The organism is Porticoccus sp. (assembly GCF_041592135.1).
Lineage (GTDB): Bacteria > Pseudomonadota > Gammaproteobacteria > Pseudomonadales > Porticoccaceae > Porticoccus.
On the sequence record NZ_JBFHQR010000002.1, the window covers coordinates 1 to 56,248 of the forward strand.

Below are 56,248 nucleotides of genomic sequence, written 5' to 3' on the forward strand. Positions count from 1 at the left end.
AAATACAGGCTACCGGTGACAACAAGGGCGCCACCGATAGCGCAGAGAGTAAGCCAGATCAGCGCGCGAGCGATTTTGAAAATTGGTTTTGTCATGGTGGGGCCGTTTTGAAATCAGCGTGATATTATAGAGTCAATGGAACAGCGATACACTACTTGCAAACTTGGGGAAAATAGTTAAAGTTCTCTGTTAGTAGCTTTGCGTAACCTTGGGAAAAGAAAACAAAAATGGGAATTTTCAGTTTTCTAGACCAGCAACCCAAATGTTTATTGGGCCTGGATATAAGCTCTTCTGCTGTGAAGTTGCTGGAAATCAGCCGGAGCGGTAGTCGCTTCAAGGTAGAAAGTTATCTGGTAAGGCCGCTGCCGCCAAACACCGTTGTTGAGAAAAATATCAATAACGTCGAAGCGCTGGCAGAGACAATTCGCAAGGTGGTATCACAAGCCAAGGCCAAGGCTCGCGATGCCGCGGTAGCCGTGTCTGGATCGTCGGTGATTACCAAGGTGATCGAGATGCCGGCTGATCTCAATGAGCAGGCCCTGGAAACCCAGATAGCCCTGGAGGCCGATCAATATATCCCCTACCCCCTCGATGAAGTCGCCCTGGATTTCGAAGTCATCGGTCCCTCACAGAACAACCCTGAGCAGGTGGACGTGCTCCTTGCGGCTTGCCGTCGGGAGAATGTCGACTCCAGAGCCGAGGCGCTGGAGGCGGCTGGTTTAAATCCAAGGGTGGTCGATGTAGAGGTGTTCGCGGTAGAGCGGGCCTTCGAGTTGCTGGCGACGCAATTGGAGGAATTGGGCGAGCAGGTTGTCGCCATTGCCGATGTCGGCGCGACGATGTTGACCCTCAGTGTGCTGGTCAATGGCAAAACGGTGTATACCCGCGAACAACTGTTTGGCGGCAAACAGGTGACAGAGGAAATCCAGCGTCGCTACGGCCTGTCTCTGGAGGAAGCCGGTCAGGCAAAGAAGCAGGGCGGATTGCCGGAGGATTATGTCACCGAAGTGCTTGAACCTTTCAAGGATGCACTCGTCCAGCAGATTTCCCGTTCCCTGCAATTTTTCTTTTCCTCGAGCCAGTATAACTACATCGACCAGTTGATTCTGGCGGGAGGGGTTGCTGCCATGGAGGGGTTGCGGGACGAGATAGAGGAAAAGCTGGGTCTGCCAACCATGGTTGCCAATCCTTTTGCGGACATGGAAGTGTCTGGAAAAGTGAATGCGGTTGCCTTGAGTAACGATGCGCCAGCCATGTTGATAGCGGCAGGTTTGGCTTTGAGGGGGCTGGAATAAGATGGCCAAGATTAACCTCCTTCCATGGCGTGAGGCCCATCGTGCCGAAAAGAAAAAGGAATTCATCACCCTGATTTGCGTGGTGTTGGTGGCGGCGGTTGTGGTGTCCTTTGGCTGGGATCGCGTGGTGAATGCCCAGATTGCCAATCAGGAGAGCCGAAACCAGTTTCTTAAGAGCGAAATTGCCAAACTCGACAAGCAGGTAGCGGAGATCAAGGAGCTGAAAAAACGCCGTCAGGACTAGCTGGACCGGATGCAGGTGATTCAGGAGTTGCAGGGTAACAGGCCCGAAATCGTTAAGCTCTATGACGAATTTGTCCGAGCTGTTCCCGACGGTGTGTATTTCACCCAAATGACATTGAAGGGTAAGCAAATTTCTCTGGTGGGTTATGCCGAGTCGAATAATCGCGTCTCGGCGCTGATGCGTCGGCTGGATGCGTCCTACAAGTTTGCGGAGCCGAATCTGACCAAGGTGCAGGCGGATCCCATATTGGGTGAGGACGGTAGCCGTTTTGAGATGCGGGTCAAGGTCATCACGGCACCGGTGGAAACTGAATCCCCTGCCAAGGCTGAAGGAGAAGCATGATGGCCCTGAGCGATTCCATTCAGCAGTTAAAAGATTTCGATTTTTCAGAGCTGGATTTTGAAACCATTGGTGTATGGCCCTTTCCCGTCCGGGCGATTTTGCTGGTGCTGGTTTTCTGTGCTGTTTTGGGAGGAGCCTACTACTTTCATGTGAAGGACCTGGGGGTGGAGCTGGAAAGAGTTCGGGGGCAGGAGGTCAATCTCAAGCAGACGTTTGAACAAAAGGCCTTTCAGGCGGCTAACCTGGATGCCTATAGAACGCAGATGGTCGAGATGGAGAAGCTCTTTGGCGCCCTGCTTGCCCAATTACCCAGTGATACGGAGGTGCCGGGGCTACTGGAGGATATTACCGAGATTGGCAATGGTGCCAGCCTAAATATCGTCAGTATCACCCTGCAACCGGAACGCGCGGCGGAGTTTTACGTGGAGCTGCCGATCAAGATTGTCGCTCAGGGGGGGTACCATGATGTTGGTGCCTTTGTCAGCGGGGTGGCCGGTTTGCCACGCATTGTGACATTGCACGATTACAGCTTGTCGTCGAGAGGAAATGGCGGTCTTCTGACGCTTGAAGTTGAAGCAAAAACGTACCGCTACAAGACGCAGGAAGACTAAAAAATGGCCAAGTACTTCGGTTTGTTTTTTGGGGTCGTCAGCTGTGTCCTTGCTTCGGGATGCGCTGGTGATGGGGAACACCAGGATCTTCAGAACTTTATGAGGGAGGTCAAGGCGCGCCCGGCGGGTGAAATAGAGCCGATCCCGACATTTCGCGCCTATAAGAACTTTCGATATGGCGCGATTGCCATGCGCAGCCCCTTCGAAGCGCCGCTGTTGATTGGCGCTGGTGAAAAAGTTGCTGGCAAGAATACGGTGGCTGCTCCGGATGAGTCTCGCAAACGGGAATATTTGGAAGGCTTTAATTTTGCCGCGCTGTCCATGGTTGGTATTTTGTCAAAAGATGGACAGATCTGGTCGTTGCTCGATGACGGCAGTGGCGGCATTCACCGCGTCACGGTGGGTAACTACCTGGGTAAAAACCATGGCCGCATTGCGGGAATCAGTGAGTCCAGGGTTGACGTGATAGAGATAGTTCCCGATGGGAAGGGCAGTTGGGTCGAGCGTCCACGGACCCTGGCTCTAAGAGAGAAGGACTAATCGATGTTTGGGGAATCTGAGATGAAAGGGTGTCTGAAAAAGAGTGTGTTGATGCTGGTTGGGTGCCTTGTCTCCCTGGGGCTGTCAACACAGGTATTGGCTCAGGTGACGCTGGAAGATATCAGTTTTGCGACGCTGCCCGGCGACAGGTTCGAGGTCAAGATGTCTTTCTCTGCAGCCCCTCCTGCCCCGGAGGGCTATACCATTGATAATCCCGCGCGGATTGTGCTGGATTTGCCGGGGGTCACCAGTAGTCTGGAAAGAAAGCACGCACTCTCTTTTGAAAATGCACGCAGTGCCGTGCTCCTGGCGACGGCCGATCGCACCCGCCTGATCCTCAATATGCAGCAGATGGCGCCCTATGAGACCCATGTTTCCGGTAATGTGCTGACGATGGTGGTTGGCGCTGGTGAAGGGGTGATCAGGACTGAGGCCTCATCCGCCATGGTTGGCTCAAAAGCCAGTGCCAAGACGTTTGGAGATCAGTCGTTCAGTATCAAGTCAGTCGATTTTCGACGCGGTGAAAAAGGTGAAGGGCTGGTGGTGATCGGCCTGTCAGACCCTTCTGTCAGTGTTGATATTTCCCATGTCGGCGGTGCTATTAAGCTCAATTTCTTCCGCACAGGGCTTCCTGGCGCGCTGGATCGTCGTCTGGACGTGATGGATTTTGCGACACCTGTAAAAGAGGTTGACGCCAGTTCCGATGGCTCGACCACGACCGTGTTGGTGAATGCCATTGGTGAATATGATTACATGGCCTATCAGGCGGATGATCAATATATCGTCAGCGTCAAGCCGCTCACTGAGGATGAGGTTGAGCAGAAGAAATCGCGGTTTGCCTATGTGGGTGACAAGCTGTCGCTCAACTTCCAGGACATTGAAGTCAGGTCTGTGTTACAGCTGATAGCGGACTTTACGGAATTGAACCTGGTGGCCAGTGACACCGTCGCTGGTAGCATTACCCTGCGTCTTGAAAATGTGCCCTGGGATCAGGCGCTGGATATTGTGTTGAAAGCCAAAGGCTTGGACAAGCGCCAAGAGGGTAACGTGCTGATGGTGGCTCCTGCAGCCGAAATTGCCGAGCGCGAGCGCTTGCAGGTCGAGGCCAACAAACAATTGCAAGAGCTGGCGCCCCTGCGCACTGAATTTATCCGGGTTAAATACGCAGATGCGCGTCAGTTGTATGAGCTGTTTGACGTGCGCCGCGGTGGCGGTGGCAGTGGCGGTCGGAATGCCACAGATAGCATGCTGTCTGAGCGGGGGGCGGCCATTGTCGACGACCGGACCAATACCATTATCCTGACGGATACTGAAGATAAGATTAGTGAGTTCATGAAGCTGATTGACCAAATTGATATACCGGTCAGGCAGGTTCTGATCGAAGCGCGGATTGTTATTGCCAACACCGATTTCAGAAAGGAAATTGGGGCCCGACTTGGTCTACAGGGCGCCCGGACGCCGGACAGCTCCGATTTTGGCTTTGGTGGCTCCCTGGAAAACTTCGCTGATCCAAACAACCCTATCAGCATTTTTAATGGTGGAACTGGAACCATCCTCGTCAATGATGCTGGGTTAGGTGTAGATCTTGGTGTTAACAATCCCAATGGTAGTTTTGCCCTTGAATTGCTGACCCAGAACACCTTCCTAGATCTGGAATTGAGTGCCCTGGAGAATGAGGGCACTGGTGAAATCGTTTCTCAGCCCAAAGTACTGACCGGTGACAAGCAGAAGGCTTCGATCAAAACGGGTACCGAGATTCCCTATCAAAATGCCACATCCAGTGGTGCGACCTCTGTCCAGTTTAAAGAGGCGGTGCTGAAACTGGAGGTAACACCCCAGATTACCCCCGATGGCCGCATCATCATGGACATTAACGTAAACCAGGACTCTGTGGGGGATTTTGCAGTTAATGGTGAACCGGCGATCGATGTGACACAGGTAGAAACCAAAGCCATAGTGGGCGATGGTCAGACACTGGTATTGGGCGGACTCTTCCAGATGCAGACAGTAGATACACAGGAAAAAGTGCCTTTCTTCGGGGATATTCCCTATCTGGGAAGGCTGTTCCGCAAAGACCTTAACGATATGCAAAAGCGGGAAATCCTGATCTTTATTACCCCCAAAATCCTTAATGAAGCCCTCCTTGATTAATGACGAAACCTAACAATGTCTTTCTTGTCGGCCCTATGGGGGCCGGCAAGACAACCATCGGTCGTCTTTTGGCCAAAAATCTTTCTCTGAAATTTGTTGATCTCGATGCCGAAATAGAAAAGCGTTGTGGGGCGGACATCCCATGGATTTTTGATGTGGAAGGCGAGCCCGGTTTCCGGAAAAGAGAAAGCCTGCTGCTGGAGGAGCTCACGGGCTCTGAAGGAATCCTCCTTGCGACAGGTGGTGGCGCCGTCATCGATCCGGGCAATCGGCGATTTCTGAAAGAGCGCGGCTGTGTTGTCTACCTCTGTGCCTCGGCCACACAGTTGCTGGAAAGAACCTCCCACGACCGGTCGCGGCCTCTGCTGCAAGTGGATGACCCGCTGGCGGTACTGACGAGGCTGATGGCTGAACGAGATCCGCTCTACCGAGAAGTGGCGGACCTGATCGTCGAGACGGAAAGAAAGAAACCCCAGGTTGTGGCCGAGTCAGTGGCGAGGGAAGTTCGCCAGTATCAAGCCTAATGTGATAAATTCGCCCCCCTTTGTTTCCGGGAATTTTTTGCTGTGTCTACTTGTATCACACTGACTGTCGATTTGGGCGAGCGGAGCTATCCCATTCTTATCGGTGCCGGTCTGCTGAAAACGCCGGGATTGCTTGTGCCCTATATCAGCGGTTCGCAGGTGTTGGTGGTGACCAATGAAACCATTGCCCCACTGTATCTTGAACAGTTAACGGCAGCGTTGCCGGCGCATCAGGTAGATACGGTTATTCTGCCGGATGGTGAAAAATACAAAAACCTCGATACGCTGAATCTCATATTCGATCGTCTGTTGGAACAACGGCATAACCGCACCACTACTCTAATTGCCCTGGGTGGCGGTGTCGTGGGCGATATGACGGGATTTGCGGCGGCCTGTTATCAGCGCGGTGTCAATTTTATCCAGGTTCCTACCACATTGTTGGCGCAGGTGGACTCTTCGGTGGGCGGTAAGACCGCCGTCAATCACCCGAAGGGCAAGAATATGATCGGCGCGTTTTACCAGCCCCAGTGTGTCATTGCTGATACGACGACGCTGGATACGTTGCCGGACAGGGAGTATCGCTCTGGGCTGGCCGAAGTGGTGAAATATGGCCTGATTGCCGATGCCGATTTTTTTAACTGGCTCGAGCTCAATGCCGATGCCTTGATGGCGCGTCAACCCGAAGCCCTGGCTACGGCTGTCCGGCGATCCTGTGAGAACAAGGCGCGGATCGTCAGTCAGGACGAACGGGAGGGTGGGATCAGGGCTATCCTGAATTTGGGGCACAGCTTCGGGCACGCAATTGAAACTGCCCAGTCCTATTGCGACTGGTTGCATGGCGAAGCGGTGGCAGCGGGTATGGTGATGGCGGCAGAACTGTCCCGATTGCTGGGTTGGCTCAGCCTTGCAGACAGGCAGCGCATTGAGCGGTTGCTGGCCAAATGCCAGTTGCCCACTTGGGCGCCCGACAATATCGACGCCAAGACGTTTATAGCATTGATGGCAGTGGACAAGAAGGTCCTGGATGGCACGTTGCGCCTGGTGCTGCTGAAATCCCTGGGTCATGCTGTGGTGACCTCCGATTTTGATACAGATTGCCTTTCCAGGTTGCTGTCGAGTAAAGAATGAACCAAAATCGAGTCCTAAGTCTGTAGTTGGTCGGCAGCAGGACTTCTTTTTCCTCCCCGAGAAGTTTGTGGCGTCGGCCCCAGCCATGTAAAATGTCTCTCCTTTTGTGTCCGGGCGTTCTATCTCTCTGCCTTGGCTATGTAACCAGCTGTTTTTACTTGTATTCTGTCTAGAGTTTTATTATGTCGACAGGCCTCTATCGGTTAGATGAATTTAAAGATAACTGTGGCTTCGGTTTGATTGCCCATACCAAAGGGCAAGCCAGCCACCGTATTCTGGAAACTGCCATTGAGTCGTTAACCTGTATGACCCACCGCGGCGGTATTGCTGCGGATGGGAAAACGGGTGATGGCTGTGGTTTGTTGATGCAAAAACCCGATGGGTTTATGCGTCAGATAGCGAAAGAGCTTTTTTCTGCAGAGTTGCCCCCACTCTACGCAGTGGGTTCGATCATGTTGAGCCAGGACGGCGAGTTGCGGGAGCAGTCCAGAAAGCTTCTGGCTGAGGCGCTGCAGCACGAAGGGCTCGAGATAGTCGGTTGGCGTGAAGTCCCTACCGATAACGCCTGTCTGGGTGAAATTGCACTGCGTTCCCTGCCGGTATTTGAACAGGTGTATGTGACGGCTGGTCAGCTGGATGAGCAGCGGTTCAATGCACGGCTGTTCATTGCCAAGCGCAAAGCCGAGAAAGCGCTTTCTGCAGACCCCTCTTTCTATATCGCCAGCTTGTCACCCAATGTGCTCTGTTACAAAGGGTTGATGATGCCGGTGGATTTGCCCAAATTTTACCGGGATCTCGATGACCCTCGTCTGGAAACGGCTATTTGCGTTTTTCACCAGCGATTTTCCACCAACACCATGCCGCGCTGGCCCTTGGCGCAACCGTTCCGGATGCTCGCACACAATGGTGAAATCAACACCATTACCGGTAACCGCAACTGGTCGGTAGCGAGAACGCCGAAATTTGAGACCCCACTATTGCCCGACCTGCTCGAGGTTGCACCGTTGGTCAATCGCACCGGTTCCGACTCGTCGAGCCTGGATAACATGCTGGAAGTGTTGGTGGCGGGTGGTATGGACCTCCACAAGGCCGTGCGCATGCTGGTGCCGCCGGCCTGGCATAACACCCAGGATTACGGTCCGAATGAACGAGCCTACTTCGAGTATATCTCCATGCACATGGAGCCCTGGGATGGTCCGGCTGGCCTGGTAATCACCGATGGTCGCTACGCCGTTTGTACCCTGGACCGCAATGGTTTGCGCCCTTCCCGTTGGGTGCTGACGGATGATGACATCATTACCGTCGCTTCCGAAGTGGGTGTTTACAAGTATCAACCGGAGAATGTGGTTGCCAAGGGCCGTCTCGGACCGGGTGATATTCTCTCCATCGATACATTGACCGGCAGCATACTGAATGCTGAGGATGTCGATCGCCAGCTGGCCTCGGGCAACCCCTATCAGAAGTGGTTGCGCGATGGCAGCGTCAAGGTCATGTCCACCATGGAGCAGGATAGCATCGAGGTGGAAGGTGCCCTGAGCCGCGATGAGGTTCGCCGCTACATGAAATTGTTCCTGGCTAGCCAGGAAGAGCGCGACCAGGTGATGCGACCCCTGGCGGAAGGTGGTCAGGAAGCCGTGGGTTCCATGGGTGATGATACGCCCATGGCGGTGCTGTCCGCCAAGCATCGCACCCTCTACGATTATTTTCGGCAGCAGTTTGCCCAAGTGACCAACCCTCCCATCGACCCGTTGCGCGAATCGCTGGTCATGTCATTGGCCACACAGCTGGGCCGTGAAGAGTGCCTGTTCTCGGAAACCCCCGGTCACGGCAAGCGGGTCAACCTGAACAGCCCGGTGTTGTCGCCCCGCAAATACTACGCCCTCAAAAATGTTGAGCAGGCGGACTATCCGGTCAGGAAGTTCGGGGTCAATTATGACCCCCAACAGAACAGCCTCCAGGAGGCGATTCAGAATCTGTGCCTGGAAGTTGAACAAGCCGTCAAAGACGGTGTGGTCTTCTGCATTCTGTCCGATTCGGATATCGCCCCGAATAGGCTGCCTATCCAGATGTTGATGGCGGTGGGTGCCGTACATCACCACCTGATAGCCGTGGGCGAACGCTGCAACGCCAATATTATCGCGAGTACGGCATCAGCCCGTGATTCTCACCAGATTGCCACCCTGATAGGCTATGGCGCATCAGCCGTTTACCCGTACTTGAGCTACCACATTCTCTCTGATCTGGTTCAGTCAGGTGAGGTGCTGTGCGATCTCGGCACCGCCTTTAAGAACTACCGCAAAGGGATTAACAAAGGGCTGTTGAAGATACTCTCCAAGATGGGCATCTCTACCATTGGCTCATACCGTGGCGCCCAGCTTTATGAAATCATCGGGCTGGCTTCGGACGTGGTGGCAACCTGTTTTGCCGAGACGCCGAGTCGCATCGAGGGCGCCGGTTTTGCCGAGCTGCAGCGCGACCAGCAATTGCTCTCGGCGGAGGCGTGGAGTGAACGCAAGCCGATCAATCCCGGCGGTTTGCTGAAGTATGTCCACGGCCAGGAATATCATGCCTTTAACCCGGATGTGGTGCAGGCATTGCATCGTTCTGTACAGAATAACGATTATGCGGCCTGGCACGACTATGCCGGCTTGGTCAATAACAGACCGGTAGCGACTCTGCGCGATTTGCTCAAGCTGAGGAGTGACGTTGCGCCGGTGCCGCTGGCTGACGTTGAGCCGATAGAGCAGATCATCAAGCGTTTCGATTCCGCCGGGATGTCCCTGGGGGCACTGTCGCCGGAAGCTCACGAGGCGCTGGCAGAGGCCATGAACAGCCTCGGCGGTCGCTCCAATTCCGGTGAGGGCGGCGAAGACCCCGCCCGTTATGGCACTATCAAGGTTTCCAAGATCAAGCAGGTGGCATCCGGTCGCTTTGGGGTCACGCCGCACTATCTGTCCAGCGCGGAAGTCATCCAGATCAAAGTGGCCCAGGGCGCCAAGCCCGGTGAAGGTGGTCAGCTGCCCGGCGGCAAGGTCAACGACCTGATTGCCCGGCTGCGTTATTCCGTTCCCGGTGTGACACTGATTTCGCCGCCCCCCCACCACGACATCTATTCCATCGAGGACCTGGCCCAGCTGATCTTCGACCTCAAGCAGGTCAATCCCGAGGCGTTGGTGTCCGTAAAACTGGTGTCCCGTCCCGGTGTCGGCACCATCGCCGCCGGTGTGGCCAAGGCCTATGCGGATCTGATCACCATCTCCGGTTATGACGGCGGTACCGCGGCGAGCCCGCTGACCTCAATCCGCTACGCCGGCTCACCCTGGGAGTTGGGCCTGGCGGAAACCCACCAGACCCTGCGCGCCAATGACTTGCGCGACAAGGTTCGCGTGCAGACCGATGGCGGTTTAAAAACCGGTCTGGATGTGGTCAAGGCGGCCATTCTGGGTGCAGAAAGCTTCGGCTTCGGTACCGCGCCGATGGTGGCCCTCGGTTGTAAATACCTGCGCATCTGCCACCTCAACAACTGTGCAACGGGTGTGGCCACACAGGATAAATTGCTGCGGGATGAGTACTACCGCGGCACGGTTGACATGGCGCGCAATTTCTTCCGTTTCATGGCGGAAGAGACTCGCGAGTGGATGGCGCGCCTGGGTGTTAGAACCCTGGGTGAGCTGGTCGGCCGGGTGGATCTGCTGGAAGTGCTGTCGGGCACAACGGACAAGCATAAAAAACTCGACCTCTCGCCCATTGTCTATACCGATGAGCTGCTGAAGAGCAAGCCGCAAACCTGCCAGGTGGCGAGAAATGTGCCGTTTGACAAGGGCGGGCTGGCCGAGCAGATGGTGGCGGATACTTTGCCCGCCATCGAAGCAAAACGCGGTGGTGAGTTCAGTTATTCCATCAGCAACTGTGACCGCTCGATTGGTGCCCGGTTGTCTGGTGAAATTGCCAAGCGCTATGGCAACCAGGGTATGGCTGAGGCTCCGGTTAAACTGATCCTGCGCGGCGTTGCCGGCCAATCTCTGGGCGTGTGGAACGCCGGTGGCCTGGATATCCACTTGGTCGGGGATGCCAACGACTACGTCGGCAAAGGCATGGCGGGCGGCAAGATTGTGATTGCCCCGCCGGAAAACAGTCAATATGCCTCCAACGCTGCGCCCATTGTTGGCAATACCTGCCTATACGGTGCCACCGGCGGCAAGCTATTTGCCGCTGGCCGTGCCGGTGAGCGTTTCGCGGTGAGGAATTCCGGCGCGCTGGCAGTGGTCGAAGGCGCCGGTCACCACTGTTGTGAATACATGACCGGTGGTGTAGTGGTGGTATTGGGCTCTACCGGTTACAACTTCGGTGCAGGTATGACCGGCGGTTTTGCCTATGTGCTCGATGAGGAGAAAAACTTTGTCGATCGCTACAACATGGAGCTGGTGGATATTCAGCGCATTACCAGTGAAGCCACAGAAGCCTACCGACACAATCTGGAAAGCGTCATCCAGGAGTTTGTCCGGGAAACGGGCAGTGCCTGGGGGCAGAAGATCCTCGATGACTTTGAGCACTATGTAAGCAGGTTCTGGTTGGTCAAGCCAAAAGCGGCAAGCCTGCAGAGCTTGCTCGAGCACACCCGTGCAGAACCACAGTGAATGGCAGATGGCGCAACTGAGTAAAGGTTTGCATTTATGACCCAAAGGCTGAACAACAATTTTCAATTTGTCCAGGTTAGTCGCGAGGAACCCCGCAAGAAGGGGCATCTCAGCCGTACCCGTGCATTTGTTGAAATTTATGAACCTTATGAGCAAAAACAGGCGTCCAGCCAGGCGCACCGTTGTCTGGAGTGCGGCAATCCCTATTGTGAGTGGAAGTGCCCGGTCCACAACTACATTCCCAACTGGCTGAAGTTGCTCTCTGAAGGAAATATTCTCGAAGCGGCTGAGCTCAGTCACCAGACCAATACACTGCCTGAAGTATGTGGTCGGGTCTGTCCACAGGATCGCCTCTGTGAAGGTGCTTGTACGCTGAACGAGGACTTCGGTGCGGTCACCATTGGCAGTGCCGAAAAATATATTACCGATACCGCGTTCGCCATGGGCTGGCGACCGGATATGTCCCGGGTTAAATGGACTGAAAAACGGGTCGCTATTATCGGTGCAGGTCCGGCGGGTCTCGGTTGTGCGGATGTGCTGGTGCGCAATGGCGTCAAGCCAGTGGTCTTTGATCGCTATCCCGAGATTGGTGGTCTGCTGACGTTCGGTATCCCGGAATTCAAGCTGGAAAAGTCCGTGATGCAGAACCGCCGCAAGGTCTTCGAGGCGATGGGTGTCGAGTTCCGCCTCAATACCGATGTCGGCGTCGATGTGCAGATGCCCCAGTTACTGGAAGAGTTTGATGCGGTCTTTCTGGGTATGGGTACCTATACCTACATGAAAGGTGGATTCTCCGGCGAAGATCTTCAGGGTGTGCACGATGCCCTGCCGTTTTTGGTAGCCAATGTGAATCGCAACATGGGCTGGGAAAAGGATCCCGCCGATTTCATCAGTGTCGCGGGCCAGCGTGTCGTGGTGCTCGGCGGCGGTGATACCGCCATGGACTGTAACCGAACCTCCATTCGCCAGGGTGCTGACGCCGTGGTCTGTGCCTACCGGCGCGACGAAGAAAATATGCCTGGCTCCCGCCGCGAAGTGCAAAATGCCAAGGAAGAGGGCGTGCAGTTCCTGTTCAATCGCCAGCCCATCGAAATCGTCGGCAATGGTCGGGTGGAAGGTGTCAAGGTGGTGACCACCGAATTGGGTGAGCCCGATGAAAGGGGCCGCCGTCGCCCTGTGCCGATTGCCGGCAGTGAGGAAATCCTGCCCGCCGATGTGGTATTGATCGCCTTCGGTTTCCAGCCCAGTCCCGCTCCCTGGCTGAGCGATATCGGCGTTGAACTCAACAGCTGGCAGGGTGTGGTGGCGCCGGAAGAGCAGCCGTTCAAGTTCCAGACCAGCAACCCCAAAGTCTTTGCCGGTGGGGACATGGTGCGCGGTTCAGACCTGGTGGTGACCGCCATCTGGGAAGGTCGTCAGGCGGGTGAAGGTATCCTCGACTACCTGCAGGTATAGGATTGCCGATGACCGCACTAAAGAACGACCGCTTCCTGCGGGCACTGCAGCGTCAGCCTGTCGATGTAACGCCAGTTTGGATGATGCGCCAGGCCGGCCGCTACCTGCCTGAATACCGTCAGACACGCTCCAGGGCCGGGGACTTTATGGGCCTTTGCACCAATCCTGAATTGGCCTGTGAAGTCACCCTGCAGCCCCTTGAGCGCTATCCCCTGGATGCCGCCATTCTGTTTTCCGATATCCTCACTATCCCTGATGCCATGGGGCTCGGCCTCTATTTCGAAGAGGGAGAGGGCCCCAGGTTCAGGAAGCCACTGCGCAGCGAAGCTGATATCTCCGCACTCGAGGTGATCAATCCCGAACGCGATCTGCCCTATGTGATGGATGCGGTAACCACCATTCGCCGCGAGTTGAATGGGCGGGTGCCGCTGATCGGTTTTTCCGGAAGTCCCTGGACGCTGGCCACATACATGATTGAGGGCGGCTCCAGCCGGGACTTTGCCCGCAGTAAAACCATGCTGTATGAACAGCCGGAGCTGATGCACCAGCTGTTGGATGTGTTGGCGCAATCGGTCACCGCCTACCTGAATGCACAAATAGCAGCCGGCGCCCAGGCAGTACAAATTTTTGATACCTGGGGAGGCAGCCTCTCCCACAGCGCTTACCGGGAATTTTCCCTCCGTTACATGTCCAAAATCGTTGCAGGTTTGACACCGGAAGCGGAGGGGCGTCCTGTACCCGCGATTCTCTTCACCAAGGGTGGCGGGCAGTGGCTGGAGGCCATTGCCGAGACCGGGTGCGATGGTATTGGCTTGGACTGGACAATGGACATTGGTGCCGCACGGCAGCGTGTCGGCCAGAAAGTCGCTCTTCAGGGTAATATGGATCCGGCTGTGCTGCGCGCCTCCCCCCTGCGCATTCGCCAGGAAGTGGCGGCCATACTGGAACAGTATGGCCACGGAGAGGGGCATATTTTTAATTTGGGGCATGGCATCACGCCGGATATCAGCCCAGAAAACGCCGGGGCATTTGTTGACGCAGTTCACGAATATTCAGCGAAGTACCACAAAAAAACCTAATTAAACTAACCAGTTATCGTCATATCTGACCGGTTGACCTACGTCAGTTGCTATTGTGTCGAACAGGCATATCCTTAGCTTGTAAGTCTGTGGTTTTAAGTTGCACAGAATTTCTAAACTACCTGTACCCCTGACGTGGGGGCGTGAACGATATGAGCATCAAACAGATCAAAATACGTGCGGATGACATCACAATAGGGATGTTTGTCTCCTGTCTTGATCGCCCGTGGAGCCAAACGCCTTTCCCCATCCAGGGTTTGCTGGTGAAGAGTCCCAAGGAGATCACTGCGCTGCGACACTATTGTGATCACGTATTTATTGATGTGACCAAAGGGGCCAGCCCAATAGGGGCTCCTGTCTCTGAAGGTTACATATCTCAAGCGGGCCAGGGAAAGAAAATTATTTCCTCATTGGTAAAAGCACAGGCCGGTATTGCGGAGAAAAGTGACGTGACTCCGATAGAGGTCAGGCACAATGTTTACACTGAGGTTGTACCCCTCAGCAGCGAGGTGGAACACGCGGAAAAGGCGCTGTTACAGTTGCGCGGCCAGTTTACCCTGGCGGCCAAACAGATCGCCAAAGGTCGTGATTTTGATTACCAGCAGCTAAAAGATGCGGTGGCGGATATGGTCAACAGTGTTGTCCGTTGCCCCGACGCCTTCACCTGGCTGCTGCGTCTCCGTCTGAAAGACCAGCAAACCCATGATCACAGCATGCGCGCGGCACTCTGGGCTGTTCAGTTTGCCCGTTTCATCGGTATGCCGAAAGGGGATATGTCCGTACTTTGTCTCGGCACGCTGTTAAAGGATATCGGCAAGGTTAAACTGCCCAACGGACTGCTGCGCAAAAAGCGGCGAACCCCCGAGGAAGCCGCCGAATATCAGAAGTTCGTGGAATATGGAGTCGAGATGTTGCGGGCTTCAAAGAGTGTTGAGCCCAGGGTAATTTCGGTGGTGCGCTATCACTGCGAGCGCTTCGATGGCAGCGGTTTTCCGGAAGGCATTCTGGGCGGTAAAATTCCCCTGTTGGCGCGTATCGCCGGCATTGCGACGACCTATGATGCGATTTCCAACCCGCTGGAATCTGAAGAGCCGGTTGCTCCTTCTCGCGCTGTGAGTCTTCTCTACAATATGCGCGACAAAAAATTCCAGGATGATCTGGTGGTGCAGTTTATCCAGTCTATCGGTTTGTATCCCACCGGTACGCTGGTGGAGTTGACCACCGGGGATGTCGGTGTTGTGGTTGAGCAGCACGCCCAATCCCGTCTCACCCCCAAGGTGGCGGTGTTTAACCAGAAGAAGGCGAAGGCCTCCGGGGAATATATCCTGCTGGATTTGAAGGATGAAGAGCAATCGCGCCGTGAATTGGTCAAGAGCGGTATTGCCAAAGCCAGTTCGGTATCGAAGCTGGCCATTGCCAGGGATTTGGAGATCTCCGGTTACGACGTCGACATTCCGGCGGTTAGCAGTATCTTCATGAAAAATACCAGCAGAATTCTGGACACGACCCTATCCGGTTCCCAGGATGGGGAGTCCGGCCCGACAGTCAAGAGCGGCTTGCTCTCCGGCCTGCGGGACCGTTTCCGACTCTGATCCCGCAGGGCTCACATCGACAATCGTTCAGCGATCGCCTGTCCCATCTGGGTAGTGCTGCCGGGGGCCAATCCTTCAGTCCAGCGGATAGTATCCTGTTCAAACAGCAGGATGACGGTTGAGCCGAACCGAAAGCGCCCCATTTCATCCCCTTTGCCGAGGCTGATCTGGCCCCGTTCAAATTGGTTCTGTTGCAACGTTCCGGCCTGGTAATTGCACTCCCAGACGGACTCAATGCCCGCGACCATCATGGCGCCCACCAGCACCACAGCACAGCGTCCCAGCGGGGTGTCAAACAGGCTCACCAGTCGTTCATTTTTGGCGAACAGGCCATCCACCGTGCCGGTGGTCGCTGCATTGACCGAAAACAGCTTGCCGGGGATGTAGCGGCAGTAATCCAGTTCGCCGGCGACAGGCATATGTGTCCGGTGGTAGTCGCTTGGGGACAGGTAGATGGTGATGAACTGGCCATTGTGAAAGTGCTTGCTGTCAGCATCCCTCGCACCCAAAAGCGCCTCGACGGAAAATGATTTGCCCTTGGCCTGGAAGATGTTGCCGGTGCTGATTTTGCCCAGCTGGCTGACAGTGCCGTCTGCCGGGCAGGCGACCTGACTGTCACCGGAGGCGATCGGGCGTGCCCCCGGTTTGAGGGCCCTGGTAAAGAAATCGTTAAAGCTCGCATAATCATCCAGCTCACTGGATGCAGCTTCAGCCAAGTTTACCCGGTAATGGCGGATAAACTGGCGAATCAGCGCATTTTTGAGTCCCGGATGTCTGCTCTCTGCCAGTTTTGCCCCCAGTCGGGATACGCCGTGCTGGGGGGTAAGGCGTTGCAGGGCGACAAACCATTCAGCCCAGTATTGGTTCATCCCTATAGCTCCACCGGGGTGTCGGGTCGATTGCCCCACTCCCACCACGAGCCGTCATAGGCGCGAATATTGTCGAAGCCCAGCAATTGGCCCAGCATATAGGTGAAGCCGGAACGATGATGTGACTGGCAGTGGGTAACCGTCGCCTTGGCAGGATTGATACCGAGCTGTTTCAGCTGTTCCAGCGCATCTTCGCGAATCCGCATATTGCGTCGGCTGTCCATCAGGCTGGTCCACTCGCAATTGATGGCGCCGGGAATATGGCCACCCTTGTCGGACATGACTTTTTCGCCCCGGTACTCCGCCGGGCTGCGGGCATCCCAGATCTGCAGATCGCCGGCGTCGAGATGAGCCATGATCTCTTCCGTTGTGACCAGGGCCTTGAGATCAACCCTGACCTCCAGCTCCAGGGCCGCAGGTGCCGGAACCTCTTCTGTCATCGGGAAGCCTTCATTGTGCCATGCCACAAAGCCACCATTGAGGTAGGACCACTTGTGGTGACCGATCACGTCCAGCGTCCAGATAAAACGACCGGCCCAGCCGCCCCCTTCGTCGTCATAGACAATCACATGGGTGTCATCCGTCAATCCAAGCCGGCTGAACAGCGCGGACAGCTGGGGAGGGGAGGGTAATTTATTGGGCCAGGGTTGGCCGCCATTCATCAGTTCCTGGGGTGAGACGTGCACCGCGCCGGGGATATGTTTGCGGCTGTAGAGACCATCATTACAGAGGTCGACAATCAGAATATCGGGTTCGCCGAGCAGTTTTTGCAGATCTTCCGGCTCGAGCAGTTTTGGGATCGCGGACATGGTGCCTCCTGTACAAATTGCAGGCGGCGATTGTACCACCGATCATTCGGCCTTTTGCCATGGCTAGCGGGCAGTTTCCAGGCTTTGTACGATGTGCCTGAAGCTCTCCACCCGCCGCTGGGTCAAATCACCATTTGCCATTGCTTCCGCAATAGCGCAACCAGGCTCGCTACCCATATGCCGGCAATCCCTGAATTTGCACTGTCCCAACAGGGGGCGGAACTCCACGAAGCCGTCGGCGACATCGGCGGGGTCGAGGTGCCAGAGGCCGAACTCGCGTATGCCCGGCGAGTCGATGACTTCGCCGCCATTGGGTAGTCGGAACAGCCTGGCGGTGGTGGTGGTGTGGGTGCCCTTGGTGACCGCCTCGGAGAGTGCCCCCACGGCGGTGTCCGTTCCGGGGGCCAGGGTGTTCAAAAGTGACGATTTGCCGACCCCGGACTGGCCGACAAAAACACTGGTAATCCGGTCGAGGCGGTCAGACAGGCGGCCGATTCCATCACCGCTGCGGGCGGAGACCTGCAGGCAGTCGTAACCCAGCTGCTGGTAGTCCTCCAGCAGGTCGAACAGATAGTCGCGGTTGTGATCATCCACCAGGTCGCTTTTGTTCATCACCAGGATGGGCGTTATGCCCTGGTGCTCCGCCGCGACCAGATAGCGATCCACCAGGTTTCGATGTGGCTCTGGAAGTGGCGCCAGGACAACCACGATACAGTCGATGTTGGCGGCCACCGGGCGCAGCCGGCCGCGATTATCCGGTCGGCACAGTTCACTGCTGCGGGATTGCACGGCGACGACTACCCCCTTGGGTTCGCCATCCTGCCAGATGACCCGGTCCCCGGTGACAATGGACGGCAGATTGGCGCGCAGGTGGCAGCGTTTGGCCGGACTTTCATCGGCGGGATCGGGTTCCACCTCCACCTGGGTGCCAAAGCAGGCGATAACCCGCCCGCTCTGCGCCGGGCCTAGGTCGTCGGTGGCGAGGAATTCCTCCGCCTGCCGTTGATCGACCGCATTACTGGCCTTCGCCTGATTGCGTTGTATCTGGCGCTGTTGCTGTTTGGTCAGGTGGCGTTTGCTCAAAAACCCTTCCTAATATGGCTTCCTGCCCAACCCCGATTGGCTGGCTTAGTTGGACGCAAGGATATAGCATAAGGGCACCGTGGGACAGGAATCAGAAATGCCCAAACTGGAGGGGATTTACCAGTCGCTGTCGGCTTTTATGCCATTGCTGGCCACCCTTGCCGTGATGGCATCGGGATTGTGGTTCGCCAATTGGCTGTTGTTGCGGCGTGCCAGCCTGACCACTGAATCCCGATTGCCCGGTCAGGTCACCATGCTGGTGCTGACCGCGGTCGCGCTGATCGCCGTGATTCTGGCACTGCCGGTCAGCGAGTCCACCCGCGGCGATCTGCTCAGTCTACTGGGACTGGTATTAACCGGGGTGATCGCACTGTCGTCCACGACCTTTGTGGCCAACGCCATGGCTGGGCTGATGTTGCGCGCGGTGAAAAGTTTCCACCATGGTGATTTTATCCGCGCCGGAGAGTATTTCGGCCGTGTCACCGAGCGGGGGCTGTTTCATACCGAGATCCAGTCTGAAGACCGGGACCTGATCACCCTGCCCAACCTGTTCCTCGCGTCCAATCCGGTGACGGTGGTGCGCTCCTCGGGGACCATTGTCTCCTGCGACCTCTCCCTCGGATACGATGTGCCGCATTATGATGTGGAGCCCTTGCTGAAGGAGGCTGCCCAGGCTGCCGGTCTGCAGGAACCGTTCCTGCAAATTCTGATGCTGGGGGATTTTTCAGTGAGCTACCGGATCTCCGGTTATTATCCGCAGGTGAAGCAGTTGCTGACCATGCGTACCCGGTTGCGCAAGGAGGTGCTGGACAAGCTCCACGGTGCCGGCATTGAAATTGTCTCCCCCGCCTTTATGAACCAGCGCCAGTTCAGGGATGGCGAGAAGTTCATGGCGCCCCCCAAGTTGCCCGAAGAGGGGATTGCTGCACCGCAGGCGCCCGAAGCACTGATTTTTGACAAGGCCGACCGCGCCGAGAAAATCCAGAACCTCGAGAATGAGGTGCAATCTCTCGCGGTGGAAATCAAGGTATTGAAAGAACGACAGCAGGCCTGTGCAGACGAGGCGGAAGCCGGGGTGCTCAAGGGCGACATTCGCCAGCGTGAAGAGCGCCTCGCCAGCCTGGAAAATATTATCCGCAAAGCCAAAGAACCCACCCCATGAAAGATATTGCACTGATCAAAGACCCCCTTAACCTGATCTGGATCGATCTCGAGATGACCGGGCTCGACACCGACAACGATGTGATCATAGAGATCGCCACCCTGGTCACGGACAAGGACCTGAATGTACTGGGTGAAGGGCCGGTACTGGCAATTCACCAGCCCGATGAATTACTCGATGGCATGGATGAGTGGAACACCCGCCAGCACGGTAAGTCTGGACTGACTGAACGGGTGCGCCATAGCCAGATCACCCTGGCCGAGGCCGAGCGGGCGACCCTGAACTTTCTGGAGCAATTTGTGGAAGCCAGGCAGTCGCCCATGTGCGGTAATTCCATCTGCCAGGATCGCCGCTTTCTCGCCCGCCAGATGCCGGCCCTGGAAGCCTTCTTCCATTACCGCAACCTCGATGTGAGCAGTGTCAAGGAAATCCTCCGCCGCTGGCGGCCGGAGTTGGCCAAGGGACTGACCAAAAAAGGCGCCCATCTGGCCATGGATGACATCAGGGACTCCATCGACGAGCTGAAGTATTACCGCGAGGTATTTTTCCGTATGGGGGATGCGGATTGATGTGGCAGGTCTACCTCTCCGGCGAAATTCACACCGATTGGCGCGAGCAGATTGTCAGCGGTGCCCAGGCGCAGGCGTTACCCATCACTTTCAGCTCCGCGGTGACGGATCACCAGGCCAGCGATGCCGCCGGGGATGTGCTGGGTGAAGAGAACCATCCGTTCTGGCGCGACCACCGGTCGGCCAAGGTGAATGCCATCCGCACCAAGACCCTGATCGAGGGCTGTGACTTGGCCATTATCCGTTTCGGCGACAAGTACAAGCAGTGGAACGCCGCCTTTGATGCGGGCTACTGCGCCGCCCTCGGCACCCCCTACATCAGCCTGCACGATGCCGACATCATCCATCCTCTCAAGGAGGTGGATGGCAGCGCCATGGCCTGGGCGCAAACGCCTGATCAAGTGGTGGCGATACTGGCCTATCTGACCACGCAGCAGTGATGCCGTTATGACGGCATTCTGGTGGCGGGATTGGTAATTTTCCGCTTGCGCCTTTTGGGTCTGCTGTGTTGCTGTAATGCCCAGGAGATGTGCTCTCTTAGCATTTCAGAGGGATGATTTTCCCGGCTTTTCAGTGCGCTAATAACCGAGTCGGAGGAGGGGGCGTTGCCCAGTCCCACCGCCAGGTTGCGCAGCCAGCCGGTGTAGCCGATGCGGCGAATGGGCGAGCCCTCGGTGTATTTCAGGAATTCCGCTTCGCTCCACAGGAACAGCTCCACCAGCTCCCGGTTATCCAGTTGGTGGCGGGGTGAAAAATCTTTCTCCGTTGCGGAGGGGGCCACCTTGTTCCACGGGCAGATCGCCTGGCAATCGTCGCAGCCGAACACCCGGTTGCCCATGGGTTCGCGAAACTCCTCGGGGATGCTGCCCTTGTTCTCAATGGTGAGGTAGGAAATGCAGCGTCGCGCATCGAGTACATAGGGTTCCGGGAAGGCATCGGTGGGGCAGACCTTGAGGCAGGCGCTGCATTCGCCGCACTGATCGTCCTCGCCGGGCTCATCCACCGGCAGCGGCAGGCTGGTGTAGATTTCGCCGAGAAAGAACCAGGACCCCACTTCACTGTTGATCACCAGGGTGTGTTTGCCCAGCCAGCCGAGTCCGGCTTTGACCGCCAGCGGCTTTTCCATCACCGGCGCGCTGTCCACAAAGGGGCGCTGGATGACGGCGCCGGGAACGGCCTGCTCAATGTCCTTGGCCAGGGTGGTGAGTCGTTTGCGGATCAGCTTGTGGTAGTCCCGGCCCAGTGCATAGCGGGAGATATAGGCCTTGTCTTCGGCCTTGAGCACGGCAATCAGGTTGCTGTCCTCCGGCAGGTAGTCCATGCGCACACTGATGACTCTGACCGTTCCCGGCAACAACTGTTCGGGGTGATAGCGCTTGCTGCCGTGTTCAGCCATCCAGCGCATCTCCCCCTGATAGCCGTTCTCCAGCCATTGATTGAGGCGCTCGCCACTGCCGGATAACTCAATATCGGTGATGGCGACCTGTTGAAAGCCGAGCGCGTTGCCCCAGGCTTTGATTTGCCGGGCGAGCTGCGGGTAGTCGATGTCGGGGGTTTGGCAAGTCATGGTCGAACTGCTGTCTATAGTTAACGTATAATTTTGCCAGAAATTCGCCGGATAATCGGTAACTTATGTTTCAGCATTTGCCAATTCCCCTCTATACCGCTCAACAGGTCCGTGAGCTGGACCGCCTCGCCATCCAGGATTGGGGTGTTCCCGGCATCAAACTGATGAAACGGGCCGGTTACGCGGTGTTTCAGCAGTTGGTCAGCCGCTGGCCCGGCGCACCGATCACCGTGTTTTGTGGCGCCGGCAACAATGGTGGCGATGGCTACATTGTGGCGGCGCTGGCTGCTGAAAGCAGGCTGCCGGTCACCGTGGTGCAGGTCGCCCCGGTCGGCAAGTTGCGCGGTGATGCGCGGCTGGCCTATGACTATGCCCGCCAGGCCGGCGTTGATATGGTGCCGTTCAATGACTGCCTGACGCTGGATAGCGGTGTGGTGGTGGACGCGCTGCTGGGCACCGGTTTGAGCGGCCCGCTGCGGGAACCCTTTGCCCAGGCTGTTCGCCTGATCAATTGCGCCGGCTTGCCGGTGGTGGCCGTGGATATCCCTTCCGGGCTTTGCAGCGATACCGGTATGCCCGCTGATCCCACCGTCAGCGCGGAGCTGACGGTTACCTTTATCGGTTTGAAGCAGGGGTTGTTTACCGGTGAGGGCCGGGTGCACGCGGGTGAACTGGTGTTCAGCGATCTGCGGGTGCCAGCGGCTATCTATCGACAGATCCTGCCCAGCGGAGTGCGGTTGGATCTGGAGGAGCTGCTGATGGCGCTTCCGCCCCGTCGCCGGGATGCCCATAAGGGCCATTTTGGCCATGTGCTGGTGGTGGGCGGTGATCTGGGATTCGGTGGTGCGGCGGCCATGGCCGGAGAGGCCGCATTGCGAACGGGAGCCGGACTGGTTACTGTGGCCACTCGACCCGAACATGTCGGCGCGCTGTTGTCCCGCAGACCGGAATTGATGGTGCGGGGAATCACCTCCGGTCAGCAGCTCCAGCCGCTACTGAAAGCTGTTTCGGTGCTGGTGGTTGGGCCCGGACTGGGTCAATCCCCATGGTCCGAACAGTTGATGCAACAGGCGCTGGCCGCCGGCCTGCCCACGGTACTGGATGCGGATGGCTTGAACCTGCTCAACAATAGTCGTTCAGCGGCCCTGCCATCCGGTAACTGGTTGATGACGCCCCACCCCGGTGAGGCCGCCCGACTATTGGGGGTGACCGTTGCCGATATCCAGCGGGATCGTTTTGCGGCGGTTCGTGCGTTACAGCAAAAATTCCAGTGCCCGGTATTGCTGAAAGGCGCCGGCACATTGGTGTGTACGGCGGATGATCGGCCCGTCAGGGTCTGTTGCGGCGGCAATCCCGGCATGGCGTCCGGGGGTATGGGCGACGTGCTGAGCGGCATTGTGGGCGGCTTGTTAGCGCAGGGTGTGCCCGCTGCGGAGGCGCTACCACTTGGCGTGGGGCTGCACGCCGAGGCCGCAGACCGGGCGGCGGTGGATGGCGAGCGGGGCCTGTTGGCCACCGACCTGTTTGGGCCCCTGCGGCGACTGGTGAATCCTTGAGCGACGTTTTTGACATGCTGTTGATCGGGGAGCAGGCCATGGTGGACTTTGGGGCACAGCTGGGGAAATTGCTGCCCGAAGGGGCCCTGGTCTTTCTGGAAGGTGATCTGGGTGCCGGAAAAACCACCCTCAGTCGCGGTATTCTGGCAGCGTTTGGGCACAAGGGTGTGGTGAAAAGTCCGACCTACACCCTGGTTGAGCCCTATCAGTTGGGAGACAAGCTGATTTATCATTTCGACCTGTACCGCCTCGGCGATCCCGAGGAGCTGGAGTTTATTGGTATTCGCGATTACCTGGACCAGGCCGGCTGCTGTCTGGTGGAATGGCCTGAGCGCGGAGCCGGGATGTTGCCGGAGCCCGATTTGCTGGTAGAAATCAACGTGGTAAATGATGCCCGCCGTGTGGCGATTTCTGCCGGCACCACAAGAGGCCAAAAAATCATAGGGGATCTGCACACGCTGTCATGAGGATGGTCTGTTTGCTGAACACAGCTTTGCTGCGCGGATTGCCGATGCTGTTGCTGGCCCTGTGCCAGCCATTGGCGGCGGCCACCGTGGACGGGGTGCGCCTGTGGCGTGCGCCTGATCACACCCGGCTGGTGTTTGACCTCAGTGAGCCGGTCAACCACAAGCTATTTCTGCTGGATAACCCTTCCCGTCTGGTGGTGGATATTGCTCACAGCACCCTCAACGCCAGTACCGGGAGTCTCGATTTTTCCCGATCCCCGGTCGCTTCCCTGCGCAGTGGCGTCAAGGATAAAACCGATTTGCGCATTGTTCTCGACCTGAACGCCGCAGTGAAGCCGCGCAGTTTTGTCCTGGAGAAAAATGAACAATATGGCCATCGGCTGGTGGTGGATCTCTACGACAGTGGCCAGCAAACCGTCAAAACCGTGCAAGACGTGGCTGGCGAGACTGGCAACCGCGACATTATTATCGCCATTGATGCCGGCCACGGTGGTGAGGACCCGGGTGCGCTGGGTCCCAAAGGTATTCGCGAAAAGCAGGTGGTGCTGGCCATCAGCCGGGAACTGAAAATCCTGCTGGATCAAACCCCGGGCTTTCGGGCCACGTTGGTGCGGGATGGCGATTACTATATTCCCCTGCGCGGTCGTACCCACATTGCCCGCCAGCACCGCGCCGATATGTTTATTTCCATCCACGCGGATGCCTTTACCAAACCCTCGGCCCACGGTGCCTCCGTGTTTGCGCTGTCCCGCCGGGGCGCCACCAGTGAAACTGCCCGCTACCTGGCCAGCCGGGAAAATCAGGCCGACCTGATCGGCGGTGCCGGCAGTGTCAGTCTGGATGACAAGGATCATATGCTGGCCAGCGTGCTGCTGGATCTCTCCATGACCGCTACCCTCAGCAGCAGTCTGGATGTGGGTGCCGAGGTGCTGAGATCTATCGGCGGCATCACTACACTCCATAAAAAGCATGTGGAGCAGGCGGGTTTTATGGTGCTCAAGTCACCGGATATTCCCTCGATTCTGGTGGAGACAGGTTTTATTTCCAATCCCCATGAGGCGCAACAGCTCGGCAGTCGGGCCTATCAGCAGAAAATGGCCCGCGCCATTTTCAACGGGGTCAACCGTTATTACGCGAAAGCGCCGCCGGCTGGCACAAGCCTCGCCGCTGGAAAACCGGCAAGTGGCAATGTCCATGTCATCGCCAGGGGGGATACGCTCTCCGATATTGCGGTGCGTTACAATGTCTCGCTAGATGAACTGTTGCGCCACAATGGCCTGACCAGCACCCAGATCCGGGTGGGGCAGCGCCTGAAAATTCCCACCTCCTGAAGAAGCCTTACGCATGCCTAAAATTCACCTGCTCAGTCCCCGGCTGGCCAACCAGATCGCCGCCGGTGAAGTGGTTGAGCGCCCCGCCTCGGTGATCAAGGAGTTGCTGGAAAACAGCATCGACAGCGGTGCCCGTCGCATCGATATCGATGTGGAAAATGGCGGCGTGAAATTGATGCGGGTGCGGGACAATGGCTGCGGTATAGGTCGGGATGACCTGCCGCTGGCCCTGAGTCGCCACGCCACCAGCAAAATCGAGCAGCTCGACGATCTGGAAGCGGTGGTCACCCTCGGGTTTCGCGGTGAGGCCCTGGCCAGTATTTCCTCGGTGGCGCGCCTCGCCATCGCCACCAACGAAGACGATGCCGGTCCCGGCTGGAGGGCCGAGGCGGAAGGGCGCGACATGGCCGTTAACCTGGCGCCGGTGGCTCACCCGCGGGGCACCACCGTGGAAGTGCGTGATCTGTTCTTCAATACCCCGGCGCGACGCAAGTTCCTGCGCGCCGAAACCACCGAATACAAACGCATTGACGAGGTGCTGCGCAAGCTGGCGCTGAGTCACTTCGACATTGATTTCACCCTGCGCAACAACGGCAAGGTGGCCCACCAGTTCTGGGCCGCGGACAGCCAGCTGGGGCAGGAGCGCCGTGTGGCCGCCATTTGCGGTCCGGCCTTTATGGAAAATGCCCTCTACCTGGATGTGTCAGGTGCCGGTCTGCGCCTGTGGGGTTGGGTGGGGCTGCCGACCTTTTCCCGCAGCCAGACGGACCTGCAGCACTTCTATGTCAACGGCCGCAGCATCCGCGACAAACTGGTTACCCATGCGGTGCGCCAGGCCTATCAGGATGTGATGTACCACGGCCGCCATCCGGCCTTTGTGCTGTACCTGGAGCTGAACCCGGCGGATGTGGATGTCAACGTTCACCCCACTAAGCACGAAGTGCGTTTCCGCGACAGCCGCACCGTCCACGACTTTCTGTTCCGCAGCCTGCACCGGGCGGTGGCGGATATTCGCCCCGGCGATCTAGTGGCAGCAACAGCGGCCGATGCAACCGTGGCGCCGATCAGCGCTGTGCCCACCCCGGTGGAACAGGCTGCCATCCGTTTTCCGGCACATGAGCCGGTCCCTCGGGGTGGCGTCAGGGAATCGTTGTCGGTGTACGGCGAAGTGCACCGCGGACCATCTGCCTGGGAGGCCCCTGCTTCGCAGCCGCTGCCCGAAAGCGATGAAAAACTGCCGCCCCTGGGGTTTGCCATCGCCCAGTTAAAAGGTATTTACATCCTGGCGGAAAATGCCGCCGGGCTGGTACTGGTGGATATGCATGCCGCCCACGAGCGCATCACCTACGAGCGCATGAAACAGGCTTTTGCCGCGGAGGGGCTCAGCTCCCAGCCATTATTGGTGCCGGCGACGCTGGCCGTCAGCCAGGGGGAGGCGGATATGGCAGAAGAACAAGCGGCCATGTTCGAGACCCTCGGCTTTCAGCTGCAGCGGGCCGGGCCGGAAAGCCTGCTGGTACGACAGGTGCCGGCCATGCTGCGGGATGCCGATGTGGAGCCGCTGGTGCGGGATGTGCTGTCCGACCTGCTCAGTCACGGCAGCAGCGATCGCATCCGCCAGCACCTCAACGAGATTATGGCCACCATGGCCTGCCATGGCTCGGTACGCGCCAATCGCAAGCTGGGTATCGCTGAAATGAATGCCCTGTTGCGGGACATGGAGGCCACCGAGCGCAGCGGCCAGTGCAACCACGGCCGGCCCACCTGGACCCAGATTTCCCTGGCTGAATTGGACAAACTGTTTTTGCGGGGGCGCTAGAAAGGCATGTTGCGAGCGATTGGCAATATTCTGTGGTTTATTCTCGGTGGACTGGTGATGGGGCTGGCCTGGTGGCTGATCGGACTGGTGGCCTTTATCACCATTATCGGCATCCCCTGGGGGCGCGCCTGCTTCGTTATTGGCCAGTTCACGTTCCTGCCCTTCGGGCGTGAGGCGGTGGATCGCAAACTGATCACCGGCAGGGATGACCTCGGTACCGGTGCCCTGGGCTTATTGGGCAATATTATCTGGTTTATCCTGGCGGGTTTCTGGCTGGCCATCGGTCATATCACCGTGGCGCTGGCGCTTTGCCTGACCATCATCGGTATTCCCTTTGCCCTGCAGCATCTCAAGTTGGCGCTGCTGACGCTGGCCCCGGTGGGCAAGGTGATCGTGCAAAGATAGTCCCGCGCTTCAACCCCATAGGGTTGGAGCTCCCCGTTAATCTGTCAGTCTTTTTTATGACACCGGTCGTCGCCTGTGAGCTAACGCAGCAGATTCCTGGTCTAACCTTATACTTACTGTATTTTCGGGTGACTGCCTTATAAGTGGATGCCAGTGTTGGTCACCCAGGACCGGGTGCCTTATGAATTATCGGTTTGTCGTCTCGGGATGTTTGGCGATTTGCCTGTTTGGGCCGTTGGCTGTCAGCGGTGACGCGGGCAAGGGGGATATGTGGCCAGTTAGCCGCGCGGCCGTGCCTATGGCAGATACCCAGCATTCCCGGGCGACTCTTGCTGTCGCTACAACCCGGTTCTCTTCTCTGGAACAAGCCTTTGTCTACTACAACAAGCTGGCGCTTTCCGGGCGTTGGTCCGCCATTTCCGCTGGGCCATTGCTGAAGCTCGGCGACAGCCATGAGCAAGTCGGGCAGTTGCGCCAGCATCTGAGTTGGAGCGGGGATTATCACCCGGAAGTGCCGGCCGCCAAGGGCGACGGGTATTTTGATGAACCGCTGCACCAGGCGCTGCTACGTTTTCAGGAGCGCCACGGGGCCGCCAAGGTGGATGGTATCCTCGGTCCCGAAACACGCAACTTATTGAATGTGCCTCCCTGGATCAGGGCGGACCAGATTTTGTTGAATATCAATCGTCAGGAACAGTTCGGGGCGACCGCAGGACCAAGATATGTACAGGTAAATATCCCGGCATATCGACTGAAACTGGTGGACGACGGCACGGTGCTGCTGGACATGAAAACCATCGTTGGCCGGCAGAGCAGACAGACGCCGGTATTCAGCCGTGTGCTGCGATCCCTGGTAGTCAATCCCTCCTGGAGCGTCCCGAGAAGTATTGCCATGAAGGATATTTTGCCGAAGTGGAAGAGGGACAACAGTTATCTGGACAAGCAGAACCTGCAAGTGCTATCCGGTTGGCAGGTGCCCTCTGTGGTCGTGCCGAACAGTGCCATTGATCTGGCAAAGATGTACCGGGGAGCCGAGTACTATCGGCTGTGGCAGCCACCTGGTCCCGGCAATACCCTTGGCCGAGTCAAATTTGAGGTGTCTGGCAGCGGCAGCATCTATCTCCACGATACTCATAGCCGACAATTATTTGCCGTCGGCAGGAGGGGCTTCAGTTCCGGCTGTATCCGTCTTGAAAAACCGCTGGAACTGGCAGAGCAATTATTGATTCTGGCAAACGCGGCCCAGCCGGGCGAGCTGGACGCACTGTTTGAAACGACGCGAACCCGCCATATCCGCTTCGACAATCCGGTGGAGCTGCATGTGACCTACTGGACAGCCTGGCTGGATGAGTCGGGAACACTGTATTTTGGCGATGATCTGTATCGCCGCGATGAGGCTGTTTTGACGGAGTCAGGAGCTGGCCAGGTAGCGGCCGGCTGATCATTTTCTGTACAGATGGGTGCTGCCAACGCATAATGTCACCCCGACGAACGCATTGGTACAGTGCCCCTTATGGAAAAAGATTCCCTCACAACATCGCGTAGAAGGTTTCTGCGTATGGTCGGTGGCTTCACCGTGGGCATGGCCGTTTCCGCATCCTCTCTGGCCAAAGTCCCGGCAGGGTTGCCGAAAGCGCGCTCACTTTCTTTCTACAACCTGCATACCGGGGAGTCCCTGGAGACCACCTTTTGTGTCGGCAAGCATTTCCTGCCGGACAGCCTCAGTGAGGTGAACCGGGTGCTGAGGGACCATCGCAGCGGTGAAGAGTGCGACATCTCTCCCCAGTTGCTGGTACTGCTGGATAACCTCAGAAAGACACTCGGCACTTCCCAGCCACTGCAGGTTATCTCCGGATACCGCTCACCGGAGACCAATGCCATGTTGAGCCAGCACAGCAGCGGTGTCGCCAAGAAAAGCCTGCATATGCAGGGGAAAGCCATCGATATCCGCATTCCCGGTGTGGAGCTCGGCAAGCTGTATCGCGCCGCCAGGGCCATGAATGCCGGCGGGGTGGGGCTTTATAGCGGCAGTGATTTCGTTCATGTGGATGTCGGGGCCGTCAGGTATTGGGGCGCCTGAGGACGGGTTTAGAACTTGAACAGGTAGTCCAGGTACAGCCGGTTGTCGAAGTCGTCCTCCTTGACTACCGCCACCTTGCCGCGCTCGTCCGAGTGATAGTCGTGGGCGATCCAGCGGAAGCTCAGCCCCTCAACGCCCGGAATGGCCCATTGCAGATCCAGCTCGGTATACCATTCGTCCGCCACCCCCAATGATTTGTCAAAGGTGTTCTCGGCGCCTTCGCCGCGGGTGTGGGTGAGGGTGGTGGTCAGTCCCGGCAGCCAGCCGCTCCAGTCGTAGCCCAGCCGCAACTGCCACAAGTCCTCATTTTTGCCGGTGAGATCCGGGCCGATGGTGGAGTGGGTCGGCATGGGCGTGGTGCCGTGGTCGCCGGCGTAGTTGTCCTCAATCCAGACGTCGTCCCGCACCCTGGTCAGCGCCGCGCCCAGTGTCAGGGCTTGCCGTCGCCAACTCAGGTCGAGGTAATAGACCTCGGCGTCGTTGTCGGTGGTGCCGCTGTCCACATCGCCGGATTCGGCGCCGGGCAGGAACAGCTCGCCGTCATCCACGGAGGTATAGAAGCCCCCCGTGAAGGCCACCAGCCCATCTTGCAGGGGGTGTTTGTAGCCGGCCACCAGACCGGTTTTTTTCAGGTAATCCCTTGAAATGAGTTGTTCCAGTTGCAGCGAGAAAGGCCCCCGGGTGTAGCTGGCGCCGAGAATGCGGATGTAATCGATATCGCCCTGGTCGGAGAGATCGGTCCGAAATGCCTCGAACTGGTCGTCGTGGCGCGGTGACCACTGGTTCACCTGGACGGCGTACAGGCCGACATCGCCGAGGGTGCTGTCCAGGCGGATTCCGGAGAACATGTTGGGGATAGCCCTCGAGGTGGCGCTGGTCAGCATCAGGGTTTTCAGCGTCTGGCGGCCATACTTCACTTTCAGGTAGTCACCCGGTTCCAGGCGCAGGGCGGCCTGGCCCAGTTTGGAAAGAGCGCTTTCGTAGCGGCCTGCGTTATCGACACCGAGCACATCACTGGTTCTGGCGCCCTGGCTGTGGAGTTCCTGGACACTGTAGAGGGACAGGTCTACCCCCAGCATGTCCCACAGGTTATCGGAGCGGTAGTTCAGCTCCATCCCCAAGGCGCCCTGCTGGTAGGATTTGCCGGATGTTTCGAAGTCGCGGTCGAAATAAATCGCCCGCAATTTGCCCGACAGGCTGCCGTGCAAGGGTGGATCAGAAGCCGCCGTCGGACTGCTCCACATCAATATGGCCAGGGCGAAGGAGAGGAGGGTTGGGGTAGTGCCGAGCAGCATTTTTAGGCAGCTGTGGCTGGGTGATGGTTGCCCGTTGGCAGGTGTCATATCGGTTTCCAAAGGGGCCGGTCCGCGTCGGGATGGACGATCAAAAATACATGAGGCTGAAGGGAGATATTTCGATGTATTTTCGAGAACATACCGAATGGCCAGTGTAAACAGCAGGTGCAATATTGCGCAATTACTTCTCGTCAGGGGGCTGTTTCGCCAGCAGAGTCTGGAGTTTCTGCAACGCGGGGGCTGTGGCCAGTTCCTCCAGCAATTCCGTGTGCAACCGTAGTACCTTTTGCCCCAGTTCAGAAACGCTGGCGCCGCCACCGCCGCTGCCCCCCTTGCTGGTCAGTACCAGCGGGGACTGGAAACAGCGGTTCATGGTTTCCACCAGCTGCCAGGCGCGGCGGTAGCTCATGTTCATACACTTGGCCGCCGCGCTGATGGAACCCGTTGTAGCGATATGTTGCAGCAGTTCCGCCTTGCCGGGGCCGAAGGCGATGGCGGAGCCGTACAGCAGTCGCAGTCTGGGCTTCAGAGTATTGGGAGCGGTTTTGGCGGGTGGCTGAGTCATGGCGGCGGGCTGTCATCCAGTTGTCGATCCAGTCTGCGGGAGACATGTTGCGGGCCGTGGGAAAAGCGCCCCAGCAGCTGGTAGGCCACCGGCAGCACAAACAGCGTCAGTATCGTCGCGAAGGCCACCCCGCAAAATAGTGTAATGCCCAGTACCTGGCGGGTTTCGGCGCCGGCTCCAAAAGACAGGATCAGCGGTATCGAGCCGGCGATGGTGGTAATGCTGGTCATGACGATGGGCCGCAAGCGCACCTGTGTGGCCTCGATGATGGCCTCGTGCACAGAGGCGCCCTGGTCCCGCAACTGGTTGGCAAATTCGACGATCAGGATGCCGTTTTTCGCCGCCAGGCCGATCAACATGATCAGCCCGATCTGGCTGTACAGGTTGAGGGTATTGCCACTGGCCCAGAGTCCCAACAGTCCTCCGGCGATGGCCAGCGGCACCGTGAGAATGATGATGAAAGGGCTGACATAGCTCTCGAATTGGGCCGCCAGCACCAGGAACATCACCAGAATGCCCAGGGCGAAGACGAAATAACTGGCGGAGCCGGATTTCTTGTAGTCCAGGGAGCGGCCCTTGTAGTCTATCACCGCCTGTTCCGGCAAATGCGCCCGGACCAGGTTTTCCAGCTGGGCCAGCCCCTCGCCCAGGGGCAGTCGGTCTTCCAGGTTGGCCTCGATGGTGATGGCGCGGCTGCGGTTGTAGCGGTTGAGGGTCTTGGAGTCCGCGTATTCCTGCAACGTCACAAGATTGGACAGGGGAATCAGCCGGCCTGACCGTTCCGAGCGCACGTAGATATTGGTGAGGTCGTGGGGGCTGTTTTGCTGGTCGCGCACACCCTCGATCATCACGTCGTACTCTTCTCCGGCATCGATATAGGTGGTGACTCTGCGGGAGGCGAGCATGCTCTCCAGGGTGCGGCCGATATTTTGTACCGAAACGCCGAGTTCGGCGGCGCGATCGTAGTCGATCAGCACCTGTACCTGGGGACTGGTTTCCCGGTAGTCGCTGTCAATATCGGCAAAGCCGGGATTTTGCTTGTCGAGCTCGGCAAACAGAATGTCCCGCCAGGCTGCCAGTTCCTGGTAGGTGCCGCCGGCGATCACGAACTGCACCGGTTTGGCGGTGCGGTTGCCAATGCCCTGGCGCATGATCGGGTGAATGCGCACCCCTGGCCAGATCAGCGGTCTTGGCGCGAATCTCGGCCATGATGTCCCAGGCGGAACGCCGTGATCCCCACTCCTTGAGCATCACAATCACCATCCCGGTATTGAAGGCATCCCTGGGGGCGCGCACCAGGATGCGGTCGGCATCGCCCTGCTCGGTAAGCGGCATCAGGCGCTGTTCGATCTCCTCGATATATTGCCTGGTGTACTCGTAGCTGGCCCCCTCGGGTGCCTGCACCAGGATAAAAAAGGCACCCCGATCCTCTTTCGGCACATATTCGTTGGGGATACCGTTCACCAGCCAGACACAGAGGCCAATACTGGCCGTAAACAGCAGTGCCACCAGAGCCGGTCGCCTTAACGACATTTCCACCCAGCGGCCGTAATGGCCTTTAAAGCGGCTAAAGAAGCGATCGACCCGGTTGTCCTGCCCGCCGTGGTCGGCGCGCAGCAACAACGATGCCAGCACCGGGCACAGGGTCAGGGCCACCAGGCTGGAAAACAGCACGGCGGCACTCATGGTGAGGGCGAACTCCGAGAACAGCCGCCCCATATCGCCTTCCAGCATGGCGATGGGGGAGAATACGGCCACCAGTACCAGGGTGGTGGCGATCACCGCAAAGCCCACCTGGCGGGTGCCGCGGAAGGCCGCCACCAGCGCCGTCTCCCGATATTCCGCCATGCGGCGGTGGATGTTTTCCAGTACCACGATGGCGTCGTCCACCACCAGCCCGATGGCCAGTACCAGCGCCAGCAGAGTCAGCAGGTTGACCGTAAAACCCATCGCCATCAGCACGATAAAGGTGGACACCAGTGAGATAGGCACCGTGACGGCGGGTACCAACATGGCCCGGGCGCTGCCGAGGAACAGGTAAATGACAAAAATCACCAGCGCGATGCTGATGGCCAGGGTTTTGTAGACCTCGCGGACGGCTTGCTCGATAAACACCGAGGAGTCGTAACTCTCGTGAATATGCATGCCTTCGGGGAGCAGTTTGTTGAGTCGTTCCGCCTCCGCCTTGGCGGCGCGGGACACGTCAATGGTGTTGGCGGTGGACTGCTTGGTGATGCCCACCCCCACCATGGTCTCGCCGTTGCCCCTGAACAGGGTGCGGTATTCCTCGGTGCCCTTTTGCACCGTGGCCACATCCGCCAGGCGCACCAGGTAGCCATCCTCGCCGCGGCTCAACACCAACTGGCTGAAATCCTCGGCGCTGCGGAATACCCGTTTCACCCGCACGGTGAATTCCTGCTGGATGGATTCGATCTTGCCGGCGGGCAGTTCGACATTTTCCGAGCGCAGCGCCGCCTCCACATCGCTGACGGTGAGATGGTGGGCGGCGAGCTTGATGCGATCCAGCCAGATGCGCATGGCCAGGCTCTGGCCGCCCCCCACCCGCACCCGCGCCACGCCATCGAGAATCGAAAAGCGATCCACCAGGTAGCGCTCCGCATAATCGGTCAGTTCCGGTACGGAGAGGCTCTCGCTGGTGAGGTTGAGCCACATGATCACCTCGTCGTTGGTGTCCACCTTTTCCACCACCGGCAACTCGGCTTCTTCCGGCAGGTCCTCCAGCACCCGGGAGACCCGGTCGCGAACATCGTTGGCGGCGGCCTCTATATCCCGCGACAGGTTGAATTCGATATTGATTTTCGAGACCCCGTCCGAGCTGTTGGATTCGATGTACTTGATCCCCTCGAGTCCGGAAATACGGTCTTCCAGCAGTTGGGTAATGCGGGTTTCCACCACATTGGCCGCGGCGCCCTGGTACTTGGTTTCGATGGAGACGATGGGTGGATCGATATCGGGATATTCCCTGAGGGTCAGGCGATCGAATGCAATGACGCCGAAAGCGACCAACAGCAGCGAGATAACCGAGGCGAATACCGGTCGCCGGATGCTGATATCGGAGAGCAGCATGGGGTCAGCGTGCCCCGCGCTCTGATGGGGAGGATTGCTGGAGCAATTGCTCCAGGGTTTCTTCACCCTGCTGGGTGGCGGCGATGGTGACCGCGGTACCCTGGTTGAGGCGCATCACGCCGTGGGTCACCACCAGCTCTCCCGGCTCGATACCCTGGGTGACCACCACGGCCCCGGGCCGCCGGGAACCGATGCTGAGTTTGCGTTTGCTGACGGTCGCCGGTTGCGTGCCGGTGTTGACGACGAAGGCGTACTGGTTGAAGCCTTCCTGGACCAGGGCTTCCTCGGGGATCATCAGGCTGTCCAGCACCGCTTTTTGCAGGCTCACCGTCATCAGCATGCCTGGCTTGAGGTTGCGCTGCGGGTTGGCCAACAGCACCCGCACGCCAATGGTGCGGGTCACCGGATCGACCCGGGAATCCAGGCTGGTGATTTCGCCTGCAAAAGGTTGACTGTTCAGTTCTGCGGCCACGGCGGTGACGCTCAATCCCTGCTGCAAACTGCCGAGAAAAATGGCGGGTACCGACATGTCCAGTTTCATGATGCTGTCGTCGTCCAGGGTGGTGATGGCCTCGCCGGGGGTTACCAGGGCGCCGACACTGATGTTGCGCAGCCCCACCACCCCATCGAAGGGCGCCACCACCAGTCGGTCCTGCAGGCGGGATTGGGTGGCGCGCAATTTTGCCTGGGCGGTTTCATAGGCCGCGCGGCGTTCGTCCAGCAGCGACTGGCTGGCGAGGTTGGTCTTCACCAGTCCCTTGATGCGCTGGTACTGGCGTTCAGCCTCCCGAAGGGTGGAGCGCGCTTCCTCCAGCTGTGCGTGTTCCTCTTCGCTGGTCATTTCCACCAGCACTTCGCCCGCCTTGACTCGCTTGCCGTCATCAAAGTGAATGGCGGTAATGGTTTCCGTGACCGTGGCAGAGAGTGTCACCGCTTCATTGGCACGCAGGGTGCCCAGTGCTTCGATGGTTTCGGCAAAGGCTTCAACCGCAGCCGCTTTGACAAATACGGGCACCGGTGGTGCGGCCACAGCCAGTGCGGGGGAGACCCCGAACAGCAAGCTGATGGCAATGGCTTTGAGTTGCATGTCAGAGGGTCCTGTCTGGTCGGGGTTCTCGGGCTCGCCCAGCATAAAAGTTGGGCTGTGATGAAATATGACAGTTCCCGCGGCCAATGCAAAGAAAAGCCTATGCCTGCGGGTATGGATGGGCTTATTTGTGCACCAATATGGTGCGTTGTGGATTTTATGCACTAACAAGTAGCTGTTTTGTCGCTCCCGCACGAGGTTTGTCACGGGCGCTCTTCCCCCCGATACCCTGTTGTATGGGTGTTTGGGGTTGTCCAAAAAAAATTGGCATGTATCCTGTATGAGGTTTCCACAAGTGTTCGTACTTTTGGCAACACGAATGACAATCTGGCAAATAGAGCGCTAGGGTTCCGATCCGTTGAGATATGAAATCGATGGATGACTGGTCCGAGAGCACTCGACCTCTCAGTGGTATTTGGGGTTACACGGCGGGACAAAAGCCCGGGAGACTTGTTTGGCGTAGCGCCAAAAGTACTCCACTTGCACCGGTGTAACCCGATACACAAAGAACCGACTGAGAGGTTTATCATGAAAAAATTAGCTGCAACGCTGCTAGCTTCCCTGCTGTTCTCCTCCGGCGCCATGGCGCGCGACGATTTCAAAATCTGCTGGTCGATTTACGTCGGCTGGATGCCCTGGGCCTATGGCGCCGAATCCGGCATCGTCAAGAAATGGGCCGACAAGTACGGCATCAGTATCGACGTGGTACAGATCAACGACTACGTGGAATCCATCAACCAGTACACCGCCGGCCAGTTTGATGCCTGCACCATGACCAACATGGATGCCCTGACCATTCCCGCCGCCGGCGGCGTGGACAGCACCGCGCTGATTGCCGGTGACTTCTCCAACGGCAACGACGCGGTGATCCTCAAGGGCAAAAATTCCCTGGCGGACATCAAGGGCCAGAAGGTCAACCTGGTGGAACTGAGTGTGTCCCACTACCTGCTGGCGCGGGGCCTTGAGTCAGTCGGCATGCGTGAGGCCGATGTGCAGGTGGTGAACACCTCCGATGCGGACATGGTGGCGGTGTACGGCACCGATGGTGTCACCGCGGTGACCACCTGGAATCCGCTGGTCAGCGAGATTCTGTCTATGCCCGACAGCCACAAGGTGTTCGATTCCGCCCAGATTCCCGGCGAGATCATCGACCTGCTGGTGATCAATACCGAAACCCTGAAAGAAAACCCCAAACTGGGCAAGGCCCTGACCGGTGCCTGGTATGAAATCATGGCGCTGATGAGCGGCACCGGTGAGGACGCTGAAGCCGCCCGCACCTTCATGGCCCAGGCCTCCGGCACCGACCTGGCCGGTTACGACGCCCAGCTGGCGGCCACCAAAATGTTCTATGCCCCGACCGCTGCGCTGGAGCTGAACATGAGCGACAAGCTCACCGCCACCATGAAGGCGGTGGCCGAGTTTTCCTTCGACCACGGCCTGCTCGGTGACGGCGCCCCGGATGCCGGTTTCATCGGCATCGAAACCCCCGCCGGCCTCTACGGTAGCAGCGACAACATCAAACTGCGCTTCGACCCCAGCTACATGCAGATGGCGGCGGACGGCAAACTCTGAGTCTGACAGCACCCACCGGGAGCGGTGTACCGCTCCCCATAGGACAGGCCATGAAACGACTGATCAACCTGACGCCATCCCCGGTCGCGAGTGCCATGCTGGCGCTGCTGCCGTTTGTGCTGATCCTGCTGCTCTATGTGGCCGCTTCCGATGTGCGGCTGGAGGCCAATCCCCATGACAAGTTGTTGCCGAGCTTCAGCCAGATTGGCGACACCATCCAGCGGATGGCTTTCGAGCCCAGCAAGCGCACCGGGGAATACCTGTTCTGGCAGGACACCGCCAGCAGTCTCCAGCGCTTGGGGCTGGGGGTGTTGATTGCAGCTTCTTTAGGATTGCTGATTGGCATCTTCACCGGCGCGCTGCCGCTGGTGAATTCCGGACTGTCGCCGCTGTTGACGGTGGTGTCGCTGGTGCCGCCGCTGGCGCTGCTGCCGATCCTGTTTATCGTGTTCGGCCTCGGGGAGCTGTCAAAGGTGATGCTGGTGGCCATCGGCATCACCCCGGTGATCGCCCGGGATATCCAGCGCCGCGCCCGGGAAATTCCGGCGGAGCAACTGGTCAAGGCGCAGACCCTGGGGGCCAGCACCCCGCAGATTCTGATCCGGGTGCTGCTGCCGCAGTTGCTGCCGAAGCTGATCGACGCGGTGCGCCTGTCCCTGGGTGCCGGCTGGTTGTTTCTGATTGCCGCCGAGGCAATCGCCTCCACTGACGGCCTCGGCTATCGGATCTTCCTGGTGCGCCGTTACATGTCCATGGACGTGATCCTGCCCTACGTGGCCTGGATCACCTTGCTGGCATTCTTCTTTGATGTGGCGCTGGCCTGGCTCAGCCGCAAGCTGTTCCCCTGGCACGTACAGGGAGGGGCCCAGTGATGATCGAGGCAAAAAATCTCTGGAAGCGCTACGGCGACAACCTGGTGCTGGAGCAGATCAATCTGCAGGTGGCGGAGCGGGAGTTCATCACCATGGTGGGCACTTCCGGCTGCGGCAAGAGCACCTTCCTGAAGATGCTGCTCGGCACCGAGAGCCCCAGCAGTGGCGCGCTGCTGCTGGACGGTAAACCCATTTCTTCCGAACCCGGCCCCGACCGGGGCATCGTGTTCCAGCAGTACTCGGTGTTTCCGCACATGACCGTGCTGGAAAACGTGGTGGCCGCCAGGGCATTCCAGCGACCGGGTATCAGCGGCTACCTGTTTGGCGGCGCCAGGAAAAAGGCACTCCAGGAGGCTGCCGATATCCTGGAGCAGGTGGGCTTGAGTCATGCTCTTGAGCGCTATCCCCACGAACTGTCCGGGGGCATGAAACAGCGCCTGGCCATTGCCCAGGCGCTGCTGGCCAAGCCGCGCATCCTGTTGCTGGATGAACCGTTCGGTGCCCTGGACCCGGGCATTCGCGCCGATATGCACGACCTGATCCTGAACTTATGGCGGCTGTACAAGCTCACCGTGTTCATGGTCACCCATGATTTGAAGGAAGGCTTTTACCTGGGCACCCGGCTGTGGGTGTTCGACAAACTGCGCCACGACCCCCAGGCGCCCAATGCCTACGGGGCCTCCATTACCTACGACTTGCCCGTCGGCCAGCTGGACCGGCGTCTCTACCAGGAGATCGACGACAGTCTCAGGCCCGTTGTGACAGGCCCGACGGTTGACGGGCTGGAAAAAATGCTATGACACAGATCCACTACACCACCGATATCGCACCCGGCGGCCACTGGTCGCTGCGGCTGCGGCGCGGCACCCTGATGCGGCTCACCGACCTCGAGGGCGGCGCCAACGTCGGCATGCTGTTTTACAACCCGGAAAACCTGCTGGAGCGCTACAACGCCCCGGACACCCTGAAGTGCCAGCACAGCTTCAAACTGACCCGCGGCAACTGCCTGTATTCGGACATGGGGCGCATCTTCGCCTCGGTGGTCGAGGACAGCGTCGGCTGGCACGAAACCGTGTGCGGCAACAGCCGCGCCGATCAAATAGCAGAGCGCTGGGGACGGCGCGATTACCAGGGTGACCGCAACCGGTGGCACCAGAACGGCCACGACGCCTTCCTGGTGGAGCTGGCCAAATACGGCCTCGGCAGCGCCGACCTGGTCGCCAACCTCAACTGGTTCAGCCGGGTGGCCGCCGATGATGACGGCAACTTGCGACTGGTGGATGGGGCCAGCCCCGCCGGCAGCCAGCTGAGCCTGCGCTTCGAGATGGACACCCTGGTGCTGCTGCACTGCTGTCCCCATCCCCTCAACCGCGCCGCCGAGTACCCGGCCCGGCCGGTGCGCATAGAACTGGGGCTGGCGGAGCCGGTGACACTGGACGACCTCTGCCGCAACCACTGCCCGGAAAACCGCCGCGGCTTTGCCAACAACGCACTCTATTACCTGGGCGCCGCTCCCGAGCTGCTGCCCATGCTGGGGGAGGAACTCTGACATGCTGACCAACAGTTCACGCCAACCGGAAAACGCCTGCCTGCGCCAGGTGATCGATGCCGGTGATTACTACCTGGGCGCGGTCAAGGCCGGCCAGACTCTGCGGATTCTCGATCTCGAGGGCAACCAGGCGGCGGACACCCTGTTCTACAGCGCCGCCGACCCGGCGGAGCACTACAGCGCCATGGATACCATCCGCGAGCAGGGCAACCTCTACCTGACCAGCGGCTCGGTGCTGCGCTCCAACGAGAACCGACCGATGCTGGAGATCGTCGCCGATACCTGCGGCCGCCACGATACCATCGGCGGCGCCTGCGCCACCGAGAGCAACAGCGTCCGCTACGACCTGGAAAAGCGCTGCATGCACGCCTGCCGCGACAGCTGGATGCTGGCCGTCGCCGAGCACCCGGAATTCGGCATCGGCAAGCGGGACATCAGCCACAACATCAACTTCTTCATGAATGTGCCGGTGACTGCCTCCGGCGGGCTGACCTTCGAGGACGGTATTTCCGCACCGGGCAAATACGTGGAACTGACCGCGCTGATGGATGTACTGGTGCTGATTTCTAACTGCCCGCAGCTCAACAACCCCTGCAACGGCTACAACCCCACCCCGGTGGAAATTCTGGTCTGGGATCACTAGGGCAACCGATGACAATATTCCCCCTTCGGTGGACGGCCACCGAAGTTGCCATGAGAACCGGGACGACCCGGTCGAGGTTAGCAAGATGTTCAACAAAGTCCTGATCGCCAACCGCGGCGCCATTGCCACCCGCATCATCCGCACCCTGAAGCGGCTCGGTATCGGCTCGGTGGCGGTGTACGCCGACTGCGACGCCGACAGCCTGCACGTGCGCCTGGCGGACGAAGCCTACCGCCTCGGCGAGGGCGGCGCCGCCGATACCTACCTGAACATGGAGCGGCTGCTGGCCATTGCCGCCGAGTCCGGCGCCGAGGCCATTCACCCCGGCTACGGTTTTCTCAGCGAAAACACCGGTTTTGTGGCCCGCTGCGAGGCGGCGGGCATCGTGTTTGTCGGCCCCACCGCTGCGCAGATGGAGGCGTTCGGCCTCAAACACCGGGCCCGGGAGCTGGCCCAGGAATCCGGTGTGCCGCTGCTGCCCGGTTCCGAGCTGTTGCGGGATCTGGATGAGGCCAAAACCGTGGCGGCGCAGATCGGCTACCCGGTGATGCTGAAGAGCACCGCCGGTGGCGGCGGTATCGGCATGCAGCTCTGCCACAGCGAGCAGGAGCTGTGCGGCGCCTTCGATTCGGTGAAACGGCTGGGGGCCAATAACTTTGCCGACGACGGTGTATTCCTGGAGAAATTCATTGCCCGCGCCCGCCACATCGAAGTGCAGGTGTTCGGCGACGGCTGCGGCGGGGCGCTGGCCCTGGGGGAGCGGGACTGCTCCAGCCAGCGCCGCAACCAGAAAGTGGTGGAGGAGTGCCCGGCCCCCAACCTGTCTGACGGCGTGCGGGAACAATTGCATTCAACCGCCGAGTCGCTGCTGGCCAGCGTCAGCTATCGCAATGCCGGCACCGTGGAATTTATCTACGACGCCGATACTGATCACTTCTACTTCCTGGAAGTGAATACCCGGTTGCAGGTGGAGCACGGCGTCACCGAAGAGGTGTACGGGCTCGACCTGGTAGAGTGGATGCTGCAGCTGGCGGCGGGGGAGAAGCTGTCCCTGGACACCCGCCGTCAGCAGCGGCATACCTCAGGCCACGCCATCCAGGTGCGGGTCTATGCGGAGGATCCCTACCGGGGCTTCCAGCCCTGCCCGGGCCCCCTGACCCAGGTGGCCTTTCCGGAGGGGGAGGGCATTCGCATCGACCACTGGATCGAGGCGGGCACCGAGGTGCCGCCGTTCTTCGATCCGATGCTGGCCAAGATTATCGTTCATGCTGCCGATAGGGATGGGGCGCTGGCCAGGCTGCAATGGACGCTGGACAACACCGTCCTGTACGGCAGCGAAACCAACCTGGACTACCTTCGCACCCTGAGTCGCGATCCGGTGCTGGCCAGAGGCGAGGTCACCACCCGCTACCTGAACAGCGTCAATTTTCAACCCGCCCGCATCGATGTGTTGCAGGGCGGTACCCAGACCACCGTGCAGGATTACCCCGGTCGCAGCGGCCACTGGGATGTGGGCGTGCCGCCCTCGGGCCCGTTCGACAGCTACTCTTTCCGATTGGCCAATCGTCTGCTCGGCAACCCGGCGGAGGCGGCGGCCCTGGAGATCACCCTGCAGGGGCCGACCCTGGCTTTCTCCTGCGACACCCAGGTGGTGATCGGCGGCGCCGCCATCGACACGAAGCTGGTGGATGCTGAATCCGGCGAGCAGCGGGAGCTACCCCTGTGGCAGGTAGTGGACGTGAAAGCCGGCCAGCAGCTCAGCCTGGGGCGCATCCGCGATGGCGGTGCCCGCGCCTACCTGGCGGTGCGCGGCGGCATCCAGTGTCCGAGCTATCTGGGATCGAGAGCCACCTTTACCCTGGGGCAATTTGGCGGTCACAACGGCCGCGCCCTGTGCAGCGGCGATGTGCTCCATCTGGACAAAACTGTTTCCCCGGTTGCACCGGTGCAGCTCGATCCGGCACTGTTGCCGCAAATTGGCCGCGACTGGCAACTGCGGGTGATCTACGGCCCCCAGGGTGCGCCGGACTTCTTCACCGATGGCGACATCGAGACCTTCTTCGGCCACGACTGGGAAGTGCACTACAACTCCAGCCGCACCGGGGTGCGGCTGATTGGCCCGAAACCGGCCTGGGCGCGGCAGGATGGCGGCGAGGCGGGACTGCACCCGTCCAACATCCACGACAACGCCTACGCCTTCGGCAGCGTGGATTTCACCGGTGACATGCCGGTGATCCTCGGCCCGGACGGCCCCTCCCTGGGGGGCTTTGTCTGCCCGGCCACGGTGATCAGCGCCGACCTGTGGAAACTGGGCCAGCTCCATGCGGGGGACAGGGTGCGCTTTGTGCCGGTGGACATCGAACAGGCGGTGGCGCTGGAGGCGGCGCAGCAGCGCCAGATAGACAGCCTTGAGCGACAGATAGACAGCCTTGAGCGACAGATAGACAGCCTTTCACCCCAGCAACAGCCCTGGCAGCCGGTGGCCCCGGATACGCCGGTGCTGGCGCGACTGAAAGCCCATGAGTTCGGCGATGAAATTGTCTACCGCGCCGCCGGGGATCACTTCCTGCTGGTGGAATACGGCGAGCAGGTGCTGGATATTCGCCTGCGTTTTCGCGCCCACGCCCTGATGCAGTGGTTGCAGAAAAATTCGCTGCCGGGTATCCGCGAACTGACCCCGGGCATCCGCTCATTGCAGATTCATTTCGACAGTCAGCAACTGGATCACCGCCGCCTGCTGGCCCACCTGCGCACCGCCGAGGAAGCCCTGGCAAACCAGCTGGAACAGCTGGCGGTGCCGTCGCGCATCGTCCATATCCCGCTGTCCTGGGACGACGAGGCCTGTCGTTTGGCGATCGAGAAATACAGCCAGTCGGTGCGCAAGAATGCCCCCTGGTGTCCCAGCAACCTGGAGTTCATCCGCCGCATCAACGGCCTGAACAGCATTGACGAGGTGAAAAAAATACTCTTCGAGGCCAGTTACCTGGTGATGGGGCTGGGGGACGTGTACCTGGGGGCGCCGGTGGCCACCCCGGTGGACCCGCGCCACCGGCTGGTGACCACCAAGTACAACCCGGCGCGCACCTGGACCGCGGAAAATTCCGTGGGTATCGGCGGCTCCTACCTGTGCGTTTACGGCATGGAGGGGCCCGGCGGTTACCAGTTTGTCGGCCGCACATTGCAAATGTGGAACCGCTACCGGCAGACCGCGGAGTTTGCCAAACCCTGGCTGCTGCGCTTCTTCGACCAGATCCGCTTCTACGAAGTCAGCCAGGAGGAGTTGCAGGAGATCCGCCGGGAATTTCCCCGCGGCAACTACCCCCTGAAGATCGAGGAGACCAGCTTCAGCCTGGCGGAGTACGAACAGTTCCTCACAGACAATAGTGCCGATATCGAACAGTTCCGTTCCAAACGTCACGCCGCCTTCCTGGAGGAGCTGGCCCAGTGGCACGCCAGCGGCCAGTTCAATTTCGAGGCCGAGGCGCAGCAACAGCAGGAGGATGAAGTGAGCTGGCCCGACGACAGCACCGTGGTGGACAGCCCGGTGTCCGGCAGCGTCTGGCAGACCGAAGTGGCGGTGGGCGACCATGTGCGTGCCGGTCAGGCGCTGGTGATTCTGGAATCCATGAAGATGGAAATTCCCATTCAGGCGCCCCGGGACGGGGTGGTCAGCCACCTGCTGCTGAGCGCCGGCCAGCGGGTGCGCCCCGGTCAGCCACTGGTGGTATTGGAAGAGATGGTTTGAGGAGCGGTGAAATGAGCAGCAACATGACAATAGCCAGCCTGGGCAAAGCCTACCGGGACGGCACCCTGACCCCCTCCGCCGTGATGGCGGATATCCGTAGCCGGGCAGCCGAATTCGCCGAGCGCAATATCTGGATTCACCCGCTCAGTGCGGCGGAGCAGCAACCCTATCTGGCGGCGCTGGCAGACAAGGATCCGCAACAGTGCCCGCTGTGGGGCATTCCCTTTGCCATCAAGGACAATATCGATCTGGCCGGGATACCCACCACCGCCGGCTGTGATGCTTTTGCCTACACCCCGTCGGTATCCGCGCCGGTGGTGCAGCAGTTGCTGGACGCCGGGGCCATCCCGGTGGGCAAGACCAATCTCGACCAGTTCGCCACCGGCCTCAACGGCACCCGCTCCCCCTGGGGACCGTGCCGCAATGCCTTCGATCCCGATTACATCAGCGGCGGTTCCAGCTCCGGTTCTGCCGTATCCGTGGCCCTGGGACTGGCCAGTTTCAGCCTGGGCACCGATACCGCCGGTTCCGGCCGGGTGCCCGCCGCCTTCAACAACCTGGTGGGCGTGAAACCCACCCGCGGGCTGCTGTCTGCCCGGGGCATGGTGCCCGCCTGTCGCAGCCTCGACTGCATCAGCATCATGGCCCTCAACAGCGACGACGCCAACGCGGTGCTGGCTTGCGCCGAGGGTTTCGATGCCGAGGACGGTTACAGTCGCCGCAATTGCTATGACAACCTCAGCCGCCACTACGGTTACCGGTCCGGCCCGCTAAAAGTGGGGGTGCTGCCCGAAGATCAGCTGCAGTTCTTTGGCGACAGTGAGTATCGGGACGCCTATGCCGCCACCCTGGCAAAACTCGCTGAATTGGGTTTCGAACTGGTGGAAGTGGACTACAGTCCTTTTGATGAAGCGGCGCGATTGCTCTACGAAGGCCCCTGGGTGGCGGAACGCTACATCGCCTGCCAGCCGCTGATCGAGGAGAATCCTGCGGCGCTGCACCCGGTAGTCCGGGCCATTGTGGAGCCGGGGGGCGAGCCGAAAGCCACCGAACTGTTCCGCGCCCAGTACCGGCTCGAGGCCCTGAAACGGATCTGTGTGGCGACGCTGGAACAGCTGGACTGCCTGCTGACCCCCACCGCTGGACGACTGTTCAGCGTGGACGAAATGCTGGCGGAGCCGATTCTCCACAACAGCCAGCTCGGCTACTACACCAACTTTATGAACCTGCTGGATATGACCTCTGTGGCGGTGCCCACGGCGTTTACGGCCAGCGGTCTGCCCTTTGGTATCACCCTGGTGGGCAACGCCTTCAGTGATCGGGCGTTGCTGTCCATCGCCAACCGCATCCAGCAGGGGCTGGCGCTGCCTGTCGGTATTGAGTGCGCCGATACAGAGCCCGCGGGATTTCCGCAGGTGCAGCAGCCGGTGATGGATAACCGCAGTATTGATGTGCTGGTGTGCGGCGCCCACCTGGAAGGACTGCCGCTCAACTGGCAGCTCACCGAGCGGGGCGCCCTATTGAAAAGTCGCACCCGCACCAAACCCTGCTACCGCATGTACGCACTGGCCGGTGGCCCTCCGTTCCGTCCCGGCCTGGTGGTGGATGAAAGCGACGGCGCCGCTATTGAGGTGGAAATCTGGTCGGTGCCCGTCGCCGAGTTCGGCAGCTTCGTGGCAGGGATTCCCGCGCCGCTGGGCATTGGCAAGGTGATGGTCGAAGATGGCTCCGACGTGACTGGTTTTATCTGCGAACCGCGGGGCGTCGAGGGCGCCACCGATATCACTCATCTGGGGGGCTGGCGCGCCTACCTGGCCAGTCGTTGAGGACCGCTTTCCCCATCGCTGGGTGATCCGACAGCGGGATGCTATGGTTGACGGCATCCCCTTGTCGGAGTCCAGGCATGTCCAAGGCTGTCCATGGTTTATCCCTTAGAGCACTGTCGCTGACAGCGCTGGCCATGGTGGCGTTTGCCGGCAACTCCCTGCTGTGCCGCGCGGCGTTGAAAGGCACGGCCATTGATGCCGCCAGTTTTACCTCCCTGCGATTGCTGTCCGGCGCCTTGGTGCTATGGCTGATCGTTGCCCTGCGCCGCAGTGATCGGGAGGGGCCGGGCAGCTGGCTGTCCGGCCTCTGGTTATTCGCCTATGCGGCGGCGTTTTCCTTTGCCTACCTGAGCCTGACGGCGGCCACCGGGGCGCTGCTGCTGTTTGCCGCGGTGCAGGTGACTATGATCGGCCACGGCCTGTGGGTCGGGGAGCGGTTGCGACCGCTGCAATGGCTGGGAGTCTGTCTGGCCATTGCGGGACTGGTGGGATTGTTGCTGCCGGGGGTGTCGGCCCCACCTCCTTTGGGCGCTGCACTGATGATACTGGCGGGGGCGGCCTGGGGATTTTATTCCCTGCGCGGTCGTCGCGGCGGCGATGCCACCCGGGTAACTGCCGGTAATTTCCGCTGTGCGGTGCCGTTTGCACTGCTGTTGAGTGCCCTGATGATCTCCCGCTTCAGTATTGATACCGCCGGCGCGGGCTATGCCCTGGCCTCCGGAGCACTGGCATCCGGGTTGGGATATGCTATCTGGTACACTGCCCTGCCTCACCTGAAAGCCGCCAGCGCCGCCACGGTGCAGCTCAGTGTGCCGGTGATCGCCGCCGCCGGCGGTGTGCTGTTGCTCGGTGAACCACTGGGTGTGCGGCTGTTGCTGGCATCCCTGGCGGTGCTGGGGGGCATCGCCCTGGTGATTCTCGAGCGGCGTTGACCGTTGCACGGATACAAGGAAAGGACCATGAAAATATTGCTGCTTTCCGGCAGTTTCCGGAAACACAGTTATTCCCTGGCGCTGCTAAAGGTGGCGGAGGAATTGCTGGGGGATCACCGTTGCGAGCTGCCGGATCTGGATCAGCTGCTCCTCTACAATGAGGACCGCTCCGGCGACCACCGGCCGGAAGCGGTGCAGCAATTCCAGCAGCAGGTGGATGACTGCGACGCCATTGTGGTGTGCTCGCCGGAATACAACCACAGCATCCCGGCGGTGCTGAAAAATGCCATCGACTGGGCCTCCCGCCCGGCGTTCCACTCGCCGTTGAAGGACAAACCGGTGACCATCATCACCCAGGCGCCGAGTCTGGTGGGCGGGGCCAGGGCGCAGGCTCATTTGAAGCTGGTGTTCGACTCCACCCTGTCGCGCATCCATCCCTGCCACGAGATGATGATTGCCGAAGTGAAGGACAAATTCGACGAGCAGTTGCAACTCAGCGATGACCACACCCGCAAGCGGTTGATCCGTCACCTGGAAGACTTTATGGGATTTGTCGGCAGTGTTGCTGGCACTGGGGAAAACAGCCTCTGTTAATGGTTTCTTAAGCAACCAGCGCTAGCATGGGCGGCTTTTCAAGGATGCGGACCGCCCATGAACAAAACCCTTGTTGTCGCCACGCTGGTTATGATCCTCGCGCTGAGCGCCTGTGACAGCTACGACTACTCGCGCGCCGACCAGGTGCTGCCGCTGCAGGTCAGTCTGGCCGATCCCTCATGGGGCGGTTTTGTCATTCCCGAGGGGCAGCAGTGCCGGAAGTTCGGCGGCAACGGTGCCACACCAAGGTTGCTGGTCAGTGGCATCCCAGAGGGTAGCAACGCCGTGATCGTCGCCTTCAGTGATCGCAGCTGGTTTCTGATGAATCGCGGTGGTCATGGCATGATCGGCCTGTGGACCGGTTATTCACGCAGCAGCGTCGAGATTCCTTCCGTGGCCGGCGAATCCTTCGAGCTACCCAGTGGCCTATTCATCGAACAACCGCATCAGGGCGGTCGCGGTGAGCCCGGCGCCTACCTGCCCCCCTGTTCCGGCGGCAGGGGGCATCGCTACGTCGCAGAAGTGATGGCGGTTCACAAGGGCACGGGCGATGAGCCGACCTGGTTGCTCGCCGAAGGCGAGGTTTCTCTCGGTCGCTACTGAAGGGGGTTGGTAACCCCTGCCCGTCACTCGTCTGCCCAGGGCGGTAGTGATGTTGTCCAGCAAGATAGGGGTGTAAACAGTCATTTTTTTTGCTGAGTGTGTGTCAGCCCGGTAGCCATCCGAGCCGACACGTTGGTGGCAGAGGGTTTAGTGCAAATCCGCCAGTTTCGCTCCGAAGTTGATATGGAAGACCTGATCGCCCAGCAGAAGTGCGGGGACAGAGTGTATGCCCAGTGATTCAGCTTCCCTGATGCGTTCCTTGTGTTCACCGAGGTGAACGATTTCGACGGCGTATTGGGACTGATCCAGTGCCGTTGCCAATCCCTGTTCCGCTGCGACGCAGACCGGGCACCCGGCGTGATAAAAAATGGCTTTGGTTTTCATGGTTGTACTCCTCTTTGCCAATTGGAGTAATCTATTATTCACAGATAAACAAAGGCGGGGAGTAGGTACTTTCTGGAAAGGTACTTACAAAATGGTGCAACTTGATGGACTTGCAGGAAAAAATTATTTTTCAATCGGATGCCGAGAAAAGCGTCGGGCGCATGGTGGAGTCGATCATTGGCTGTAAATGGTCCCTGTCCGTCTTGCAGCTGCTGCGGGATGGCATTAACAGGCCGGGTGAGATGCAGCGGCAGGTAGCGGGGCTGACCACCAAGGTGCTGAATGAGCGGCTGGCAAAGCTGTCGCGTTACGGCATTATCGACAAGACCGTATACCCGGAGTCTCCGCCCAGAGTGGAGTACAGCTTCACGGAATTCGGCAGGCAGTTTCTGCAGATTATTGATGTGGTGAACCGGGTCCAGCGGGAGCTGGACGGCAACTAATTCAGTTGACGCTCATGGCCTTTTTCTTGATCCACAGCCTGTCTTTCTGCTCCACCTCGTAGCGCATCCAGCCGTGAAAATGATGGGTGGGTATCTGCCCCACCTGTCCTTTGCCGTCGCCTGCCACCACCCTGAAAATCACCTTTTCCCCATTGGCCTGCAGCACCTCCCGGACACTCCAGTGACTGCCGAGCTGGGCATTGCTGTAGCAACTGGCGGGCTGGATGCGGTGGGGTGCCGTATTGACAGTCTCAGCATGCTGCAGGGCCAATTCAATGACTTCGCTGATGTCATCCATGGCGATATCCATAAACGAATCCAGTTGATGCAACGCCGCTGCGACATCCTCCTGGGAAAGAACGGCGTGTCGGCCCACATGGATATCGTGAATGACCGTCGGGCGACTCCGGAGTCCGTGGGGGTAGCGACGCCAGGGAAATACGCTGTTAAACAGGGTGCCTGCCAGTAACAGGGTGCAGGTATTCAATAACACCGGGATGAACAGGAATTGATAGCCCAGCCCGTGGATGGCATCGCCACCGATCACCGCCAGCAGGGCGGATGCACCCCCGGGGGGGTGCAGGCAGCGCAGGTAGTACATGGCGACCACCGCGAGACCGACGGCGGCAGCGCTGGCCAGCATTTCTCCCGGAATCCAGTGGTAACAGCAGATGCCAACCAGCGCGGAAACACTATTGCCCGCCACCACCGGCCAGGGCTGGGAGAGGGTGCCGTGGGGGACGGCGAAGACCAGTACCGTCGCCGCGCCAATGGAGGTCAGCAGAAGCCGCCGGGTCGGTTCGGCTTCAACATAAGCCGTCAGCCAATAGATCCCGAGGATAGCGATAAAGCTGCCCAGCCCGGAGAGAATTTTTTCCAGGTGGGAGGTATTGCTCGGGGTGATGCCCAGCAGTTGTTCTGCACGTCGAGTAAGAGATACGTCTGCTGTCATTGTGGTGAGTGCTTGCCTTGAACTTACATCGGGCCAGGCCGCCAGCTGTGGTCAATCTGGTTGAAGGGCGCGCAGTCTAAATTGCCTGATTTGTTCTGTATAACGAATAATAATGATGATATATATTTGATTTATTGATTTTAACCGTGCTGTGGCAGTGCGCTGTTTGCGGAGGAGGTTATGGATATTGAACTGGCAAGGACATTTCTGGGGGTGATGAGTGCCGGCAGTTTCAGTGAGGCGGCCCAGCGCTTGCACATCAGTCAGACGACGGTGACCACCCGGATCCAGTCCCTGGAATCGCTCCTGGATTGCGAGTTGTTCATCCGCAACCGCTCCGGCGCTCGCTTGACTCACCATGGTGAACGCTTTGCCGATCATGCCACGGCGTTAGTGCAAACCTGGGAGCGTGCCAGGCAGGCGATGATTGCGCCCCCGGAGATGGCGCGGAGAATTTGTCTGGGGGCGGAAACCAGTCTCTGGAATCCACTGCTGACACGCTGGGTATTGAGGTTGCGGCAACGGTTGCCGGAGGCGGCACTACAGGTGCGGGTGCAAAGCAGCACCGAACTGTTCGCGCAGCTGGATCACGGCCTGTTGGATGCGGCTATTGTGCACCTTCCCAATTACCATTCCGCATTTGTGGTCGAGCAATTGCTGGAAGAAAAACTGGTGCTGGTGGAGGTCCAGGACAACAGCAAGCCAGATCTGTTTGTCGACTGGGGGCCTGATTTCGTGGCCCAGTTTGACGCGGCATTGCCCAAACCCAGATTGTCCGCCATGGCGTTTGATTTTGGTCCACTTGCCCTGCAGGTCATGCTGCAACAGGGCGGTAGCGGGTATTTTCGCACCCGCGTGGTCCGGCCCTATCTCGACCAGGGGCGCCTGCAACGGGTGAAGGGGGCACCGGAGTTTTCCTATCCGGTTTTTCTTGTGTACCGGTCGGGCGACGTGACATCTGAACTACAGCTCGCATTTGAGGCGCTGCGGCGCGAAGTAAGCGAGGATATGGGGTGGCAACTTTAACGGCTCCAATGGGGCGGGCGCTTTTCCAGAAAGGCACTTAACCCTTCGCGGCCCTCGTCGGCGACCCGCAGCCGGGCGATGGTTTCGCTGGTGCGCCACAGCAGTTGGTCGCTGATGGGCTCTGCTGCTACGTCGGCAATCAACCGTTTCGCTGCCGCGATGGCCTCGGGGCCATTCTGCAGCAGGTTATCGATCCAGTTGTTCACCAGCTGATCCAGTTTTGCTTTCTGCACCACTTCACTGACCAGACCGAGTGCCCTGGCCGTGGCGGCGGTCATCGCTTCGGCGCTGAGAAAGTAGCGCCGCGCCGCGCGCGGGCCGATGGCGGCGATCACATAGGGGCTGATGGTGGCGGGGATTAGTCCCAACCTGGCTTCGCTGAACTGAAAACGGGCGTGGCTTACCGCCACCGCCATATCGCAACAGCAGATCAGCCCCACTGCACCGCCCCAGGCGCTGCCCTGTACCCTGGCGATGGTAGGTTTGGGCAATTCATTGAGGGTGCGCAACATATGGGCTAGTGCCTCGGCATCCGCCAGGTTGTCATTGTAGGAGTAGCCGCACATGCGTTTCATCCAAGCCAGATCCGCACCGGCGGAAAAGTGTTTGCCCGCGGCTGCCAATACCATGACGCGAGCGGAGGGGTTTGTGGCGACCTGCTGAAAAGCGCTATCCAGTTCGGCAATCACCTGATCGTCAAAGGCATTGTGTTTTTCCTGCCGGTTCAGGGTGACCGTAGCGACACCGCGGTTGTCGATCTCGGTAGTGACGGTTGCTGTGCTCATGGTGGTTACCTTTCAGGAAACTACTTACATGCGGAATACCCCGAAGCGGGTTTCCTCGCTGGGGCGGTTGGCGGCGATGGCCAGGCAGTGGCCGATGACCTCGCGGGTCTGTGCTGGGTCGATGACGCCGTCGTCCCAGAGTCGGGCGGAGGCGTAGTAGGGATTGCCCTGGGCTTCGTAGCGCTCGACGATGGGACATTTGAAGGCCTTTTCTTCCCCATCGCTCCAGGGTTTGCCCTCCCGCTGCAGCTGTTCCCGCTTGACCTGGGCCAGCACCCCGGCGGCCTGCTCTCCGCCCATCACGGAAATTCGCGCGTTGGGCCACATAAACAGGAAGCGCGGGTCGTAGGCGCGGCCGCACATGCCGTAGTTGCCGGCGCCGTATGAACCGCCGATCAATACCGTAAATTTCGGCACCCGGGCGCAGGCCACCGCCATTACCAGCTTGGCGCCGTGCTTGGCGATACCGCCGGCCTCGTAGCGCTGGCCAACCATGAAGCCGGTGATGTTCTGCAGGAATAGCAGCGGGATGCCGCGCTGGGCACAGAGCTCAATGAAGTGCGCGCCCTTCTGGGCGGACTCGCTGAAGAGGATGCCGTTGTTAGCGACGATGCCCAGCGGGTAGCCCTGCCAGCGGGCAAAACCGCACACCAGGGTAGGGCCATAGAGCGCCTTGAATTCGTCGAATTCGGAACCGTCCACCAGCCGGGCGATCACCTCGCGGACGTTGTAGGAGAGGCGGCGCTCGGCGGGAATCACGCCATAGAGCTCTTGCGGGTCAAACTGCGGTTCCACTGGCGGAGCCATATCAAACTGCGCGGGTTTGGCCCGGTTCAGCCGCGCCACGCAGCGCCGCGCCAGCTGCAGGGCATGTTGGTCATTCTCGGCCAAGTGATCGGCCACCCCGGAGGTGCGGCAGTGCAGCTCCGCACCGCCCAGTTCCTCGGCGCTGATGGTTTCCCCGGTGGCGGCTTTCACCAGCGGCGGGCCGCCGATAAAGATGGTGCCCTGTGCCCGGACGATGATGGCCTCGTCCGACATGGCCGGCACATAGGCGCCGCCGGCGGTGCAGGAGCCCATCACCACGGCGATCTGGGGAATGTTCTGGGCCGACAGGTTGGCCTGGTTGTAGAAGATGCGGCCGAAGTGTTCGCGGTCAGGAAACACCTCGTCCTGGCTGGGCAGGTAGGCACCGCCGGAATCCACCAGGTAGATACAGGGCAGGTGATTGTCGGCGGCGATCTGCTGGGCGCGCAGGTGTTTCTTGACGGTCAGCGGGTAGTAGGTGCCGCCCTTGACGGTGGCGTCGTTGGCGATGATCAGGCAATCATGTCCGGACACCTTGCCGATGCCGCTGATCAGGCCCGCCGCCGGTACCGCGTCCTCGTACAGCTGCCAGGCGGCCAGCGGGGACAGTTCCAAGAAGGGACTGTCGGCATCGAGTAGCTGCTCGATGCGCTCCCGGGGCAGCAGTTTGCCCCGTTCCCGGTGCCGCTGGCGGGCCGTTTCGCCGCCGCCCTGGCGCACCTGTTTCAGGGTGTGCTCGAGCCGCTCCACCAGCCCCTGCATGTGTTGCCGGTTCTGTTGGAACTCGGGACTGTTGGTGTCGAGTTTGCTGCTGAGGATGGCCATGACAAACGCCTCCAGTTGGGTCGCTCAGGCGGTCTCCCGGAACAGTTCCCGGCCGATCAGCATGCGGCGGATCTCGCTGGTGCCGGCGCCGATCTCGTAGAGCTTGGCGTCCCGCAGCAGGCGACCGGTGGGAAAATCGTTGATGTAGCCGTTGCCCCCCAGCAACTGGATGGCGTCCAGTGCCATGCGGGTGGCCAGTTCGGCGCTGAACAGGATCACCGCGGCGGCGTCCTTTCTCGATTCCCGCCCTCGGTCACAGGCGGCGGCCACCGCGTACAGGTAGGCGCGGCTGGCGTTGAGGCCGGCGTACATGTCCGCCAGCTTGCCTTGCACCAGTTGGAATTCGCCGATGGCCCGATCGAACTGGCGGCGCTGGTGCACATAGGGCAACACCACATCCAGGCAGGCCTGCATGATGCCCACCGGGCCGCCGGCCAGTACCGCGCGCTCGGTATCGAGGCCGGACATCAGCACCGCCACGCCACTGCCTACGCCGCCGATCACGTTGTCCGCCGGTACCGGACAGTCCTGGAATACCAGCTCACAGGTGTTGGAGCCGCGCATCCCCAGTTTGTCCAGCTTCTGGTGGCGGGAGAAACCGGTTAGCTCGCGCTCGACAATAAAGGCAGTAAGGCCGCCCTTATCCGCTTTGCTGCCGGTTTTGGCGTAGATCACGTAGGTATCGGCATCGGGGCCATTGGTGATCCACATCTTGTTGCCGTTGAGCAGGAAGTGATCGCCTTGCTTTTGCGCCTTCAGGCCCATGGCCAGTACATCGGAACCGGCGTTGGGTTCCGACATGGCGAGGGCTCCCACGTGTTCGCCGCTGCACAGTTTGGGCAGGTAGCGCTGCCGCTGTTGTTCGCTGCCGTGCCGGTAAATCTGGTTGACGCAGAGATTGGCGTGGGCGCCGTAGGACAGTCCCACTGCGGCCGAGGCCCGGGACAGTTCCTCCATGGCCACCACCTGGGCCAGGAAGCCCATACCGCTGCCGCCGTAGGCCTCCGGTACGGTGATACCGAGCAGGCCGAGTTCCCCCAGCTTTGGCCACAGGTCGCGGGGGAATTCATTATCGCGATCGATCTGGTCTGCGCGGGGCGCCAGCTCGTGGCCGGCAAACCGTTGTACGCTACGGCGCAGCAGGTCGATGTCTTCACCGAGGTGGAAATCGAGGGAGGGGTAATCGCTAACCATGGGCTGTGTCCGCCATTATGTTTTGCCCGATTTTTTGCCCCCAGCTTTAGGGGCGTTTTTGCGCGCTTTTTTCAAAGCCTTGCGGCAAGCGGTTTCGGCCTCATCCAGGGACTTGATCATCTTGTTGATGTCCCGGAGCTGGCGGGTAACTTTTTCACGCTGTTGCTGAATGTGTCCGGTCAGGGCCTGCAGTTGTTCCACATTGCCGTGGGCCGGATCGTACAGGTCGACAATTGCGCGGCTCTCCTCCAGGCTGAAACCGAGCCGTTTGCCGCGCAGGATCAGCCTCAGTCGGGTGCGGTCCGACGGGCTGTAGATGCGGGTCTGGCCGCGTCGCTGCGGCTTGAGCAAGCCGATATCTTCGTAGTGGCGAATGGTGCGGGTGGTGATGTCAAACTCCCGCGCGAGGTCGCCAATGCCGAGTTCAGTGGTCTCTGTCATGGTCTGTCTGCCCCTGGTCGTCACCCAACCCGCTGTTTGATTTAAAAATAGATTACATTTACGTAAACGTAAAGTTTGCGGGTCATTAAAACTGTTTTTGTGTGGTTCGAACGGTGCTTAAAAAAGAGTCAGTGGTGGCTTAGCAGGGCGAGTTGGCGCGATAACAGGTTTTCACCGTCTTCACCAAAATGATTGATGCGGCACAGGGGGCTGTCCTCCGCTAGTGGTGCCAGCTCGAATTCCGCCAGAGAGGGGTGCTGGCAGGCCGCCTGGTTGAGCAGGATTTCCCCGTCGGTAGCCTTTTCCAGTAATTCGCGCAGGCTGTTCAGGTGTTGTCCCTGTTCCAGTTCGTTGAGCAGGGTAGAACCGGTGCACTGGCGAATGGTCGGTGACACCGCCGCCGCGAGATCCACGGTGACCCCGCCATTGTTCAGCAGTTTGGCAGACAGCCGCAGCAGTGCCGCAGCACAGTAGGCGGCGTTCATGGTCTGGTCATCCGCGTCGTCAGCGCCGCGAAATTCCAGATAGACATTGTAGTGATCGCCGTGCAGGCGCTCGCCGCCGTAAAGCTTGAGGGTGCGCTCGATCAACTGATCGAAACGGCCCATCAGCGATTCGAAATGTTCACGATTAAGCAGCGTTTCCAGGCGGGGCAGGTTGCGGCAGGCAATGCCGAGCAGGGCCACCGGTTGTTGGCGAAGGGCGGGAGGCGGGCTGTCCGGGATGGCGAGTAACGGTTCCATGCGCTGTCGCAGGGTGGATAGCTCGTCCAGGCCATTGTCCTCTTCCCCTGGCAATTGCCGGATCAGTTGGCCGATTCGGCCGGACAGCGAGGCGCCCAGGCGGTAGGCCAGGAGGATCAGCAGAGCCGTGAAAACAGCCCAAATGGTGGCGAAAGTCAGCAGTGGTCGGGAAAAACTGTCGGTCATGTAGGCCGGTTGCAGGGAAACGGTGGCGTAGCCGACCGAGGCACTCTCGATGCTCACCTGACTGCGCTGTTCATATGCGCCATCTGTGCCGGTTTGTTCCCGCTGTGTCTGGGCGATAAGCCGCTGGTTGACATCGTAGATGGCGGCGCGCTGTACCCCGGCGATGGACAGTAATTCGTCCAGTTCCACCTGCAGGCTCAGGTTGTCGCGGTGAATCAGGGGGTCGCGAACCGCCTTGGCCAGTTGTTGGGCCAGGGTCTGGCTGAGCTGATGCCCCTGTTGGTCAGCCAGTTTACCCAGCTGGCTGTGCAGTGACAGGCCAATGACCGATCCGCTGAGCAGGGAAAAAAACAGGGCGATAACGGGCAGTAATTTGACGTAGGACCTGGCGAGGTTGCCCATTCGATGACATTTCCCTGTGAATTGGTAAAGATCGGCGCATTCTATCTTATTCGCCGCTCTCCTATAATACCCGCCCCGATATACCCGTGGCCGATGCCACCGACTTTGGATGCCGCTGTGAGAGAAATTCTGCTGATCAATGTTGCCGGTGAAGACAAGCCCGGTATAACCAGTGCGGTGTCGCGAGTGCTTGACGAGCACGGCGCCGATATCCTCGATATTGGCCAGGCGGTGATTCACGACAGTCTCAACTTGGGTATTCTGGTGAAGATTCCCGACGGCCAGTCCCCGGAGCAGGTGCAAAAGGAAATTCTGTTCAGCCTGCACGCCATGGATATGAAGGTGCGCTTCCAACCCATTTCCGAGAAAAGTTAC

The 56,248-nt window shown here is 59.3% G+C and carries 49 protein-coding genes, 1 pseudogene and 1 riboswitch; of the genes and pseudogenes, 35 read left to right on the forward strand and 15 right to left on the reverse strand.

Annotated features, from left to right (window positions below):
• Positions 1-227: 227 nt before the first annotated feature.
• From ABY948_RS00285 to ABY948_RS00340, 12 genes are all read left to right on the forward strand, one after another.
• Positions 228-1,295, forward strand: a complete 1,068-nt coding sequence (locus ABY948_RS00285; protein WP_461480494.1) for a pilus assembly protein PilM — start codon at positions 228-230, stop codon at positions 1,293-1,295.
• Position 1,296: 1 nt separating this feature from the next.
• Positions 1,297-1,539, forward strand: coding sequence for a PilN domain-containing protein (locus ABY948_RS00290; RefSeq protein WP_461480495.1), 243 nt, complete (start codon positions 1,297-1,299; stop codon positions 1,537-1,539).
• A gap of 9 nt (positions 1,540-1,548) precedes the next feature.
• Positions 1,549-1,881: a PilN domain-containing protein gene (locus ABY948_RS00295; RefSeq protein WP_461480496.1), complete on the forward strand. Its 333-nt coding sequence runs from the start codon at positions 1,549-1,551 to the stop codon at positions 1,879-1,881.
• Positions 1,881-2,492 (forward strand): type IV pilus inner membrane component PilO, encoded by a 612-nt coding sequence (locus tag ABY948_RS00300; RefSeq protein WP_461480497.1) that lies wholly within the window; start codon positions 1,881-1,883, stop codon positions 2,490-2,492. The genes ABY948_RS00295 and ABY948_RS00300 overlap by 1 nt, the downstream gene beginning before the upstream one ends.
• Before the next feature lie 3 nt (positions 2,493-2,495).
• Entirely contained in the window at positions 2,496-3,032 is a 537-nt protein-coding gene (locus ABY948_RS00305) for a pilus assembly protein PilP (RefSeq protein ID WP_461480498.1), read from the forward strand.
• Positions 3,033-3,035: 3 nt separating this feature from the next.
• The gene (gene pilQ, locus ABY948_RS00310) at positions 3,036-5,183 is read left to right on the forward strand and encodes a type IV pilus secretin PilQ (RefSeq protein WP_461480499.1); all 2,148 of its coding nucleotides are present in this window, start codon (positions 3,036-3,038) and stop codon (positions 5,181-5,183) included.
• Complete coding sequence (gene aroK, locus ABY948_RS00315; protein WP_461480500.1) at positions 5,183-5,707, forward strand: shikimate kinase AroK; 525 nt, start codon at positions 5,183-5,185, stop codon at positions 5,705-5,707. Before pilQ ends, aroK begins: the two co-directional genes overlap by 1 nt.
• A 42-nt stretch (positions 5,708-5,749) precedes the next feature.
• Positions 5,750-6,835 carry a 3-dehydroquinate synthase gene (gene aroB / locus ABY948_RS00320; protein ID WP_461480501.1) on the forward strand — a complete coding sequence of 362 codons (1,086 nt, stop codon included), beginning with the start codon at positions 5,750-5,752 and terminating at the stop codon, positions 6,833-6,835.
• Between the two features lie 182 nt (positions 6,836-7,017).
• Positions 7,018-11,472, forward strand: coding sequence for a glutamate synthase large subunit (gene gltB / locus ABY948_RS00325; protein WP_461480502.1), 4,455 nt, complete (start codon positions 7,018-7,020; stop codon positions 11,470-11,472).
• Positions 11,473-11,508: 36 nt separating this feature from the next.
• The gene (locus tag ABY948_RS00330) at positions 11,509-12,927 is read left to right on the forward strand and encodes an FAD-dependent oxidoreductase (RefSeq protein WP_461480503.1); all 1,419 of its coding nucleotides are present in this window, start codon (positions 11,509-11,511) and stop codon (positions 12,925-12,927) included.
• Positions 12,928-12,935: 8 nt separating this feature from the next.
• The gene (hemE, locus tag ABY948_RS00335; protein ID WP_461480504.1) at positions 12,936-14,006 is read left to right on the forward strand and encodes a uroporphyrinogen decarboxylase; all 1,071 of its coding nucleotides are present in this window, start codon (positions 12,936-12,938) and stop codon (positions 14,004-14,006) included.
• A 152-nt stretch (positions 14,007-14,158) separates the two neighbouring features.
• Positions 14,159-15,598: an HD-GYP domain-containing protein gene (locus ABY948_RS00340; protein ID WP_461480505.1), complete on the forward strand. Its 1,440-nt coding sequence runs from the start codon at positions 14,159-14,161 to the stop codon at positions 15,596-15,598.
• Between the two features lie 11 nt (positions 15,599-15,609).
• On the opposite strand, the gene asd is transcribed toward ABY948_RS00340, so the two are convergent.
• From asd to rsgA, 3 genes are all read right to left on the reverse strand, one after another.
• Positions 15,610-16,467, reverse strand: coding sequence for an archaetidylserine decarboxylase (asd, locus tag ABY948_RS00345; RefSeq protein WP_461480506.1), 858 nt, complete (start codon positions 16,465-16,467; stop codon positions 15,610-15,612).
• 2 nt (positions 16,468-16,469) lie between these two features.
• On the reverse strand, positions 16,470-17,276 hold the full coding sequence (locus ABY948_RS00350; RefSeq protein WP_461480507.1) for a sulfurtransferase: 807 nt from the start codon (positions 17,274-17,276) through the stop codon (positions 16,470-16,472).
• A 63-nt stretch (positions 17,277-17,339) separates the two neighbouring features.
• A complete protein-coding gene (rsgA, locus tag ABY948_RS00355) occupies positions 17,340-18,359 on the reverse strand; it encodes a small ribosomal subunit biogenesis GTPase RsgA (protein WP_461480508.1) in 1,020 nt (339 codons plus the stop codon).
• Between the two features lie 97 nt (positions 18,360-18,456).
• Between rsgA and ABY948_RS00360 the strand changes: the two genes are divergently transcribed.
• From ABY948_RS00360 to ABY948_RS00370, 3 genes are read left to right on the forward strand one after another with little or no spacing between them, the layout of a single operon-like run.
• Positions 18,457-19,521, forward strand: a complete 1,065-nt coding sequence (locus ABY948_RS00360; RefSeq protein ID WP_461480509.1) for a mechanosensitive ion channel family protein — start codon at positions 18,457-18,459, stop codon at positions 19,519-19,521.
• Entirely contained in the window at positions 19,518-20,090 is a 573-nt protein-coding gene (gene orn / locus ABY948_RS00365) for an oligoribonuclease (protein ID WP_461480510.1), read from the forward strand. The genes ABY948_RS00360 and orn overlap by 4 nt, the downstream gene beginning before the upstream one ends.
• Entirely contained in the window at positions 20,090-20,530 is a 441-nt protein-coding gene (locus tag ABY948_RS00370; protein ID WP_461480511.1) for a YtoQ family protein, read from the forward strand. Before orn ends, ABY948_RS00370 begins: the two co-directional genes overlap by 1 nt.
• A gap of 5 nt (positions 20,531-20,535) precedes the next feature.
• Here the strand turns inward: ABY948_RS00370 and queG are convergent, their stop codons facing one another.
• On the reverse strand, positions 20,536-21,657 hold the full coding sequence (gene queG / locus ABY948_RS00375) for a tRNA epoxyqueuosine(34) reductase QueG (RefSeq protein ID WP_461480512.1): 1,122 nt from the start codon (positions 21,655-21,657) through the stop codon (positions 20,536-20,538).
• Between the two features lie 65 nt (positions 21,658-21,722).
• Here queG and ABY948_RS00380 point away from each other — a divergent pair, with 65 nt between their 5' ends.
• The 7 genes from ABY948_RS00380 (at position 21,723) to ABY948_RS00410 (ending at position 29,315) form a co-directional block, all read left to right on the forward strand.
• Positions 21,723-23,213 carry an NAD(P)H-hydrate dehydratase gene (locus ABY948_RS00380; RefSeq protein ID WP_461480513.1) on the forward strand — a complete coding sequence of 497 codons (1,491 nt, stop codon included), beginning with the start codon at positions 21,723-21,725 and terminating at the stop codon, positions 23,211-23,213.
• A complete protein-coding gene (gene tsaE, locus ABY948_RS00385; protein ID WP_461480514.1) occupies positions 23,210-23,680 on the forward strand; it encodes a tRNA (adenosine(37)-N6)-threonylcarbamoyltransferase complex ATPase subunit type 1 TsaE in 471 nt (156 codons plus the stop codon). The genes ABY948_RS00380 and tsaE overlap by 4 nt, the downstream gene beginning before the upstream one ends.
• 44 nt (positions 23,681-23,724) lie before the next feature.
• Positions 23,725-25,011: an N-acetylmuramoyl-L-alanine amidase gene (locus ABY948_RS00390; RefSeq protein WP_461480541.1), complete on the forward strand. Its 1,287-nt coding sequence runs from the start codon at positions 23,725-23,727 to the stop codon at positions 25,009-25,011.
• 13 nt (positions 25,012-25,024) lie between these two features.
• Complete coding sequence (gene mutL / locus ABY948_RS00395; RefSeq protein WP_461480515.1) at positions 25,025-26,830, forward strand: DNA mismatch repair endonuclease MutL; 1,806 nt, start codon at positions 25,025-25,027, stop codon at positions 26,828-26,830.
• Between the two features lie 6 nt (positions 26,831-26,836).
• A complete protein-coding gene (locus ABY948_RS00400) occupies positions 26,837-27,235 on the forward strand; it encodes a YccF domain-containing protein (RefSeq protein ID WP_461480516.1) in 399 nt (132 codons plus the stop codon).
• A 298-nt stretch (positions 27,236-27,533) separates the two neighbouring features.
• The gene (locus tag ABY948_RS00405; RefSeq protein WP_461480517.1) at positions 27,534-28,676 is read left to right on the forward strand and encodes a L,D-transpeptidase family protein; all 1,143 of its coding nucleotides are present in this window, start codon (positions 27,534-27,536) and stop codon (positions 28,674-28,676) included.
• A 117-nt stretch (positions 28,677-28,793) separates the two neighbouring features.
• Entirely contained in the window at positions 28,794-29,315 is a 522-nt protein-coding gene (locus ABY948_RS00410; protein ID WP_461480518.1) for a DUF882 domain-containing protein, read from the forward strand.
• A gap of 8 nt (positions 29,316-29,323) precedes the next feature.
• Here the strand turns inward: ABY948_RS00410 and ABY948_RS00415 are convergent, their stop codons facing one another.
• From ABY948_RS00415 to ABY948_RS00430, 4 genes and pseudogenes are all read right to left on the reverse strand, one after another.
• The gene (locus ABY948_RS00415) at positions 29,324-30,658 is read right to left on the reverse strand and encodes an OprD family outer membrane porin (protein ID WP_461480519.1); all 1,335 of its coding nucleotides are present in this window, start codon (positions 30,656-30,658) and stop codon (positions 29,324-29,326) included.
• Positions 30,659-30,791: 133 nt separating this feature from the next.
• On the reverse strand, positions 30,792-31,175 hold the full coding sequence (locus tag ABY948_RS00420; RefSeq protein WP_461480520.1) for a winged helix-turn-helix domain-containing protein: 384 nt from the start codon (positions 31,173-31,175) through the stop codon (positions 30,792-30,794).
• Positions 31,172-34,262, reverse strand: a pseudogene (locus ABY948_RS00425) (efflux RND transporter permease subunit). The gene ABY948_RS00420 and the pseudogene ABY948_RS00425 overlap by 4 nt, the downstream one beginning before the upstream one ends.
• 4 nt (positions 34,263-34,266) lie before the next feature.
• Complete coding sequence (locus tag ABY948_RS00430) at positions 34,267-35,349, reverse strand: efflux RND transporter periplasmic adaptor subunit (protein WP_461480521.1); 1,083 nt, start codon at positions 35,347-35,349, stop codon at positions 34,267-34,269.
• Between the two features lie 331 nt (positions 35,350-35,680).
• A riboswitch (guanidine-I (ykkC/yxkD leader) is annotated at positions 35,681-35,799 on the forward strand.
• Positions 35,800-35,931: 132 nt separating this feature from the next.
• Here ABY948_RS00430 and ABY948_RS00435 point away from each other — a divergent pair.
• The 10 genes from ABY948_RS00435 (at position 35,932) to ABY948_RS00480 (ending at position 47,685) form a co-directional block, all read left to right on the forward strand.
• Positions 35,932-36,921: a putative urea ABC transporter substrate-binding protein gene (locus ABY948_RS00435; RefSeq protein WP_461480542.1), complete on the forward strand. Its 990-nt coding sequence runs from the start codon at positions 35,932-35,934 to the stop codon at positions 36,919-36,921.
• Between the two features lie 50 nt (positions 36,922-36,971).
• A complete protein-coding gene (locus ABY948_RS00440; RefSeq protein WP_461480522.1) occupies positions 36,972-37,793 on the forward strand; it encodes an ABC transporter permease in 822 nt (273 codons plus the stop codon).
• Positions 37,793-38,593, forward strand: coding sequence for an ABC transporter ATP-binding protein (locus tag ABY948_RS00445; protein ID WP_461480523.1), 801 nt, complete (start codon positions 37,793-37,795; stop codon positions 38,591-38,593). Before ABY948_RS00440 ends, ABY948_RS00445 begins: the two co-directional genes overlap by 1 nt.
• Positions 38,590-39,342, forward strand: coding sequence for an urea amidolyase associated protein UAAP1 (locus ABY948_RS00450; RefSeq protein ID WP_461480524.1), 753 nt, complete (start codon positions 38,590-38,592; stop codon positions 39,340-39,342). Before ABY948_RS00445 ends, ABY948_RS00450 begins: the two co-directional genes overlap by 4 nt.
• A gap of 1 nt (position 39,343) precedes the next feature.
• On the forward strand, positions 39,344-39,985 hold the full coding sequence (locus ABY948_RS00455; RefSeq protein ID WP_461480525.1) for an urea amidolyase associated protein UAAP2: 642 nt from the start codon (positions 39,344-39,346) through the stop codon (positions 39,983-39,985).
• Between the two features lie 85 nt (positions 39,986-40,070).
• Positions 40,071-43,730: an urea carboxylase gene (gene uca, locus ABY948_RS00460; RefSeq protein WP_461480526.1), complete on the forward strand. Its 3,660-nt coding sequence runs from the start codon at positions 40,071-40,073 to the stop codon at positions 43,728-43,730.
• Between the two features lie 11 nt (positions 43,731-43,741).
• A complete protein-coding gene (gene atzF / locus ABY948_RS00465) occupies positions 43,742-45,556 on the forward strand; it encodes an allophanate hydrolase (protein WP_461480527.1) in 1,815 nt (604 codons plus the stop codon).
• A 77-nt stretch (positions 45,557-45,633) separates the two neighbouring features.
• On the forward strand, positions 45,634-46,488 hold the full coding sequence (locus ABY948_RS00470) for a DMT family transporter (RefSeq protein WP_461480528.1): 855 nt from the start codon (positions 45,634-45,636) through the stop codon (positions 46,486-46,488).
• A gap of 27 nt (positions 46,489-46,515) precedes the next feature.
• Positions 46,516-47,082, forward strand: coding sequence for an NADPH-dependent FMN reductase (locus ABY948_RS00475; RefSeq protein WP_461480529.1), 567 nt, complete (start codon positions 46,516-46,518; stop codon positions 47,080-47,082).
• Between the two features lie 57 nt (positions 47,083-47,139).
• Positions 47,140-47,685 carry a hypothetical protein gene (locus ABY948_RS00480; protein ID WP_461480530.1) on the forward strand — a complete coding sequence of 182 codons (546 nt, stop codon included), beginning with the start codon at positions 47,140-47,142 and terminating at the stop codon, positions 47,683-47,685.
• Positions 47,686-47,832: 147 nt separating this feature from the next.
• Here ABY948_RS00480 and ABY948_RS00485 read toward each other — a convergent pair whose 3' ends face one another.
• Positions 47,833-48,069 carry a thioredoxin family protein gene (locus tag ABY948_RS00485; protein WP_461480531.1) on the reverse strand — a complete coding sequence of 79 codons (237 nt, stop codon included), beginning with the start codon at positions 48,067-48,069 and terminating at the stop codon, positions 47,833-47,835.
• A gap of 104 nt (positions 48,070-48,173) precedes the next feature.
• Here ABY948_RS00485 and ABY948_RS00490 point away from each other — a divergent pair, with 104 nt between their 5' ends.
• Positions 48,174-48,512: a winged helix-turn-helix transcriptional regulator gene (locus tag ABY948_RS00490; protein WP_461480532.1), complete on the forward strand. Its 339-nt coding sequence runs from the start codon at positions 48,174-48,176 to the stop codon at positions 48,510-48,512.
• A gap of 1 nt (position 48,513) precedes the next feature.
• On the opposite strand, the gene ABY948_RS00495 is transcribed toward ABY948_RS00490, so the two are convergent.
• On the reverse strand, positions 48,514-49,464 hold the full coding sequence (locus ABY948_RS00495) for an HPP family protein (RefSeq protein WP_461480533.1): 951 nt from the start codon (positions 49,462-49,464) through the stop codon (positions 48,514-48,516).
• Between the two features lie 180 nt (positions 49,465-49,644).
• On the opposite strand from ABY948_RS00495, the gene ABY948_RS00500 reads away from it, so the two are divergent.
• A complete protein-coding gene (locus ABY948_RS00500; protein WP_461480534.1) occupies positions 49,645-50,490 on the forward strand; it encodes a LysR family transcriptional regulator in 846 nt (281 codons plus the stop codon).
• Here ABY948_RS00500 and ABY948_RS00505 read toward each other — a convergent pair.
• From ABY948_RS00505 to ABY948_RS00525, 5 genes are all read right to left on the reverse strand, one after another.
• Positions 50,487-51,275, reverse strand: a complete 789-nt coding sequence (locus tag ABY948_RS00505) for an enoyl-CoA hydratase/isomerase family protein (RefSeq protein ID WP_461480535.1) — start codon at positions 51,273-51,275, stop codon at positions 50,487-50,489. The two genes, ABY948_RS00500 and ABY948_RS00505, sit on opposite strands and share 4 nt — an antisense overlap.
• 24 nt (positions 51,276-51,299) lie before the next feature.
• Positions 51,300-52,907, reverse strand: coding sequence for a carboxyl transferase domain-containing protein (locus ABY948_RS00510; RefSeq protein ID WP_461480536.1), 1,608 nt, complete (start codon positions 52,905-52,907; stop codon positions 51,300-51,302).
• 24 nt (positions 52,908-52,931) lie between these two features.
• Positions 52,932-54,101: an isovaleryl-CoA dehydrogenase gene (locus tag ABY948_RS00515; protein WP_461480537.1), complete on the reverse strand. Its 1,170-nt coding sequence runs from the start codon at positions 54,099-54,101 to the stop codon at positions 52,932-52,934.
• Positions 54,102-54,116: 15 nt separating this feature from the next.
• Entirely contained in the window at positions 54,117-54,542 is a 426-nt protein-coding gene (locus ABY948_RS00520; protein WP_461480538.1) for a MerR family transcriptional regulator, read from the reverse strand.
• A 128-nt stretch (positions 54,543-54,670) separates the two neighbouring features.
• Positions 54,671-55,873 carry a hypothetical protein gene (locus ABY948_RS00525; RefSeq protein WP_461480539.1) on the reverse strand — a complete coding sequence of 401 codons (1,203 nt, stop codon included), beginning with the start codon at positions 55,871-55,873 and terminating at the stop codon, positions 54,671-54,673.
• Positions 55,874-55,990: 117 nt separating this feature from the next.
• Here ABY948_RS00525 and ABY948_RS00530 point away from each other — a divergent pair.
• The coding region (locus ABY948_RS00530; RefSeq protein ID WP_461480540.1) for an ACT domain-containing protein at positions 55,991-56,248 on the forward strand (258 nt) is incomplete at its 3' end.

What these genes read in the sequence shown, in the direction of transcription:
- ABY948_RS00285 (WP_461480494.1), top strand. Translation starts at nt 228, where the DNA reads ATGGGAATTTTCAGTTTTCTAGACCAGCAACCCAAATGTTTATTGGGC.
- ABY948_RS00290 (WP_461480495.1), top strand. Translation starts at nt 1,297, where the DNA reads ATGGCCAAGATTAACCTCCTTCCATGGCGTGAGGCCCATCGTGCCGAA.
- ABY948_RS00295 (WP_461480496.1), top strand. Translation starts at nt 1,549, where the DNA reads ATGCAGGTGATTCAGGAGTTGCAGGGTAACAGGCCCGAAATCGTTAAG.
- ABY948_RS00300 (WP_461480497.1), top strand. Translation starts at nt 1,881, where the DNA reads ATGGCCCTGAGCGATTCCATTCAGCAGTTAAAAGATTTCGATTTTTCA.
- ABY948_RS00305 (WP_461480498.1), top strand. Translation starts at nt 2,496, where the DNA reads ATGGCCAAGTACTTCGGTTTGTTTTTTGGGGTCGTCAGCTGTGTCCTT.
- pilQ (WP_461480499.1), top strand. Translation starts at nt 3,036, where the DNA reads ATGTTTGGGGAATCTGAGATGAAAGGGTGTCTGAAAAAGAGTGTGTTG.
- aroK (WP_461480500.1), top strand. Translation starts at nt 5,183, where the DNA reads ATGACGAAACCTAACAATGTCTTTCTTGTCGGCCCTATGGGGGCCGGC.
- gltB (WP_461480502.1), top strand. Translation starts at nt 7,018, where the DNA reads ATGTCGACAGGCCTCTATCGGTTAGATGAATTTAAAGATAACTGTGGC.
- ABY948_RS00330 (WP_461480503.1), top strand. Translation starts at nt 11,509, where the DNA reads ATGACCCAAAGGCTGAACAACAATTTTCAATTTGTCCAGGTTAGTCGC.
- hemE (WP_461480504.1), top strand. Translation starts at nt 12,936, where the DNA reads ATGACCGCACTAAAGAACGACCGCTTCCTGCGGGCACTGCAGCGTCAG.
- ABY948_RS00340 (WP_461480505.1), top strand. Translation starts at nt 14,159, where the DNA reads ATGAGCATCAAACAGATCAAAATACGTGCGGATGACATCACAATAGGG.
- asd (WP_461480506.1), bottom strand. Translation starts at nt 16,467, where the DNA reads ATGAACCAATACTGGGCTGAATGGTTTGTCGCCCTGCAACGCCTTACC.
- ABY948_RS00350 (WP_461480507.1), bottom strand. Translation starts at nt 17,276, where the DNA reads ATGTCCGCGATCCCAAAACTGCTCGAGCCGGAAGATCTGCAAAAACTG.
- ABY948_RS00360 (WP_461480509.1), top strand. Translation starts at nt 18,457, where the DNA reads ATGCCCAAACTGGAGGGGATTTACCAGTCGCTGTCGGCTTTTATGCCA.
- orn (WP_461480510.1), top strand. Translation starts at nt 19,518, where the DNA reads ATGAAAGATATTGCACTGATCAAAGACCCCCTTAACCTGATCTGGATC.
- ABY948_RS00370 (WP_461480511.1), top strand. Translation starts at nt 20,090, where the DNA reads ATGTGGCAGGTCTACCTCTCCGGCGAAATTCACACCGATTGGCGCGAG.
- queG (WP_461480512.1), bottom strand. Translation starts at nt 21,657, where the DNA reads ATGACTTGCCAAACCCCCGACATCGACTACCCGCAGCTCGCCCGGCAA.
- ABY948_RS00380 (WP_461480513.1), top strand. Translation starts at nt 21,723, where the DNA reads ATGTTTCAGCATTTGCCAATTCCCCTCTATACCGCTCAACAGGTCCGT.
- ABY948_RS00390 (WP_461480541.1), top strand. Translation starts at nt 23,725, where the DNA reads ATGCTGTTGCTGGCCCTGTGCCAGCCATTGGCGGCGGCCACCGTGGAC.
- mutL (WP_461480515.1), top strand. Translation starts at nt 25,025, where the DNA reads ATGCCTAAAATTCACCTGCTCAGTCCCCGGCTGGCCAACCAGATCGCC.
- ABY948_RS00400 (WP_461480516.1), top strand. Translation starts at nt 26,837, where the DNA reads ATGTTGCGAGCGATTGGCAATATTCTGTGGTTTATTCTCGGTGGACTG.
- ABY948_RS00405 (WP_461480517.1), top strand. Translation starts at nt 27,534, where the DNA reads ATGGCAGATACCCAGCATTCCCGGGCGACTCTTGCTGTCGCTACAACC.
- ABY948_RS00410 (WP_461480518.1), top strand. Translation starts at nt 28,794, where the DNA reads ATGGTCGGTGGCTTCACCGTGGGCATGGCCGTTTCCGCATCCTCTCTG.
- ABY948_RS00415 (WP_461480519.1), bottom strand. Translation starts at nt 30,658, where the DNA reads ATGACACCTGCCAACGGGCAACCATCACCCAGCCACAGCTGCCTAAAA.
- ABY948_RS00420 (WP_461480520.1), bottom strand. Translation starts at nt 31,175, where the DNA reads ATGACTCAGCCACCCGCCAAAACCGCTCCCAATACTCTGAAGCCCAGA.
- ABY948_RS00430 (WP_461480521.1), bottom strand. Translation starts at nt 35,349, where the DNA reads ATGCAACTCAAAGCCATTGCCATCAGCTTGCTGTTCGGGGTCTCCCCC.
- ABY948_RS00435 (WP_461480542.1), top strand. Translation starts at nt 35,932, where the DNA reads ATGGCGCGCGACGATTTCAAAATCTGCTGGTCGATTTACGTCGGCTGG.
- ABY948_RS00440 (WP_461480522.1), top strand. Translation starts at nt 36,972, where the DNA reads ATGAAACGACTGATCAACCTGACGCCATCCCCGGTCGCGAGTGCCATG.
- ABY948_RS00445 (WP_461480523.1), top strand. Translation starts at nt 37,793, where the DNA reads ATGATCGAGGCAAAAAATCTCTGGAAGCGCTACGGCGACAACCTGGTG.
- ABY948_RS00450 (WP_461480524.1), top strand. Translation starts at nt 38,590, where the DNA reads ATGACACAGATCCACTACACCACCGATATCGCACCCGGCGGCCACTGG.
- ABY948_RS00455 (WP_461480525.1), top strand. Translation starts at nt 39,344, where the DNA reads ATGCTGACCAACAGTTCACGCCAACCGGAAAACGCCTGCCTGCGCCAG.
- uca (WP_461480526.1), top strand. Translation starts at nt 40,071, where the DNA reads ATGTTCAACAAAGTCCTGATCGCCAACCGCGGCGCCATTGCCACCCGC.
- atzF (WP_461480527.1), top strand. Translation starts at nt 43,742, where the DNA reads ATGAGCAGCAACATGACAATAGCCAGCCTGGGCAAAGCCTACCGGGAC.
- ABY948_RS00470 (WP_461480528.1), top strand. Translation starts at nt 45,634, where the DNA reads ATGTCCAAGGCTGTCCATGGTTTATCCCTTAGAGCACTGTCGCTGACA.
- ABY948_RS00475 (WP_461480529.1), top strand. Translation starts at nt 46,516, where the DNA reads ATGAAAATATTGCTGCTTTCCGGCAGTTTCCGGAAACACAGTTATTCC.
- ABY948_RS00480 (WP_461480530.1), top strand. Translation starts at nt 47,140, where the DNA reads ATGAACAAAACCCTTGTTGTCGCCACGCTGGTTATGATCCTCGCGCTG.
- ABY948_RS00485 (WP_461480531.1), bottom strand. Translation starts at nt 48,069, where the DNA reads ATGAAAACCAAAGCCATTTTTTATCACGCCGGGTGCCCGGTCTGCGTC.
- ABY948_RS00490 (WP_461480532.1), top strand. Translation starts at nt 48,174, where the DNA reads ATGGACTTGCAGGAAAAAATTATTTTTCAATCGGATGCCGAGAAAAGC.
- ABY948_RS00495 (WP_461480533.1), bottom strand. Translation starts at nt 49,464, where the DNA reads ATGACAGCAGACGTATCTCTTACTCGACGTGCAGAACAACTGCTGGGC.
- ABY948_RS00500 (WP_461480534.1), top strand. Translation starts at nt 49,645, where the DNA reads ATGGATATTGAACTGGCAAGGACATTTCTGGGGGTGATGAGTGCCGGC.
- ABY948_RS00505 (WP_461480535.1), bottom strand. Translation starts at nt 51,275, where the DNA reads ATGAGCACAGCAACCGTCACTACCGAGATCGACAACCGCGGTGTCGCT.
- ABY948_RS00510 (WP_461480536.1), bottom strand. Translation starts at nt 52,907, where the DNA reads ATGGCCATCCTCAGCAGCAAACTCGACACCAACAGTCCCGAGTTCCAA.
- ABY948_RS00515 (WP_461480537.1), bottom strand. Translation starts at nt 54,101, where the DNA reads ATGGTTAGCGATTACCCCTCCCTCGATTTCCACCTCGGTGAAGACATC.
- ABY948_RS00520 (WP_461480538.1), bottom strand. Translation starts at nt 54,542, where the DNA reads ATGACAGAGACCACTGAACTCGGCATTGGCGACCTCGCGCGGGAGTTT.
- ABY948_RS00525 (WP_461480539.1), bottom strand. Translation starts at nt 55,873, where the DNA reads ATGGGCAACCTCGCCAGGTCCTACGTCAAATTACTGCCCGTTATCGCC.